The sequence below is a fragment of the Larkinella punicea genome, assembly GCF_003334855.1.
GTDB lineage: Bacteria > Bacteroidota > Bacteroidia > Cytophagales > Spirosomataceae > Larkinella > Larkinella punicea.
Genome location: NZ_QOWE01000037.1, coordinates 1 through 55,476, shown reverse-complemented (window position 1 = coordinate 55,476; position 55,476 = coordinate 1). Strand labels below are relative to the sequence as shown.

The following is a 55,476-nucleotide window of genomic DNA, read 5'->3' as shown; positions in this document are numbered from 1 at the left end:
AAACACAAACCTAAAAAAATCCTACGCCCTCCACAACTTTTGCTCTTGATCCAAAACAATACAGGTTTGATCAAAAACACAAACCTAAAAAAATCCTACGCCCTCCACAACTTTTGCTCTTGATCCATCCAATCTCGTCAACTCATAAAAAAATAGGCTACCAACCTGTTTAGATCAGTAGCCTATTAAATCTGTCAGTTGCCGGGGAAGGATTCGAACCCTCACAAACAGAACCAAAATCTGTCGTCCTACCCTTAGACGACCCGGCAATTGCGAGTGCAAAGATAGCGGTTCTGCATTTAAAAAAGCAAGAAGCCCTGCAAAAAAGTTAAGAGTTAAGCGTTAAGAATTAAGAGTGGGCTGACGCGCTTTTTTAATTCTTCACTCTTCACTCTTAATTCTTAACTAGTTACGCTTTGAGTTTCGGCGGTTGGAATAATTTTCTTCACTAGACCCTGAAGCACTTTGCCGGGCCCGCATTCCACGAAAACCGTAGCACCATCGGCGCCCATCGCTTCAACCGATTGCGTCCAGCGGACGGGGGCCGTCAACTGCGCGATGAGGTTGGCTTTGATCACTTCCACATCCGTGGCCGGTTTGGCATTGACGTTCTGGTAAATCGGGCAGCGCGGATGGCTAAATGGCGTCGTCTGAATGGCCTGAGCCAGTTCTTCGCGGGCTGGTTCCATCAGGGGCGAGTGAAATGCTCCGCCCACCTGCAACAGCAGCACCCGTTTGGCACCGGCTTCTTTCAGTTTTTCACCCGCCATCCGGACACCTTCGAGCGACCCCGAAATGACGACCTGACCGGGGCAGTTGTAATTTGCCGGAATCACCACTTCCTTGAATTGCGAGGCTGTGGCCACTTCCAGGCAAATCCGTTCGATGGTGGCATCGTCGAGCCCTAGCACGGCGGCCATCGTCGACGGGTTGAGTTCACACGCTTTCTGCATGGCACTCGCCCGCTGGGCCACCAGCCGCAAACCGTCTTCGAAGGACAGACCGCCAGCGGCAACCAAAGCCGAAAATTCGCCCAGCGAATGCCCGGCCACCATAGCAGGGGCAAAATCCTCGACGGTTTGGGCCAGAATGACGGAGTGCAGAAAAATGGCGGGTTGGGTCACATTCGTTTGTTTCAGCTCCTCGTCGGTGCCTTCGAACATGATTTTCGTAATCTCGAAACCCAGAATGTGGTTGGCCTGCTCGAACAGGTATTTTGCTTTTTCGGATTGCTGGTATAAACCCAGTCCCATTCCGGGAAATTGTGCCCCCTGGCCGGGGAAAATGTATGCTTTTTTCATGATCGAATAAGGTCGTCTGGAACGGGGATTTCAGGACAAAAGTAACAGCCTTCCGGTAATTATTCCAAAAGTCATGCTTTTACCGCCGGAGCGGGAAGGGGCCGGATCCCCGAAAAGATCTAAAAATAGAAGGCGGGTATCAGAAGGAATATACGCTGTTCAGAATAGACTATACGCTGCAGGGGCTTAAAATAATCCTATTCAGGTCGTCGAATAACAAAACAAAATCGGTTTACAACCCGTTAGCCTGAGAAACGGAACAACGACCTTTTATTAATTCCAAATAAGCGTAAAAATACGGGGTTTTTTTGGTTCGAATCGCTTTGTGCTGTAGTTTTGACCTCTACGAATCGGTTAATTTTCAAGCCGGTTTACTAAACAAAAATTTCTTTACACGCTATATGTCTTGGGTAACAACAACACTTTCCAGCACCCTCGGTCGCAAAGTTGTCATGTCGCTGACGGGGCTGTTTTTGTGCTCGTTCCTGATTGTCCATTTGGTTGGGAACCTGCAATTGTTCAAAGGCGACGAAGGCCGGGCCTTCAATGAGTACAGCTACTTTATGACCCACAATCCGATCATAAAGACCATTTCCTACTTACTGTACAGTTCGATCATCGTTCATGCCCTGATGGCGCTGGTGCTCACGCGCCACAACCAGGCTTCGCGTCCCGTTAAGTATGCCTACGCAAAACCGGAAGCCAACAGCCCCTGGACTTCGCGCAACATGGGTATTCTGGGAACGATTATTCTGGTTTTCATCATCATTCACATGCGGACGTTCTGGTATACGATGCACTTCGGGCCGGTGGTGCTGAACGGCGAAACGATTACGGCCGGAAGCATTCCGCAGGTAACGTACGACGGCGAACCTATCAAAGATCTCTACGCCGTAACCGTCTTTGCCTTTTCCTACCTGTGGTATGTCGCGCTGTATGTGGTGTCGATGATCGCCCTGTCGTTTCACCTGGTACACGGTTTTCAAAGTGGTTTCCAGACGCTGGGTCTTCGTCACAAGAAATATTCTCCGCTTATTGAATTTTTGGGTACGTACGGATTTGGAATCGTCATTCCGGCTTTGTTTGCCGCCATGCCGGTTTACATTTATCTGAAAGCGCACCATATTCTTTTTTAATCAGAACAGGGTTTTATCGTACAAGTATTGAACCGTATCTGTCTATGTTAGACGTATTAGAAGAGAAAGAAACCGGGACGAAGCTGGAGTCTAAGGTTCCGGAAGGCCCCCTCGCTGAAAAGTGGGCGAAGCATAAATTTAATCTGAAGCTGGTCAATCCGGCCAACAAACGAAAATACGAGGTCATCGTGGTCGGCACCGGGCTGGCCGGAGCCTCAGCAGCGGCCGCACTGGCCGAACTGGGCTACAACGTCAAGGCGTTTTGCTTCCAGGACAGCCCCCGCCGGGCGCACAGTATTGCGGCTCAGGGTGGTATCAACGCGGCTAAAAACTACCAGAACGACGGTGACAGCGTTTTCCGGCTGTTCTACGACACCATCAAAGGCGGTGACTACCGCGCCCGCGAAGGCAACGTTCACCGGCTGGCCGAGGTCAGTGTCAACATCATCGACCAGTGTGTGGCGCAGGGTGTCCCCTTCGCCCGCGAATATGGTGGCGCCCTGGCCAACCGCTCCTTCGGTGGTTCGCAGGTTTCCCGGACGTTCTACGCGCGGGGCCAGACCGGGCAACAATTGCTGCTGGGTGCCTACAGTGCCCTGAGCCGGCAGGTTGCCAACGGAAAAGTGAAACTGTATCCGCGTACCGAAATGCTCGATGTGGTGATTGAGGGCGGTAAAGCGCGCGGAATCATCACCCGGAATCTGGTTACGGGCAAAATCGAATCGCATTCAGCGCACGCGGTTTTGCTCTGTACGGGCGGCTACGGCAACGTCTTTTACCTGTCGACCAACGCCATGGGCTCCAACGTAACGGCAGCCTGGCGGGCCCACAAAAAGGGGGCCCTGATGGCCAATCCGTGCTTCACCCAGATTCACCCGACCTGTATTCCGGTGAAAGGAAATTACCAGTCGAAACTGACGCTGATGTCGGAATCACTGCGGAACGACGGCCGGGTTTGGGTGCCTAAAACAAAAGAGATTGCCGAGAAAGTCCGGAAGGGTGAAATCAAGGCGAAAGATATCAAAGAAGAAGACCGCGATTACTTCCTGGAACGCCGGTATCCGTCGTTCGGAAACCTCGTGCCGCGCGACGTCGCTTCCCGCAACGCGAAAAATGTTTGCGACGAAGGTCGGGGCGTTGCACCGACGGGTCTGGCGGTTTACCTCGATTTTGCCGATGCAATCAAACGGGATGGCAGAAAGGTGATTGAAGCCAAATACGGCAACCTGTTCGAGATGTACGAGAAGATCGTGGATGACGATCCGTACGAAACGCCGATGAAAATTTACCCTGCTGTTCACTACACGATGGGCGGTTTGTGGGTCGACTACAACCTGATGACGAACGTTCCGGGCCTCTACGCCCTGGGCGAAGCCAACTTCTCCGACCACGGTGCCAACCGGCTGGGCGCGTCAGCGCTGATGCAGGGACTGGCCGACGGGTATTTCGTTATTCCGTATACCCTGGGTGACTATCTGGCAACGATCGGTCCGGCGGACAAAATTGCGGTCACGCACCCGGCTTTCAAGGAAGCCGAGAAGAATGTGCAGGACACGATTGCCCGCATGTTGGCCATCAAAGGCGAGAAAACCGCCGAGGAGTTCCACCGGCAGTTGGGCCACATCATGTGGGAATACTGCGGAATGGCGCGGAATGCCGAAGGGTTGAAAAAAGCCAAGAAGATGATTCAGGAGTTGAAAAAAGAATTCTGGAGCAATCTGCGCGTCACCGGCACCGATCTGGAACTGAATCCGGCGCTGGAACAGGCTTCCCGCGTGGCGGATTTCATCGAACTGGGGGAACTGATGGTCGACGATGCGCTGAACCGGAACGAATCCTGCGGAGGACACTTCCGGGAAGAATATTCAACCGAAGACGGGGAAGCCAAGCGTGATGATGAAAATTACACCTACGTAGCCGCCTGGGAATACAAAGGCCCGAATCAGCCTGAAAAGCTGCACAAGGAAGAGCTGAAGTTTGAAACCGTCAAGCTGACACAGCGGAGTTATAAATAAGGGTTTAACGTTTGAGGTTTAAGGTTTAAAGATCGATCCGGCAGGCATCCTTTTTAAACCTTAAACCTTAAACCTCAGACATAAAAAGAAATGGATATTGCCTTAAAAGTCTGGAGACAAAAAAATAGCCAAACACCAGGCAAAATGGTGGATTATAAATTGTCGGATATTTCGCCGGATATGTCTTTCCTGGAAATGTTCGATGTGTTGAATGAAGACCTGTCGCACAAAGGCGAAGAACCGGTTGCGTTCGATCATGACTGTCGGGAAGGAATCTGCGGATCCTGTTCCATGTATATCAACGGTCGGCCCCACGGTCCGCAAACCGGCACCACAACCTGCCAGTTGCACATGCGGAGTTTCAACGACGGCGACACCATTGTGGTGGAACCCTGGCGGGCGCGGGCTTTCCCGGTTCTGAAAGACTTGATTGTGGATCGCGACGCCTTCGACCGCATTGTGCAGGCCGGTGGGTATGTGTCGGTCAACACGGGTTCGGCCCCGGATGCCAACGAGATTCTGATTCCCCGCGAAGTGGCCGACGAAGCCATGGATGCGGCCCAGTGCATTGGTTGCGGAGCCTGCGTAGCGGCCTGTAAAAATGCGTCGGCGATGTTGTTCGTAGCCGCGAAAGTGTCGCACCTGGCGGTTTTGCCGCAAGGCCAGGCCGAGCACCAGTTGCGCGCCGAGCGCATGGTTGCGCAGATGGACGCCGAAGGATTTGGGGCCTGTTCATTCACGGGTGCCTGCTCGGTAGAATGTCCGAAATCAATTTCGCTGGATCACATTGCCCGGCTGAACCGTGAATACCTGGGCGCCAAACTGGCTTCGAATAACGTATAGATTTCGTTTTAAAAGCAAAATTGAAACGCCCGACCAGAATGGTCGGGCGTTTTTTTGTTACCAATTCAGGTAAATTATAACATAATATGTGACTTCGGGTGGTATTCTGCGTCTGGATTACATAAGCCACTCGGCTGAGTGGACGCAAGTAATTCACCGTAACTATACACATCGCTCTAAAGTCATGGGAATCCTCGTTACAATTTTAGTGGGTGCCGTTGCCGGCTGGCTGGCCGACCTGGTTTTCAAACGGTTTTCGTTTTCAATCTGGCTCCAGATTTTAATTGGTATCGCCGGGAGTTTTGTCGGCAGTTGGGTGTTGGGTGATGACTTGCAGGTCATGTTCGACCTGCCCGACCTGCTCGCCCGTATCCTGACGGCTTTTCTGGGCGCGCTGGTGATTCTGGGTATTGTGGCTTTCTTCAAAAGCAGACAGAATAGCTGATCGGCTTATTTTAGTCGGATCAGAAGATTTCTGTAACTACTATGTGACTTTTCCCGACGTCCTGCGTCTGATTAGTGACTGAAAGCTAACAATCTTTACCAATGGAAAAAATCAAACGCAATCGTGCGCAGACTTCGCAGAGAATCATCAATGCCCTGGAAGATGTTATCGCTGAAAAAGGCATTGATGGAATCGGAATCAACCGGATTTCTGAAAAAGCGGGTGTCAGCAAAGTACTGATCTACCGCTATTTTGGTGGGTTGGACGGCTTGCTGACGCATTACATCAAAATGGGTCGTTTATTCCCGTTACTCAGTCCGGCTACGCTGGAGCAACTGCGCCCGGTTCATGAAAATGATTTATCCAAACTCTGGTACAAACAACTCATCCATACCTACCGGTTTTTCCGGCAATTTCCGGCAGCTTTTCAGGTGTTGAAGGCAACCGTGGCCGAAACCAGTCCAATGGCTGATGAAGCCAGTGCCGCTTACGATGAAGAGCTGGCGCGCATGGTGGGGCAACTGGCGTACATCAAAGGAGCCGACTACCAGGCGGTTTCGGCCATCATGGCCGGCGCGATGTCGTATCTGACGTTGCTGTCGAAAAATAACCGCACCATCGTTGGCATCAATTTAAGTACCGAAGAGGGCTGGAATCGGGTTGAGGATGCGGTACGAATCATCTATACCGCCCTGAACCGCATGGCTGTTCAATCGGAAAAGGTATCGCTTGAGGTGCATCAAACCGGCGTTCCTACTAATTTCTGGTAATACATAGGTTCGCCCCAGTTGAAACTGGGGGCTACAAGATGCGTCATCCCTACGGGATTTTAAATCCTCCCGGGTTTAACCCACCGAAAGGATTATCAAGTCCAACGAATCCCGTAGGGATGAATCATTTTGTAGGAGTGGGATTTAACCCGCCGAAAATCAAGTCCAACGAATCCCGTAGGGATGGATCATTTTGTAGGGGTGGATTTAACCCGCCGAAATGGTATAATCAAGTCCAACGAATCCCGTAGGGATGAATCGATTGAAGTTTTCTTGAACATATAGGGGCGTTACTCTTCCCAGGACGAACGGTAATACGAGCGAATGAACAAAACCGCAGCCGCCACCAAACCGGTGACGGCCAATCCCCAAATTGGTAACCGATACATGATCAGGAGGAAGCACCCAATGAGAGGCCAGAAGAGTTGCGAGATAAACCGGTCGCGGGGCTGATGGCGGGACAGCAGTGCGGCATATTGCAGGAAAAGCAAACTAAGGCCCCAAAGCCATACGCCAAGTATTGCCGGAACCGTGACGTCAGCCGGGTGATTTTTCAGCAGCAAAACCGCTTCCGGGCCGATTACCAAAGCAAGGATTCCTGTATACCGTAGAAACCGGCTGGAAAGAGAGAATGGTAAATTCCGGAGCAACAGCAATTGGGTGGCTTCAAACTGGTATAGTTCGAAGATAATTCCGGCGTGTAAAGCCGCTGAAAGCAACATTCCCAACGACAGCAGCCGGATGTCGTACTCGTCGGTAGGATACAGAGCCAGAACCCCAATCGTTACCAGACAGGAGCCAACCTTGGTTAGAAAGAGCGTGGCCGGTTGTTCGCGGAAAAGATACCGGATAAAAAAGAGGACGTAGGGCGTGGTGAACCGTTGCCGCAGCCAGGCACCGATGTGGCCCGCAAACTGCTCCGGGTTGGGATGTCGCAACGCTCGTTCCACTAAAGGAAGCGGCAGAACCGACAGCAAGCCCATGAACACGACTACTACTACATTGGCGGTTGTTGTACCCTGCTGATTGCCAACCCAGAGCATAAAACCGCCATAGAAAACGACGGGAGCCAGCAACTGAAGGTGCAGGAAATACAGAATGGCGACCCGTTTGAAAGCTGGAACAAGCCGGAAAAGCTGGAGTAGATCGGTTTTCTGGAAAACCTGTAAACTGAACCGGATCGTGTAAACCGAATAGATTGACCAAATAATGCCATAGGCGGCCAGAAAAGCCCGGTCGTTCAGGGCGTAACTCGCCAGTGCAATATGCTCGGCTGAACTCAGAAATCCGAAGGCCAGCATCATCACGACCAGAAACAGACCGGTATTTTGCAAATAGAATTGCCTGACAATCAGCTTCTCCGGTACGGTCCACAAAGCGTTCATAAACCGGCCGCTTGGGTGATGGGTTCCAGTGTCTGATTCTGAACAACCCAGACGGAATCGACCGGCAGTTCAGACGCATCGACGTCCTGGTGCGATGACAGCAGAAAGCTGATGCCTTGTTCCCGGCTTTGCCGAATGCGGTCAATCACGGTTTTGGTGGTCGCATGATCGAGGGTAATCAATGGTTCATCGAGCAAAATCAGGCTGGGTTTTCCCAGAAAGGCCAGCACCAGCGACGTCTTTTTGAGCATGCCGCTTGAATAGGTTCCGATGGGGGTTTTGATGAAATCCCGGATTCCGAATAGGTCGATCAATTCATCGATTTGTGGATTCGGCGCCTGTTTGGTTGTTGCTACCCAGCGGATCAATTCCCAGGCCGTCAGAAATGGGGGATACAGCGGTTCGGCTTCCCCGTAATTGACCCGAAGTCGGTAGGCGACCGGTTGCTGCCGAATGTCATACTTTCCCGCTAGAACCAGACTTCCGTCGAAAGGGAGTAACCCGGCAACCGACCGAAAAAAGGTCGTTTTCCCCGAGCCGTTGCGGCCCTTCAGCCAATGAATGCCCGGAGGGAAATCGGCCTGAGAGATCGCCAACACCAGCCGGTTGTGGTATTCTTTGCGGAAATTCCGGACGGTGAGCATAGCGTCCGGATTACTTAGGCGCTACCGCCACCTCTTTCTTCGAGGTCAGTTTTTCCACCACGTATTCGCCTACTTTCCGCCCCTGCGTATTGCCGAGTTCGAGGGCGTCCCGGAAGTGAATACCACCGTACAACCGGCTATACGATGCTTCGAGAGCGGCTTCCCGGAACGATTTAAACGAACGAACGCCGTGGCCATACGGATTTTCGGTCGAATCGGTGAACGCGATGTTGTCACCATAGAGAATCGTCAGCACCTCGGCGGCTGCGGCCGAAATGACGCTGTGGCCACTGGTATACTCCGGAAACGGGGGCGTTTGCAGATACGGTGTCCACTTCGGATCGATAAATTTGTTGATGACGGTTTCGGGCCGGATGCGGTTACTGCGGTATTTTTCGTCCCAGCAACTGATAAAGCCGTCGGCAAGCGCAAAGGCGGTTAACGTATAGGCCTGTACGGTTTGGGCAAAATTGGCTTTTTGCTGCCGGGATGCCGTGGCCGCGATGGCCAGCCAGTGACCACCCGGTGTCATTTTTTTGGAAGCGTACGAAACGTGACCGGCGACGTTCATCACGAAGGCGTTATCGTCCCAGAAAAAAGCGATTTTACGTTCTTCCTCGGTTTGGCGAAGGCTCATTTGATAGACTTCATCCGCCAGTTTATAAAAAGGACTGCCTTTGGTCATGTTGTACGGAATGGCCGGCGGAGGAATAAACTGCGAGCAGGTATCCATCACCCAGCAGCGAATCTGCATCCACTTCGGCTCGGCGGCTTCCATATAGGCCGGGGGCGTCGGCACCCAGGTTCCTTCGGCGTTGGTCACCGTATGCTTGAATCCGCGCGTCTGTTTGTACGAATCCTTGCCCGCAAATTCCATGATGTGTTTTGCTACCGCTTCACCATACGCCATCGAACGCTCGATCACATCGTCGGGAACCCCAATGGCCTTATATTGCTCGTAAAAGTCTTTTTCAAAACCGTCGAACATGTCCCCGGAAAATGTCAGGTTCCGACCGACCGTCAGAAAAGCCCGGGTGCTGGCCAGCGGAAAGCAGTATTCCTGACCCGGTTCCGGTTTGGGCGGGGCGGTAAATTTCCGGAGTTTGCCCGCCAGCGATTCATAACCCGGCTGGCCCGGTAACATGGCTTCATAACCCGCCAGATTGGCGTATCCATAAATCCGGCTGGCCACCGGCGGAGAGAAAATATCGTGAATAATCACATCGGTCAATTGCTTGACACACTGGTGATAACGCTCCGGTTCAGCGGCTTTGGCATTGTATTCTTCCGGAGTGGCTTTGGGTTGGCAACCAGCAAAACTCCACAGGCATCCAATCAATAAAACCCACAGGATTCGATTTTTCATAAAGAACACTGGCAATTAATGGTACAAGAGGACTACAAATTTACCTTAAAAAAAGTATATCTGATGCACAGATCCTATGATTTCCGTCTCTTCAATGATGGATTATGAATGATGGACGATGAATGAGCTGGCGCAAGTAATTCATCGTCCATCATTCATAATCCATCATTTCTTATGGAACACCTGAATCGTTGTATCGTTGCGGGCGACCAACCAGTGTGGAACCCCCGCTACCCGAATCGGCTTGATGTCGCGCACTTCGCCGTCGAGCCGAAAACCGCTGCCAACTGGTGAAAGTGCCGTAAATCGGGCGGTATTGCGGCCCGTTTTGCCTTTGTTTTGGAGAACCAAACCATCATCGGCATCATAACGCCCCTGATAGGTGCTGACGCCGTAGAAATTGCCACCCGCCAGGATGTCGGGGTAGCCGTCGTTGTCGATGTCATCGGTTCGGAGCGCAAACAGTTTGGAAACCTGCGCCAGCATAGGCAGTGGGTGAACCACAAAACGTCCGTCGCCGGTATTTTCCAGATAGACCGAGGCAAACTGGTTGACTTCGTATTCTTCGGCCCCGTTCAGTTCCTTTTTCTCGAACAAATCCTCCACCGGTTTTCCGGCGAATGAAGTATAATTGGTAAACCGTTTGTTGATAATGCCGGGCATCTGTTTGCCCAGTTCATCTTTGAAATTGACGGGATACCAGTTTTTCCCGTCGCGTTGGTAGGCCAGAAGCTGCTCGACGCTGCTATTATTGTCGAAATCCTTTATCCACATTTTGAGTCGGGGTTCGGCCTGTTTGATGAATTTGGTGTTCAGTCCCAAATTCCCGGCCACCAGATCCAGATCGCCGTCGCGGTCGAAGTCGGCGGCAGTCAGGCATTGCCAGAAACCGTTCAGGGATGTCTTCTCGTCGGTGATGGATTGAACCGCTTTCAGTTTGCCGTTCTGATTGGCGAACACCCGAATCGGCATCCAGTCACCAGCCACCACCAGGTCGAGGTCTTTATCCTGATCGTAATCCATCCAAAGGGCGTCGGTCACCATCCCGGCTTGGCGGAGTTCGGGCGCAAGCTGGTCGGTTTTGTCCGTAAAACGCCCCTTGCCATCGTTGATCAAAAGATACGAATTCGGAATTTTCCCGTAGGCAAAAGGAATAACCCGGCCCCCCACGAACAGATCCAGATCGCCATCCAGATCCAGATCGACCGGACGAACGCAGCTTTTGTTGTCATACATCGGCGGCAATCCATTCGAGCGGGCGAAGTTTCCCTTCCCATCGTTCAGATACAGCCGGTCGAACTGCTCGGGCATTTTCTCAAAAAATTCATTGCCGCCCGAAACCACGTACAAATCCAGATCCTTATCGCCATCGGCGTCGAAGAAAACCGCATCGACATCCTCGTACGTCGAATCGGCCCGAAAAGCCGGTTGGTTGCTCGGCAAAAACCGGCCATTGGGTTGCTGAATCTGCAAACTGCCGGCCTGCCATTTGGCACCAGCCGCGTAAAAATCGTCTAAACCATCGCCATTGACGTCGCCGACCGCCAGTTTTGGCCCTTCCATCGACACCTTGAACGGCATCAGCGATTCCCGAACAAAATCAAAATAGGTGTTTTCCTGGTGCTGGTACGCCATCGGCGACTGGCTGGTGATGTCTTCAAACCGCGGTTGGGGATCGGGAGCCGTGAACCGGAAACTGCCAACGTCCTGCTGAGCTTCCGTTTGTTTCAGCGTCAGCGTCTGATTAGATTTTACACCGGTTTGAACTTCCATTTTCTGATTTGGCCAGATCACAATCAGCGAGTCAACCGTGGCAGTTTCGCCCAGGCCAAACGTCAAAACCGGCTCCACGGACGACTGAAAACCGCGTGTGGGCATCAGTTGCTGGAGTTGCAGACCGGTTTTTGTTTTCAAAATCACTTTGGCACCCACGCCAAAAGTGTTCGCTGACTCGCCCTGAAGCCTGATTTTTAGATAGGTATGGGTTGGAAATACTTCATTCGCCTGGTTCTGGTAGACACCCGCCGGGTCGTTGATGTCGTTGGTCACCAGATCCAGATCGCCGTCGTTGTCCAGATCGGCATACACCGCGCCACTCGAAAACGTCGGTTTTTCGAAGCCCCACGCCAGCGATTTATCCGCAAACTTCAGCTCTTTCGACCCCTGATACAGGTAATTATGCACCTTGCCTTCGGGCATCAGCGAAATCGCTTTTTGATCGATGGCCTTGGACGTTTCCATCGCATACCGCAGCGAGTCGTCGGAGGCATATTTCACGTAGTCAAGGTCATTGGGCCGCCGGACGATGCCGTTGGAGATGAACAGGTCCTTGATACCGTCGTTGTCGTAATCGGCCAGCAGGGGCGACCAGCTCCAATCCGTGGCCGCAATCCCGGCCATCGCTCCAATTTCCATGAATTTCTGGCCCGACTGACTGATTTGCAAACAGTTGCGGCTGTACTGATTCATGTAGCCAAAACTTAATTTGTAGAGGTAAATGTCCAGCGGATCTTCGCCCAGCGACATTTTTTCAACCCTTTCGTCTTCGGGATACATGTCGAGTGTGACCACATCCGGGTAGCCGTCGTTGTTGACATCAGCCACATCGTTCCCCATCGAAAACCGGCTGGCGTGGGCAAACGCTTTCCGCATGTTTTCCGTAAAACCGCCTTTGCCGTTGTTGAGGTAATAATAATCGTCTTCGTGAAAATCGTTGGAGATGTAAATATCTTCCCAGCCGTCGTTGTTCAGATCCGCCACCGAGATGCCCAGACCGTAGCCCATGGCCGCGCCGAAAATCCCGGCCTGCTCGCTGATGTTTACAAAAAGAGGGGAGAAAGGGAGGAGAGGAGAAGGGACTACCGATTTATTGCCTTTCCGCCCGTCCTCCTTTCTTCCTTTCCTCCCTTCTTTTTTCCTCTCCTCCATCATATTCCGAAACAAATAATCGCCCGATTCGTTTTGCCGCAGATTCCGGGTCGTGACGCGGTCGTAGCTGCGGGAGGTATGCACGGCATGGTTGAGCAAATACAGATCCAGATCGCCGTCGTGGTCGTAGTCGAAGAAAGCCGCCTGGGTCGAAAAACCGGTAAAGTCCAAACCGTATTCGGCGGCTTTTTCGGTAAAAGTGCCGTCCTGATTATTGATATACAATTCATTAGAACCTTCTAGTCCTTTGAAGTTGCCCACCGCACACACATAAATGTCCAGCCAGCCATCACCGTTGACATCGGCCATTGTGACCCCGGTTTGCCAGTCTGAAAAGCCCTCAACACCGGCTTTTTCCGTAGCGTCTTCAAATTTGAAACTTCCCTTGTTGAGATATAGCTTGTTTTTTCCCTGATTCGAGACGAAATACAAATCCGTCAGGCCGTCGTTGTTGAGGTCGCCAGCCGCCACACCCGCCCCGTTGTAGAAATACAGGTAGTCGATGATGTTGAACTGGTCCGTATTGCGAACCTGGTTGATAAAACCGATGCCCGTCCGGGTCGAATCCAGAACCTGGAAGAGCGGTTTTTCGGACGTACGGTTCAGTTGTTTACAGCCCGTAAAGAACAATGTTACGGCCGCAAAAAAGATACTAATTCGTTTCATAGGTTGATTTCTGAACCGCATGGGCGGCCCCGCTGGATTAAACTGATTCTTCTGATTGAACTGATTTGATTTTTTCTCAGCTTAATCAGAAAAATCAGCTTAATCCCGGTTAAATACTTGCACTTTATCCTTATTTTTTCCCAATACAAATTGCCCCTGTTTCAGCCGCGCGAGTTGCCGGACCTGCCCGTGGACGATGAAGCCGGAAACCGCCGGGTCGAGGGACTTCCAAATGCCGTTGCCTTTTCCGAGCAGCACCAACCCGTAACTAGCGTCATAGCGGCCAATTTCCGGCAGAACATCGTAAAAATTTCCGGTTAATACCAAATCCATCTTTTTGTCGCCATCGACATCCGCAATTTCAATACCGCAAACCGGTGAAAACTGCGCTTCTTTCGGCAGGGCCTGAATCGTAAAAACTCCTTTTCCATTATTCAGCAAAACCACCGATTCGCCCATATACGCGCGCTGCACCACGGCACTTTGCAACTGTTTTTCGTCCAGAATTTCGTTCAGTTTCTTGCCTGCGTAATCCGTAAACTTGAGGTATTTCTTTTTAATAGAAGGCATTTCTTTCTGCAAATCCTGCTTCAACACCATCGGGTACAAGGTTCCGGTTTCGTCGGCGCAATTGATGATTTGCTCCAGGCTGCCATTCTGGTCAAAATCGGCCGTGTAGAGTTCCGCCGGGATTTTGGACGTTGCCTTGATCCGGGAATTAAGTCCCAGATTGCCGACTACCAGATCAATATCGCCATCGCCATCGACATCCCCGGCTTTGACGCAATTCCACCAGCCGGAAGCCGGGGTACTCGAATCCGCCAGTTTCGGCGTTTCAGAAGTGGCAAGTTTCCCTCGCTGGTTTTGAAAAACCGTAATCGGCATCCAGTCGCCGACCACGATCAGTTCAGGATAACCGTCGCCGTTCAGATCAGCCCAACTGGCATCGGTCACCATGCCCAACTGCTCGGCGTTGGGCATGTAGCGCCGGGTGTAGTTCTTGAAATTGCCGGTGCCGTCGTTGGTCAGCAGATAACTCGCCGGATTGAAACCGTATTTTCCCGGAATCAGCCGCGTTCCGACAAACAGATCGATGTCGCCGTCACGGTCATAATCAGCAGCCGCGACGCAGGAGCCGCTGGCTTTCAGGTTGGGCAACCGGTCGTCGCGGACAAAACCGCCTTTGCCGTCGTTCAAATACAGCCGATCGAGCAATTCGTCGGCTTCGGCTTCAAACTCGTTGCTGCCCGAAACGACGTAGAGATCCAGGTCTTTGTCGCCATCAGCATCGAAGAAAACCGCATCGACGGCTTCGTAGGTCAAGTCCTGCCGCAAAACCGCCGGGGTTTTATCCACAAACCGACCGTTGGGCTGTTGATAAAACAGGTGATGCGGTTTTCCGAAGGCCCCACCAAAAAACACATCATCCAGCCCGTCGCCGTTGACATCGCCCGTCGCCATGGCCGGGCCACCGGTCGAGAGCATTTGTTTCAGTAACGGGTCACGGTTGTAATCGACAAACGGACTTTCTTCGTGGGTATAATCCAGGCCGGAAACCGTAGTAATATCCTGAAAAAGAGCCGGTGATGGTACTTTAGCTTTCCAAATAGCAGTAGCTTCCGGTTGTTTCAGCGTGAGCAGTTGATTGACTTTTGGCTGTCGGATGGTTTGCATCCGGTCGTTCGGCCAGACCACCCTTACCGAGTCGATCACGTTGTCGGTGCCTAAACCAAACAGCAAATTCAGATCAACGGACGACTGAAAACCGCGGTTGGGCATTTGCTGCAACACCTGCATCTGGCCTTTCTGGTACAAAAACACCTTCGCACCGATGGCATTGCGGTTTTTGGCCTCACCCACCAGTTTGACCCGCAGGAAGTTGGTTTTGTGTTGCTCGACCGACAAATTTTTGAAAACCGATACCGGGGAGTTGACGTTGTTGACCACCAGATCCAGATCGCCGTCGTTGTCGAGATCGCCGTAAGCCGCACCGTTCGAGAAATTCGGTTCGCCCAGGCCCCAACTGGTGGCCTGGTTGGAAAAGCTCAGGTTGCCATCGTTCCGGAAGGCATAATTAGGAATCGGTTCGGAGGGCGCTTTGTCCAGAAATTCCTTGAAGTTGAAGGAACGCTGGCGGGCAATCTGGGCCATGTTTTCCCGGTCGGCCAGGAAGTGAATAAAATCCTGATCGGTCACTTCTTTGGCAATGCCGTTGGCGACAAAAATATCTTTCCGGCCGTCGTTGTCCATGTCGAAAATCAAAGCGCCCCAACTCCAGTCGGTGGCGTGAACGCCCGAAAACCGGGCGATGTCGCTGAACATCGGAATGGCGGTTTTTCCGCTTTTTGCTGGTTCATTGCCCTGATTCAGATGCAGCATATTCTGCATGTACTGGTAATGGAAATCCCGCGACAGTTTGATTTCCTGCAAGTCGTAATTCTCGAATGATGAGTTCTTTTTTAAGCGCACATCATTCCCCGGCAGCATATCCGTCACGAAAATATCCAGCCGGCCGTCGTTGTTGATATCGGCCACATCGGCGCCCATCGACGACAGGCTCAGGTGCGGCATGGCGTCTTTCACCGACTCCCGGAAGGTGCCGTCGTGGTTGTTGAGGTAGAGATAATCCCGTTCGTAAAAATCGTTCGAAATGTAAATGTCCAGCCAGTTGTCGTCGTTCACATCGCCGATGGTGATGCCGAGGCCAAAACCGATCAGGCTGCCGTAAATTCCGGCTTTCTCGCTGACGTCGGTGAAGAAAGGAGGAGAGGAGGAAGGAGGAAGGGAAGAACGGATACCTTCTCCTTTTTCCTTTCCTCCATTCATTCTTTCCTCCATCATATTCCGAAACAGCTTATGACCGCCCAGCGAATCGCGTTCGGAGCGGATGTTGGCATAGCCCAATTTCCCGACGGGCATGAAGCTGTTGTTGAGCAGATACAGGTCCAGGTCGCCGTCGCGGTCGTAATCGAAAAAAGCCGCATGAGTCGAAAAACCGTGATCGTTCAGGCCGTAGTCGGCGGCTTTTTCGGTGAAGGTCACCGTGCCGTTTTTGCCAATTCCGTTGTTGATAAAGAGTTCATTGCCCCGATCGTCGCCGGGGCGAATACCGGCGTTGCAGACGTACAAATCCAGCCAGCCGTCGCCGTTGACATCGGCAAAGGTTGCCCCCGTACTCCAGGCGCGTTTGCCGGCGACACCGGCTTGGGTCGTAATGTCTTCAAATGCCAGCGAAGCAGCACCTGGTTTTCCCTGGTTGAGATACAGGCGGTTTTCGCCCATGTTGGCGATCAGGAAAACGTCCGGATAGCCGTCGTTGTTGACATCCCCGATGGCGACGCCCCCGCCGTTGTAGAAATTTCGGTAATTGAAAATGTTGAAATCCGGGTCATCGACGACCGAATTGGTGAAATTGATGTGGGTTGTTTCCGGCGGTAGTTTTTCAAAAAGCCGCTCTTCCGATGGCGTATCCGCAGCACCACAACCGACAAGAAGACCTACTACTAAAAAGAAAACCAGATAGCGCATGAACGGTTACTGACTGTCAAAATCAAGTTTTAAAGGTACTCAATAAATTGCTTTTGGTTGACGGTTTTATACAACCAAACACCCTCTGATTTTGCCCCAAACACCGCCTTGCGCCTTTTGCCCCCGACCCCTAAAGGGGCACGGACGCTGAACCATCCGGATGAAAATTCGTTCCGTGCCCCTTTAGGGGTCGGGGGTAAAAGGGTGGGGCAAAACCGGGCCGAAAAATACAGTTGAACGAAACAGAAAAAGCCCGGAAACCCCGGGCTTTTTACAGGAAAAGGCTTTTCACTAATTGTAACCTGGATTTTGCTTTAAGTTGGGGTTCAGCGAAATCTGATCTCTCGGAATGGGGAACAACTCCCGGTATTTTTCCGAAGCGGGTTTGAAACGCCACGCTTTGGTGAACTGCCCAAACCGGATCAGATCCTGACGGCGGTGGTATTCCCAGGCCAGTTCGCGACCCCGCTCGGCCAGAATTTCATCCAGCGTGAGTTGGGCGGCTGTGTAGTCGGGAACGCCCGCCCGTTTGCGGATCACGTTGAAATCCGCCAGCGCATTGGCCGTTCTACCCAGCCGGAAATTGGCTTCTCCGCGCATCAGATAGACATCACCCAAGCGGAAAATAACGAAGTCGTTACTCATGTCATTGGTGGTGTTGTTTCGCTGAATCTCGTATTTCTGGCTCCGGGCTCCGGCCAGACGACCCGCGGGACCCGCCGGCATTTCGAAGGCCGGAATTTCGGGGGTGATCACCATCGGGATGCCGTCGTCGTCCATCGGTGCGCCGGTTGCATCATACTGCTGACCAACGATCCACATTTTCTTGCGCAAATCCTGCGCCGTGAACGAGTTGTAAAACTCAACCACGGTTGCATAGCCATTCCAGGGAGAAGCCGGGAGGTTATAAGTCAACTGGTGCTTGTAGTGCAGGGTCGCCATATGGACATTGAATCCACCCCGTTTCGAGTTATCGAAAGGCGTAGCCAGGATAATTTCCGGTGAGTTCTGGTTCTGCACTTTGAAGTTGTCCAGCAAATCAGCCGTCAGGGAAAACTTACCCGACATAATAATGCTATCACAACGGGTAACCGCATCCGCCCAGCGAGCCGTACCGGTATAGACCTGCGCGTTGAGATACATCTTCGCCAGAATCATGTTGACCACCGGTTTGTTGAAACGGCCGTAATAGGCACCACCCACGGTTGAACTCAATTTGGGATACACCTCCAGCAATTCCTTCTCGATCCAGTTAAACACCTCGGTCCGGGTTTTCTGAGCCGGTGTGGAGGTTCCCACCTGATCGGCGATGATCACATTGCCGAACATATCCATCGCCTTGTAGTGGAAGAAAGCCCGCAATGCCCGAAGCTCGGCTTTCACGTTTTCGTCCGTAATGGAACCCAGTTGCTGGTTGATGGACGTGATGTTGTTGTAACACCAGGTCCAGGGGCCGTTGAACTGGCCGTTGTCGGTCGTCGGGTCCCAGGTATGCTGATAGAGTCGTTTCCAGTTATCGCCGTCTTTCCAGTCACCACCCCGCGTCGGAACAATTTGTTCATCCGTCACGGCGTTCAAACCGGCACTGTTGCCGTAATAATCGGCCAAACCGCTGTAGAGTGGACCGATCAGCGCGGCTTGCTGGGCTGCTGTCTGGCCAAACTGGTCGGTCGGAATGACGTCGTAGGTTTTTTCGTCGAGGTCCGTACAGGCCTGGCCTGCCAGCAGCAGAACCAGGCAGACGCCCCAAACTCGTATGGTTGAATTAAACATCTTCGTAGTTGGTAGTTAGTTGATTAACAACGGTCAAAACGTCAGGTTAAGGCCCAGTTGGAACGAACGGGTTTTGGGATAGATATTGCTAAAGTCCATCCCGATGTTGTTGGGTGCCTGGCTTTCGTTCTGCAAATCCGCTTTCACCTGAAGTTCAGGATCGACCCCTTTGTAGCTCGTCAGCGTGAACAGGTTGTTGCCACCGAGGTAGACCCGGGCGGCCGACAGGTATTTGCCGCCAGTCCGGATGTTGTACCCAATTTGCCAGTTATCCAGACGGGCGTAGGTTCCGTTTTCGAGCCAGTAAGTCGACAACACGTTGGTGCTATATCCACTCGGAAGATCCGCTACGCCTTGCAGCATGTTGGTTTCCAGGATCGACCCCGGAATCAGGAGGTTCGAGCGCAGGTTGTTCAGGATTTTGTTACCAAATGAACCCCGAATCTGGAAGTTCAGGTCGAATCCTTTGTACGTAAACGTATTGATGAACGAACCGGTCAGGAACGGTTGCGGGTTGCCCTGAGCGACGGGATTTTGACTGGCAATCCCGGCTGCGGCATCGGCATCACTCACAGAGGTAGTCGGCTGGTCGCCCGTCCCTGGTTTCAGCAGCACTTTGCCATCGGCGGTATAATCCACAAACGTTGGCACGTTGTTGAATTCACCCAGCGGACGACCCGGCCAGAGGTAGGATGCAAACACATCCGACAGACCACGGCCACCAAACGCGTTGAAACGGATCAGACCGGAGTCGAACTCGTCGCTTTTCAGATTGACAATCGTGTTTTTGTTATAGGCTCCAACGATGCGGGAAGTCCAGCTAAAGTTTTCTTTCTGGATGAGGTCGCCCCCGAACGACAGCTCGATACCCCGGTTTCGCATGGTGCCTACGTTGGCCCAGATGAAGTTAGTGAAGTACTTAACCCCATCGGCCGGCACCGAATACCGGTACAGCATGTCTTTGGTCGTCTTGCTGTAAAACTCCAGTGTACCTGAGAAACGGCCATTCAGCAACTGAAAATCCAGCCCCAGGTTGGAGGTCGTCAGCACTTCCCATTTCAGGTTCGGATTGGCATTCTGGGTAATCCCGTAGCCCGGCAGGAAGTCGGCCACCCCACCATCGTAGTAAGTGCCTTTCTGGCCATACAACTGGAGCGACTGGTACGGTTTCAAGCCTTCCGAGTTCCCGGTTTGTCCCCAGCCAACGCGCAGCTTCAGGTAGTTCAGGGTGGTCGATTTCGGGAAGAAATCTTCGTTCGTCAGCGTCCAGCCTGCGCCCACCGATGGGAAAAGTCCCCATTTGTTGTTGGCCCCAAATTTCGAACTTCCATCGCGCCGTACCGTTGCCGTCAGGTTGTACTTGTCGTTCATGTTCACCGTGGCCCGGGCGAAGAAAGAAGCGAGCGTGGTGGCATTCCGGTAGGAGGTCGCATAGTTGGACGCCGGACTCAACAGCGTACCGGCCCCCAGCCCCAGATTGTCATACGAGAGCGTATTGGTCAGAAACTGGGCGTTACGGGCCTGAAAACCGTCATAAACAATGTTCTGGTAGGAGTAACCGCCCAGTACATTGAAGTTGCTGTTGTTTTGGCCAAAGGCTTTGGTATACGTCGCGGTCAGTTCCAGCAGCTTGTTGTTGACCTGATCCATCTTCCGGTAGGCTTCGCCATTGGTCGTCTGGAAGGCCTTGATGCTGCGGTCGCGCGAGCGGCTTTCGTCGGTATTCTCATTCTGGAATGCGCCGTTTACGCCCAGCGTCAGCCCGTCGATGATCTCGTAGCGCAGGTTGACCCCACCGATCAATAACCGCTTTTGCTGATCGAAGCGCTGGTTGTTGAGCATGGCAACGGGGTTGAATAGGTCGAAACTGCCGCCTACTTCGTAATAACCGCCCACGTTGTTGGCGCCCGTCGGATCGGTAATGGGCAGGGTTGGCAGGAACGTAACCGCCCGGGCGATGATGGCATCGTCGTTCAGTTTGGAGTTGGTGTTGGTTACCGACAGATTATACTGGATGTTCAGGCGGTTATCGAGCGCCTTCTGATCCAGGTTGATTCGGGCCGTTACCCGATCAAAACCCGTGTTTTTGATGATCCCGTCGCGGCCAATGTAGTTGAGAGAACCCCGGTAACTGAAGGCGGGTGACCCCCCCGAAATGGCCAGATCGTGGTTGGTCGTCACGCCCATCCGGGTAATTTCCTTCACCCAGTCGGTGTTGTAGTTGCCGGCCGGAAAGCGGAGCCGGTCCAGACTCAGTGTGGAGTCTCCTTTCAGGGTACTGACGGCGGCCCGATAACCGGGGCCATCCAGCAAATCCAGTTGGTTCGAGATGGTTTCAACGCCGATGTAGTTGTTGAAGGTGATCGTGGTTTTGCCGGATTTTCCGCGTTTGGTCGTCACGATAATGACGCCATTGGCTGCCCGTGAACCGTAAATAGCGGCTGCGGAAGCATCTTTCAGGACGTCCATCGACTCGATATCGGTCGGAGAAACCGTCTGAATGGGAACGCCGATCACGCCGTCGACCACATACAGCGGATCGCTGCCACCCGCCAGCGAGGTGTAGCCCCGCAAACGAACGGTCGGTGCCTGGTTGGGGTCACCCGAAGGCATCGTAATCACCAAACCGGCTACTTTACCCTGAATGGCCTGCAGCGGGTTGGGAACAATACCAGGGTTGAACTCCTTGGCGGTTACCTGCTGTACCGAGCCGGTCAGGTCTTTGCGTTTGGCCGTACCGTATCCGACGACGACTACTTCTTCCAGCGATTTGGTGTCGGAGGTCAGAACGGCGTCGACAACGGTGCGGTTGCCCACCGCGATTTCCTGGTTTTGCAGTCCGATGAAGCTAAAAACCAGCGTGGCGTTGTCAGGAACGTTGGTGAGGGAATATTTCCCGTCGGCGTCGGTATTGGTGCCGCGGGTTGTTCCTTTGATTTGAACAGTAACACCGGGTAGTGAAACCTTGTCTTCCGACGATGTAACGGTTCCGGTGACCGTCCGCTCCTGAGCAAATGCCTGGCTGAAGCCCAGGCTGAGAATGAACGCAAATGACAACAGAAAGGCTGGGAGCAACGCTTTCTTTCTGACTTGAAACACCCGGTATTGGCGCGGGCCGTTTACTTCTTTACGTTCATGATTGAATCTGATAAAGTGATCCATCATAGGTTAACAAATTAGAATAGGTGAACTGAAATTGGTAAGCAGATGCAGAACCATGATACAATGAAATTTCAGCGCAGTACAAATGAGGAAAACCCAATCAATCAGTAGGGTTACTGTTCGACCGGGTCTCTGTCTTTTTTTGCGTATAATAGTACCGTGATGAGATTTTATAGAACATATTTCTGAACTGATTGAACAAATTACAATAAATAATATTTATAATACAATGGTGACCGGCTTAAAATTATTTAATGAATCCGGGTTGTAATTAAAAAAAGAAAGAGGTTTGGAGGGGGGAGCGACCGGACGGTATTCTAAATGGCATAGCAATAAGCAGTTGGACAAGCTAAAATCCTCGTTATGAAAGGCTTCGGCTTAGGGTTGGGGAGAGATAAAATAGCATTATTTAAATACAGATTGCTGTCTGGTATTTGCTGGTTTTGGACTGGATACTGGAAAAATTTGTACCTTTAAGGTCAGGAACCCGATATTTTTTGCAAACAAACTTTGATCCGGTCCTGGACGAAGACTCTTATGGTCAATCAGGAGACGCTACAACAACTTTCTGCCCAGTTAGATGGTGAATTTTACACCGATTCCACCCAACGGACGTTATATGCAACCGATGCGTCGGCCTACCGCGAAATGCCGCTGGCGGTCGCCATTCCAAAGTCGATCGATGACCTGAAAACGCTGATTGCGTTTGCCCGTGAAAACCGTACCTCGCTCATTCCGCGTACGGCCGGTACCTCGCTGGCCGGGCAGGTGGTCGGCAACGGAATTATCGTCGATGTTTCCAAAAACTTTACTAAAATCCTCGAAATCAACGAGCAGGAACGCTGGGTGCGCGTGCAGCCGGGCGTGGTTCGCGATGAATTGAATTTCTTTCTAAAACCGTATGGCCTGTTTTTCGGACCGGAAACCTCGACGGCCAACCGGGCGATGATCGGGGGCATGGTCGGGAATAATTCCTGTGGCTCCAACTCGGTTGTGTATCGCTCGACGCGGGAGCATGTCCTGTCCGTCAAAGCGCTGCTGGCCGATGGGAGCGAAGCCGAATTTGGCGCTTTGGAAACCGCTGCGTTTGCCCAGCAGATCGACGCGGGTAGGCACAAAAATGGCAGTGCGTCGCTGCTGGATAAAATTTACCTGAAAACCAACGAAATCCTGGCGAATCCGGACAACCAGGCCGAAATCCGGCGGCAGTTTCCCAAACGCAGCATCGAACGGCGAAACACGGGTTATGCGCTGGACGAACTGCTGGAAACGGCCCCCTTTACAGAAGGTACCGAGCCGTTCAACTTCTGCAAACTCATTGCCGGTTCGGAAGGAACCCTTTGCTTTCTGACCGAAATCAAGCTGAATGTGGTGCCGCTGCCGCCCAAAGAACTGGGACTGGTGTGCGTGCATTTCAACAACGTAGATGAGTCGTTGCGGGCTAATCTGATTGCGCTCAAATACCAGCCCCGCGCCGTCGAACTGATCGATCATTACATTCTGGAGTGTACGAAAGACAACATCGAGCAACGCAAAAACCGCTTCTTCGTTCAGGGCGATCCGGGCGCCATTCTGGTGGTGGAACTGGGTGCGACCAATCGGGAAGAGATTGCGCAGCGCGCGGTCGAAATGGAAGCGGAAATGCGGGCAGCCGGTTTAGGCTATCATTTCCCGGTCTTGTACGGCGAGGATGGTAAAAAAATCTGGACCTTGCGGAAGGCGGGGCTGGGGTTGCTGGCGAACCTGCCGGGCGATGCCAAAGCCGTTGCCGTGATCGAAGATACGGCCATCGATGTACACGATCTGCCCGACTACATCCGTGATTTCAACGCGATTCTGACCAAACACAGCATGTCGGCGGTGCATTACGCCCACGCCGGTTCGGGCGAAATTCACCTGCGCCCGATCATCAATCTCAAAACTGAAGAAGGTCACCGGCAATACCGGATGATTGCCGAAGAAATTGCCCGGCTGGTGAAAAAATACGACGGCTCGCTCTCGGGCGAACACGGCGACGGACGACTCCGGGGCGAGTTTATTCCGCTCATGGTGGGGCCGAAAAACTACGAGCTGATGCGGGAACTCAAGCAGGCCTGGGACCCGTACGGTATTTTCAATCCCGGCAAAATCGTGGAAACGCCCCCGATGGATACGTTTCTGCGGTATGAAGCCGGGCAGCAAACTCCGGATTTCAAGACGTTTTTCCGGTTTCAGGATCAGACCATTCTGCAACACGCCGAGCAGTGCAACGGCTCCGGCGATTGCCGGAAAACCGAAATCTCGGGCGGAACGATGTGTCCGAGCTACATGGCGACCCGCAACGAAAAGGAAACCACCCGGGCGCGGGCCAATATTCTGCGGGAAATGCTGACGCTGTCGCCGAAAGAAAACCGCTTCGACAACAAAGAGATTAAAGAGGTTTATGACCTCTGTCTGGCCTGTAAGGGCTGTAAGGCCGAATGTCCGTCGAATGTGGATGTGGCCAAGCTGAAAATGGAGTTTCTCCAGCATTACCACGATGCCAACGGCGTGCCGGTGCGCAGCCGGCTGATTGCCAATTTTGCGAGTTTGTCGGGGCTGGCGTCGCTGGTGCCGTGGGCGTATAACGCGGTGCTGGGTACCGAATCACTTCGGCGGGTGGCCAACCGGGTGATCGGGTTCCACCCCGACCGGACGATGCCGCTGCTGCACAGCACAACGTTGCGGAAGTGGGCGAAAGGCAGTGAAAAAGGCGCTGGAACCGCTGGACGGGTTTACCTTTTCTGCGATGAGTTTACGAACTACAACGATGTAGAAGTAGGCAAAAAAGCGGTTTTGCTGTTGAAAAAACTGGGCTATGAGGTGGTCATTCCTGAACATGGCGAAAGCGGGCGGGCGGCTCTGTCGAAAGGCTTGTTGCGGCAGGCTAAACGGCTGGCCGAAAAGAACGTTGAGCTGCTGAAGGCGTTGATTACCATTGAAACCCCCTTGGTGGGCATCGAACCGTCGGCGATTCTGACGTTTCGGGATGAATACCCGGATCTGGTCGATGCGTCGATGGTGGCCGATGCCCGGCGGATTGCCGAAAGTGTGCTGACTTTTGAGGAGTTTATTGCCCGCGAAATCGACAAGGGCGCTATTTCGAAAAGTGCGTTTACGACTGAAAAACGGTTGATCAAACTGCACGGACACTGTCAGCAGAAAGCGGTATCGTCGCTGGTACCGTCGAAAAAAATGCTGTCGCTGCCCGAAAATTATACCGTCCACCTGATTCCGTCGGGCTGCTGCGGCATGGCCGGGTCGTTCGGTTACGAAGCGGAGCATTATGACGTATCGATGAAAATCGGAGAACTGGTCTTGTTTCCGACGGTTCGTCAGCAAGCGGAGGAGGTCATCATTGCCGCAGCCGGAACCAGTTGCCGCCACCAGATCAAGGATGGAACGGGGCGCAAGGCCAAACATCCGGCCGAAATACTCTACGAAGCTTTAGCGATGAAGTCATGAAAAATCGATTCCTGTGGCCGTTGACGGGGATTTTCCTGATGATTGGTTCCGGTCTGGCGCTTACCTACGACCTGCCGTTGCGGTATGATGTAACCTTCGGCGACGAAATGACTTACCTGGCTTCCAGCCTGACCTACACCTTTCCGCCTGCGCCCTATCTGGCGCAGTGGGGATCCTTTTATGCGGCCTGGCTAAAGGCCCTGCAGGCGTTTACCAATGACACCCTGGTCTTGTTTTACCTCAACTGGCGGTTGTTGATCCTCATGACCGGGTCCTTGCTGTTTTTGTATCTTTACCTGCGGAAGTCGGGATTTATCGTCAGTCTTTTCTGCGCGCTCTGCTTTCAGTTTTCAGCCCTGAATGTACAGCTTGATCCCCGGATTTCGGCTTTTACGCTCTGTCTGATTATGGGAGGCTTGTGTGTGGTGCAGGCCTGGGAGTGGTCGACGAGGAATGTATTGCTGATTACTGCCCTAACAGCTCTCGTATGTTCCTATGTTCGGCCGGAGTTTTATATTTCCATGATGACCGCGGTTGTCGTGGCCATTGAAACGTATTTTCCCCGGAAATACCGCAGCCGGGAGCTGACCCTGAATTCTTTTTCCGGCCTGTTGAGCTTCGCTGTGCTGGTAATCGCCATGCGATTGCTGTTTGGTAATCCTTTGGGGCAGAGCCAGGAAGGCACCAACCGCAGTTTCGACGCGTTCGTTCAGCACTTCAGCATCAATTACAACACCTGGAATAACCGGCCCATCGACATTCCGATTCCGGATCAGTTCAAGTTGGTTGCCAATGTGTTCGGGCGTGATGTCAAGTCGATGAGTGCGGCTTTTTTTGTCCATCCCGACTTGGTTTTGAGGCATTTATGGACGAATGTTGTCAACACGGCGACCGCGGAGTTCCGAATTTTGAACGGTTTGTTTTTCAAAACACCCTTGATGAACCTGAACTCGCCCTACCGGAAATGGTGGTTGTTGGGTTTGCTGGTGATTGTTGTATTCGGTCTGCTCGATTTGTCGGGCACGTTCCGGCGACTGGCTACCAAATCCATCCGGCTGAACAGCAAGGAACTGGCTCTTTTTATTTTGCTTTTCCCTTCGATAGCATCCGTGGTGCTGGTTTTTCCGCGAAATCATTACCTGTATTTCCACGCCTTCGGCTTGATTATCATCGTTGCTTTTCTATTCGGATACCTCAAATTACGCATCGTTCAGTCATCGGTCTGGATGGGAAGTCTGGCGAGCCTGATGATGATCTGGGTGATTTACCAGACTGTCCGGCAGCAGGAAGAACTCCGCCCTACGCCGGTGGCTGACAACATCCGGTTTATTCAGGCGCTTTCGATGAATGGGCCGGTATCAACGCTGGAACGGGACTGGTATCGGGTGTTTCTGTATAGCCAGGAACAGAAACCGCGCTGGGTTCCGGTAGAATCGTACCAACCTAATACCGACTTTGGACAGTTTTTAAACGAGAAGAACGTCAATTTCATCCTGATGACAAAAGATATGCAAGCGTATTTTGACGGCGATCGCGGTTTTGCCGCCTTCATGTCAGGAGAGGATGCCAATCAGTTTGTTCGTCTGGAAGCCCCGGAGCCGGGCAGTTATTTGCTGGTTCGCCCGGAATTGCTGTCGAAACCACCGACGGTTTCGGCCTTGTTGGAGAATTAATATCGGAAAGCGCAACAGGATTGTGGCACTCGTTTCGTTACCATCTATTACCCCGTGTTACTGCGAAAGCCGGGAACACATTCGAATCAACTTCATGAACAAACTCCTTCTTTTTATTGGCATCCTGATTTCGATTGGAGAAGTCTATGCCCAGTCGAAGACAAATTCAACTTACGACGCCCACGAACTCTTTCATCCGCTATTCAACATGCAGCCCGGAAACGATTACCGCGCCGGGAGTGGAGCGCCCGGTCCGCGCTACTGGCAAAACCGGGCCGATTATAAAATCAACGTTCGTCTGGACGATGAGAAGAACGTTCTGAGTGGCGAAGTCGAAATTACCTACAAAAACAACAGTCCTGAAGCGTTGCCGTTCCTCTGGCTTCAGCTCGATCAGAACGCGTTTTCGGACACGTCCCGGGCCGCAAAAACGACGCCCTTGCGCGGTGGCCGCTACGGAAATGCGGGCTTTTCCGGCGGGTATGCCATTCAGTCCGTCACGATCGATCAGGGAAAAACCAAAACCGTCGATTATCTGATTACCGACACGCGGATGCAGGTTCGGCTGGCCGAACCGCTGAAACCCGGTGGCGATGTGGTGAAAATCAAAATTGAGTATTCCTTCAAAATTCCGGCTTATGGTTCCGACCGCATGGGTACGCAGCCGACCCGGAATGGGTTGATTTACGAAATGGCGCAGTGGTATCCGCGGATGTGCGTGTATGACGACATCGAAGGCTGGAATGTGCTGCCCTACCTCGGGGCCGGGGAGTTTTACCTGGAATACGGAGATTACGAATACGCCATCGACGTGCCATGGAACCACATCGTGGTCGGTTCCGGCGAGTTGCTGAACGCGCAGGAAGTGTTGACGTCCGATCAGCAGCGACGGCTGACGCAGGCCCGGAACAGTGACAAAACCGTCTTGTTGCGGTCGAAAGACGAGGTGAACGACCCGCAAAGCCGGCCGAAGCAAACGGGGCGGCTGACGTGGCGGTTCCGCTGCCAGAACGCCCGGGATGTGGCTTGGGCAACCTCAAAGGCGTTTGTGTGGGATGCTGCCCGGATCAATCTGCCGAGTGGAAAAAAAGCCCTGGCTATGTCGGTTTACCCCGTTGAAAGCGCCACTGACGATTCCTGGAACCGTTCGACGGAATACGTCAAAGGCAGTATTGAGTTTTATTCGGATTACCTCTTTGAGTACTCATATCCGGTGGCCACCAACGTTGCCGGTATTGTGGGCGGAATGGAGTATCCCGGTATTATTTTCTGCGACCGGCGCGACCGGAAAGATGCCCTCTGGGGCGTTACCGACCATGAATTCGGGCATAACTGGTTTCCGATGATCGTGGGCAACAACGAGCGGAAGTTTGCCTGGATGGACGAAGGATTCGATACCTTCATCAATATGCTCTCCACTGAAAAATTCAACAAGGGAGAATATAACCGCCCGAAAGGAACGATGCACGACATTGCTCCGGCCCTGTTCAACATCGACGAGCCGATTATGACCACGCCCGATGTACTGCAACCGATGAGTCTGGGCATTATGGGCTATTATAAACCGGGGATGGGCCTGAAACTGCTGCGCGATGTGGTGCTGGGGCCGAAGCGTTTCGATTATGCCTTTAAAACCTACGTACACCGCTGGGCCTTCAAGCACCCGACACCCTATGATTTTTTCCGAACCATGGAGGATGCGTCCGGGGAAGATTTGGGCTGGTTCTGGCGCGGGTATTTTTACGAAAACTGGAAGCTGGATCAGTCGGTGAAAGACGTTCGGTATGTGGAGCAGGACCCGCAGAAAGGCTCGGTAATCACCATCGAAAACCTGGAAAAGTGGGCTATGCCGGTTATTATTGAAGTAGAAGAAGTGGGCGGCAAGAAAACACGGGTCAATCTACCGGTCGAAATCTGGCAGCGCGGTGGTACCTGGAGTTTCAAACAACCGACCACGTCTCCCATCCGCTCGGTGACCATTGACCCCGATGAGCAACTGCCGGATATTAATCCACGGAACAATACCTGGAAAAACACCTCGGCTCCCTCGTCTTCAACGGCGAATTAGGAGAGGGGAAGGAATGATAAATTTTAAATGATGAATGTTAAATGTAAAAGGAATCGCCAAGCCAGCACTTTTATATTTAATATTCATCATTTAAAATTTATCATTCCCCTTACTACACTTCCACCAGCATGGCGCCGAACGAGTAGCCTCCTCCGAAGACGGTCAGCACAATGTTTTGCCCTTTTTTGAATAGGGACCGGTTTTCGGATAGCGCGATGGCGCAACCCGCACAGCCGGTATTGCCCAGTTTCTGAATGTTGGAAAGCAGCTTTGTTTCGGGGAGTTTCAGGGTATTGATGACGTTCAGGCTAATGCGAAGATTGGCCTGATGCGGAATCAGGTAATCCACATCGTCGATGGTCAGGTTGTGTTTCTCCAGCACCTGCAAACTGACTTTGGGCATATACAGGCAGGCATTGATGAAGACGTCACGACCGTGGGGCATCAGGACGCCCTGTTCGAGCGGTTTCAGCATCACGCCGGTCGTTGCTTTGCCGCTGGTGGCTGCTCCGCCCGTAATGATGGTGTGGATTGTCATATCCTCGTCGCTGATTCGTTCTTTCGAGATCAGCAAAGCGGCTGCACCATCGCCCCACAAATGCCCCGATACGGTATCCGTTTCGTTGTTGTAAGCCGTATTGTGTTCCGAAACCACCACCACGGCCAGCGTCGCTTTATTCATTGCAAAATAACCCTCAACAACCTCAACGGCGTTGATCAGCGAGGAGCAGGCCGTCGATACCGAAATAACCGGAATATCGGGAACTCCCAGATTGTGCTGGACAACGTGAGCCAGGGTGACGATGGTATCGTATGGCGTATAAGTCGCACCTACAATGAGGTCTATTTGAGAAGGGTCAATCGCCGTTTGGTCGAACAGCCGCCGGACGGCTTCCAGGGCCATCGTGTTTGTATTCTCGTCGGGTGCCGCTTTGCGACGTTCCCGAATGCCGGTACGTTCGGTAATCCACTCGCTCGATAATCCATTGAGCCGGGTAAAGTGTTCGTTGCCAACTACTTCGCTGGGAAAGTAATGACTAACTGCATGAATATACATCATACGAAAGTAAAGAAGGGAATCAACTTTAGCGATTCCACACCGAAAATTAAGTATTTCCGGGAAAGCGTAGTATTGAAAATTGGAACAATACTACAAAATCTTTCTTTCTTTATTGGTTTTGTAAAATATTTTAAAAGTTTATTGTAACTACACGAATTTGGGTCTGAAAAGCGTCCATCCGGCGGTATTCTTAACTCAGCAAGCCAACGGTTTGTTCGTAAATGTCCCGCAGTGGGAGTGTCAAATCGAGCGTCTGAATCGTCAGAGAGTCATCGACCTCGCCGGTTTCCTTCCGCAACGTCCAGAAGCCTTTTTCCGGTTTATACCAGGCTTCTACCCGAATCTGTTCGGAATCCACCAGAATGTATTCCTGAAAAGTGGGAATATTGCGGTAAAGCATGAATTTTCCGCCCCGGTCGTAGTCCTTCGTGCTTTCCGACAAAACTTCAACCAGAATGGTGGGGTTCAGCAGCGTATCAAATGTAGAATCCAGCAGGTCCGGTTCTCCACAGACAATGACCAGATCAGGATAGGTGAACAGGCCATTCTCTAGGACATGAAGCCGAAAGTCCGATGAAAACGTCTGCCAGCCTTTTCCTTTCACATAAGAACCAAGACTACCCGACAGATTTTCTTTAATCCGATTGTGATTGCGGGATGCTCCAGCCATTGCAACTATCTCACCTTTGAAATATTCGCTCTTGTACGCGGCTTTGCGTTCAAGTTCAAGATAGTTTTCCGGTGTGCAATACGGTTTTGGCTGGGCTAACATGGTTTTCAGATTTACGGTATTCAGTTTTCAGTTTCCGGTTTTCAGTGGCTGACGCACGTTTATGAATGCGTCAGCCACTGAAAACCGGAAACTGAAAACCGGAAACGTTTACTCAATCAAAACCGCCCGGCCGCTTTGCACGTCGTTTTCGACTACCTTGTATTTGACATCCCGCTTGATGGTGCCGTCCATGTACTGAACGCTCACTTTCTCGTTGCGGTTGGCAATTTTTACGGCTCGAACCGGTGCCTGTTTCTCCGCCGTTGCCATCTTGCGGGCGTATTCTTCCGGCCCTCCGGCTACGGGTTCTTCGTGCTCTTCTTTGTTGGTGTGCAGTTCCGGCTGCGGTTCCGGACGCGGGTTTTTGGGCGCCTGCCGAACTTCCTGCTGTACCTCTTCGGCTTCCTGACCCGGAATGTCGGTTTTCGTCAGGAAACTGATTGTGTCGAAATTGACCTTGCTCAAAAAACGCTTGAACAATTCGACCGACTCGAATTTATAGACCAGCAACGGGTCTTTCTGTTCAAAAACCGCGTTCTGTACCGACTGCTTCAGGTCGTCCATTTCGCGCAGGTGTTCTTTCCACTCCTGGTCGATGATGGACAGCGAAACCGCTTTTTCCATTTCCGTGATCAACTCGCGACCTTCGGTTTCGACGGTTCTGCGGAGGTTGTTGACCACCGTCAGTTCGCGCAGACCGTCGGAGAACGGCACCACAATGTCTTGAATGGTGGCACCCCGCTCCGCCAGAATGGATTGCAGAACCGGCTGCGCTTTCTGCCGAATGGCGTTGTTTTTTTCGTGGTAATGCTTGTCCGCTTCTTCATACAGCTTCTGCGCCAGTTCCTTCGGCTTCAGTCGGCTGAACTCTTCGCGGCTCATGCTGATCTCAAAACCGAGTGCCGTCAGCGTTTGCAGCGCCAGTTCGTCGTAGTTTCCTTCGGTATTGCCCGCCAGATCTTCGCAGACGTCATACATCGTGTTGGCAATGTCCAGCGCCAGCCGGTCGCCAAACAGGGCGTTCCGACGGCGTTTGTAGATGGCCTCGCGTTGGTAGTTCATCACGTCATCATATTCCAGCAACCGCTTCCGAATCCCGAAGTTGTTTTCTTCGACTTTCTTCTGTGCCCGTTCGATGGACTTCGTAATCATCGAGTGCTGAATCACTTCGCCTTCTTCCAGACCCATTCGGTCCATCACCTTGGCGATCCGGTCGGACCCGAAAAGCCGCATCAGGCTATCTTCGAGCGACACGAAAAACTGCGTCGTTCCGGGATCGCCCTGACGACCCGACCGACCGCGTAACTGGCGGTCGACGCGCCGGGATTCGTGCCGTTCCGTACCGACGATGGCCAAACCGCCCGCAGCGCGTGACTCCGGCGTCAGCTTGATGTCCGTACCCCGACCGGCCATGTTGGTAGCAATCGTTACGGTTCCCGGTTTTCCGGCTTCGGCTACAATTTCAGCTTCCCGCTGGTGTTGCTTGGCGTTCAGAACCTGGTGCGCAATTTTGCGCAGCGACAGCATCCGGCTCAATAACTCCGAGTTTTCAACCGAGGTCGTACCGACCAGCACCGGGCGGCCTTTTTCAACGAGCGCGACGATCTCATCGACCACCGCATTGTATTTTTCCCGAACCGAACGGTAGACTTTATCTTCTTCATCTTTCCGAACGATGTTCCGGTTCGTTGGAATCACGACCACGTCCAGTTTGTAGATCGTCCAGAATTCCGACGCTTCGGTTTCGGCCGTACCGGTCATCCCGGCCAGCTTGTGATACATCCGGAAGTAATTCTGGAGCGTAACCGTCGCGTAGGTCTGGGTAGCGTCTTCTACTTTTACACCTTCTTTGGCTTCAACGGCCTGGTGTAAACCGTCCGACCACCGGCGTCCTTCCATGATCCGGCCTGTCTGCTCATCGACAATCTTGATTTTGCCATCCATGATGACGTAATCGACGTTGATTTCAAACAGACTGTATGCTTTTAGCAACTGGTTGACGGTATTGATCCGCTGGGTTTTGACCGAATAATCGCGAATCAGCGCTTCTTTATGGAGAATCTTTTCCTTCTCATCCAGTTCCGTGCTTTTCTCGATGTTGTTAATATCGATCGACAAGTCAGGCAGGATGAAGAAGTTGGGATCTTCGCCGGAACCGGTGATGTAGTCGATGCCTTTTTCCGTCAGGTCGATGCTGTTGTGCCGCTCATCGATCGTGAAATACAGCGGTTTATCCGCTTCGGGCATCAATTTCTGGTTTTCAGCCAGGTAAATCGATTCGGTTTTCTGCAAAACCGCCTTGATACCGGTTTCGCTGAGGTATTTGATCAGCGGTTTGTATTTGGGCAGACCCCGGTGGGCGCGGAACAAGGCCAAACCGCCTTCTTTTTCGTCACCGGCGGCAATTTTCTTCTTCGCTTCGTTCAAAAAATCCTGCACCAGTTTCCGCTGCACCTCGGCCACGCGGGAAACGCGCGGTTTCAGTTCGGCAAAATCCTGTTCGTCACCGCGCGGCACGGGACCGGAAATAATCAACGGCGTCCGGGCGTCATCGATCAATACCGAATCGACCTCATCGACCATCGCGTAGTGGTGTTTCCGTTGTACGAGTTCGTCGGTACCGCGCGCCATGTTGTCGCGCAGGTAATCAAAGCCGAATTCATTGTTCGTACCGTACGTAATATCAGCCAGATAGGCTTGTTTCCGCGAGAAGGAATTGGGTTGGTGCTTATCGATGCAATCGACGCGCATGCCGTGGAATTCGAACAGGGGCGCCATCCACTCGGAGTCACGTTTGGCCAAGTAATCGTTGACCGTTACGATGTGTACCCCGCGTCCGGCGAGGGCGTTCAGATAAGCCGGGAAGGTAGCGACCAGCGTTTTTCCTTCCCCCGTAGCCATTTCCGAAATTTTTCCCTGGTGCAAAACCGTCCCCCCGATGATCTGCACATCGTAGTGAACCATGTCCCACTTCACGAGCGTTCCGGCGGCATCCCAGCTATTGGCCCAGTAGGCTTTGTCGCCCTGAATGGTAATGTGTTTTTTGCGGGTAGCAAATTCACGGTCGAACTCCGTGGCCGTTACTTCCAGTTGTTCGTTTTCTTTCAACCGCTTGGCGGTTTCTTTCACAACGGCAAACGCTTGTGGGAGAATATCGAGCAGCACCACTTCCAGTTCCTTGTTCCGGTCGGTTTCCAGCTTGTCGACCTGGTTGAAGATGCGTTGTTTTGCATCGACATCCATATCGGGCTGGTCCGTAACCTGCTGGTGAAGATCCGCCAGTTGGGTATCGATAGGCTGTAACCGCTGAGCAATGATCTGCTTCAATTCCGTCGTCACATTCCGGAGTTCATCGTTCGAAAGAGTCTGTAATTTCTGAAACTCGGCGTTCACCTTGTCGACATACGGGAGCAGGTCGCGCATGTCCCGATCCGACTTGGTACCGAAGAGTTTCGTAATGCTCTTGGTTATGAGGTTAATCATTCTAAATGTCTATTAAACGAATGTTTCAATACGTAATGCAAAATTAGGGGTTTGCGCCATAGAATAGTAACAATTTCTGAATCAGTTTCATTGCGATGAACCGGGAGTTTTCGGAAAAGCGACTCTATGGGTGTATAAAGTAGCTTAACGGCACCACAGACGGTTTTTGCCCGGAACGAAAGCCGACCCTTAATTCACTAATTTAGTGTCAGATTATCCTTTGTATTTGTCCAATAGAGGGCCCGCAGCCATGATCAGCACTACTTTTTGCGGGTTGGTTCAGCCGGTTTTTCGTCAATCCCCATGGTTGTCAACACCGGATTCAGGGTCTGGGGGACGATGCGGATGCGGAACACTTTGGCACCGGCCACGTCGAAATCACACTGATAACTACCGCGTTGTTTCAGGCTGCGGTAAACGGCAGTATAATTCACCTTGATCGGCCAGCCATTCAGGGCTAATTGACCAATGATAGTTTCAACGGCTTTTTTAAGATTGGAGAAGAAAACGATAAAAGGTTCGCGCTGGCGGAGCGCATTGAGGGAGCCAATATACAGAATCGTGACTTCGTAGATAGTCTGGGATTGTTTTCTCATAACGGGCGAACCCGGTTTTTATTGTCGACCTTGAAAAACTGCGGGATAGTATTTCAAAAAAAAGCCCCTACAGACTCGTGTCCGTAGGGGCAATCATTAGCGGGATGAATAATTCGGTGCTTCTTTCTGAATCTGAATGTCGTGCGGGTGGCTTTCGCGAACCCCGGCCGACGTGATTTTGACGAACTTGGCGTCTTGCAGCGTTTCGATGTCTTTCGCTCCGCAGTAGCCCATACCGGCTTTCAAACCACCCACCAGTTGGTAGATAATCTCGGCCACCCGGCCTTTGATGGGAACCCGCCCCACGATGCCTTCCGGCACGAGTTTCTTGATGTCGTCTTCGGCATCCTGAAAATATCGGTCTTTCGAACCTTCTTCCATGGCTTCGACGGAACCCATGCCACGGTAGGTTTTAAACCGGCGTCCTTCGTACAGCACCACTTCGCCTGGAGCCTCTTCGGTTCCGGCCAGCAGCGAACCCACCATGACGGTGTAGGCACCACCCGCAATGGCCTTCGTAATGTCGCCCGAAAAGCGAATACCGCCGTCGGCAATCACCGGAACACCGGTGCCCTTCAACGCTTTCGCCGATTCGTAAACCGCCGTCAACTGCGGCATCCCGATGCCGGCAATGATCCGGGTCGTACAGATACTGCCCGGCCCAACGCCCACTTTGACTGCATCGGCACCGGCATCGGCCAGCGCTTTGGCACCCGCGCCCGTGGCCACGTTGCCCGCAATCACTTCCAGTTTCGGAAACCGCTCTTTGATGCCCCGGACGGCGTCAATAACGCCCTGTGAATGGCCGTGTGCCGTATCGACGCTGATGACATCGACACCGGCTTTCACCAGAGCCTCGATGCGCTTGATCAGATCGTGCGTGACACCCACGGCGGCCCCCACGCGCAACCGCCCCAGTTCGTCTTTGCAGGCGTTGGGATGGCTTTTCTTTTTCAGAATATCCTTGTAAGTAATCAGGCCGACGAGGTGGTTCTGATCGTCGATGATCGGCAGTTTCTCGATCTTATACTGTTGCAGAATGCTTTCGGCTTCTTCGAGTGTGATTTTTTCCCGGGCCGTAATCAGGTTTTCCCGGGTCATAATATCCGTAACGGGCTTCGAGAGTTCCGTTTGGAAGCGCAGATCGCGGTTGGTCAGGATCCCGATGAGTTTATTGGACGCATCGACGACGGGAATGCCACCGATTTTGAATTCACGCATAATCTGGTGGGCATCGGCGAGTGTGGCCCCTTCCATGAGCGTGATTGGGTCGATAATCATGCCACTTTCCGAGCGTTTTACTTTCCGAACCTGCTCCGCCTGCAGCTCGATGCTCATGTTTTTGTGGATGATCCCGATACCGCCTTCCTGCGCCATCGCAATGGCGAGGTCAGATTCCGTAACGGTGTCCATAGCCGCCGAAATGAGCGGAATGTTCAGCCGGATGTTGCGGGTAAGTTGGGTAGTTGTCTGTGTATCGCGGGGGAGAACCTCCGAAAAAGCAGGCAAAAGAAGAACGTCGTCGTAAGTAAGCGCTTCGTAGAGGAATTTCGAGGAGTCTAAGCTCATAGCAAATAAACACGATAGGTTATTTGCCGGGTAAAGTTACTAAAAAAATCTTCCGAACTCAGATTAATTTTATTGAAATCTTTTTTTCCGACTCCTCGACACGTACCCGGCAGTCGTCAAATGCGGGTCCTGACAGGCTTGGGCGGAAATTATTGCTGAATCCATACGGCTCTTTCGGAATGCCAAACATCTTTTTATCCAACTGCCCATTGCCGTTTACGTCGTGGAAAAGGGCAACGGCGTAGTCGCCGGGTTTCACGCTAAACGTGATGCGGGCGGTGTTTCCGGTTACGTCAACCTGATGACTGACAAGAGGTTTGCAGCCGGTCGGGAAGCCGGCGCAGGGTTTGTAGAGGCCAACCCGGATTTGTCCGGTATGGTGTCTGATATTCTGAACATCAACCACCAGTTTCGTTTCCGCTGAAAAAGAATGAAATACCAGGAGCCGGAGCGCAAAAAAAAGGAACATGCAGTGGATAATTTGATTTTCTAGTTAACGCAAATTCTAGATCCTTGTTTCGTGTCTTGCTGAAAAAGGGGCAGAGAATTGTTACCGTTTAATTTCAGATGAATATTTATATGACCGAATACTCAATAAATATAGAATATGAGCCATTTTTTCTTAATAAACGTGTGACTTCATTCCCGTACTTACGTCTACTTCTGCAATGAGTGATGTTTTTACTATTACTTCCTGGCTCCATGAAAGAAGAACTCTACGACCGATTTATTGCGTCTTTACTGGAAGCCTGCCCGATAAATGACGAAATAATACGCTTTATCCGTCAATACCTACTGGTGAAAAAATTTCCGAAGGGAACGCATCTGGTGTCGATCGGGAAAACGGCCGATAAACTATTTTACGTCGGTAAAGGACTGGTACGAAGGTATTATTACTTAGATGGAAAAGAAGTAACATCTGGAGTTGCGGCTGAGGGCGACATGGTGTTGTCAATTCAGAGTTTTTTAAACCAAATTCCATCCTCAGAGACGATCGAATTAATGGAAGATTCGGAGCTTCTTTTTCTGTCGTATCCCGATTTGCAACGGTTATATTATAAATATCCGGTTACGAACGTGATCGGAAGAATTATTTGCGAGAAATACCTTGTTATTTTTGACGAGCGAATCCGGTCTCTGAGGATGCTCAACGCTGAAGAACGCTATTATCATTTTTGTAAACAATACCCGACAATCTGCGCCAGAATGCCCCTAAAGCATATTGCTTCCTACCTGGGGCTCTCCCGATTTACCCTGAGCCGAGTGAGGGGGCAGAAAATAAAAACCGGTTTGTTAGACTAAACCAGCTCAAAAAAAAACTTGCCTGATAAGAAACAATTGCTTTTTAGCAACTGTAAATAAATGAGCAATGTGTATATTTGTCCACTTGGATTAAATAAAATATGACAGCCTCATTTTTTTTAATCAAGGTGTTTTAAGTAATAACTACAAAGGCCGTAAAGACTATCGCTAATGGTGATAGTCTTTATTTTTATGATAAGCCCTATTGGTTATGACAAAGATTAGTAAATATTCCGTGAACTGCAATAAAGCCGCAAAAATATTTTCATAATTTCCGCAGAGAATCCCTTCAAAAAGAATTTAAAATTGTGTTTAATAAAGCGAAAAGCCAAATAAGGTAAACGTTAAGTTACCTTATTTGGCTTTTCGCTTTATTAAAATAGAAATGTTACTTCTTTTTCTGATTGGTTAATTATTAAATTAATTCTGGCTCTTCTGCAACCGCGGGTACTTTTAAATCGACGCGGGGCGGTAACAATTTATACAATACCGGTGTCACAATCCGCGAGAGAAGGGTTGAGCTAATTAACCCACCAATCAGCACCAATGCCAGGGGCGAATAAAGCGGATTTCCCTCGATGGCCAGCGGAATCAGACCGCCAATGGCCGTGAGCGAGGTCAGGACGATCGGCACAAAGCGGATTTCACCCGCCTGCTCGATGGCTTCGATCAGCGGCATTCCCTGCTCCCGGAGTTGGTTGGTGAAATCGACCAGCAGAATGGAGTTTTTGACCTCGATACCGATCAGTGCAATCAGACCGATGACGGCCACAAACGAAAACGGATTGCCCGATAACAGCAGTGCCGCAATGGCCCCAATGATGCCCAGCGGGATGACCGAAAGCACGATTAGCGTACTTTTGAACGTACCAAATTCCAGAATCAAGACCGCCAGAAAACCGAAGACGGTGATCAGAATGATCGTTCCCAAACCGCCGAATGATTTTTCCCGGCTTTCCAGTTCACCGGCGGCTTTGTAGCGAAAATCGCTGGGAAACTTCAGCGCGTCGAGCTTCTTAATAACTTCATTGTAGACATTATCGACCAGATAACCGCTTTTGACGAAACCGGTAACCGTGACGTAACGGTCCTTGTCGTAGTGCCGGATCTGGTTGGTCGAGGTCTCGAATTGAAGGTCGGCAATCTGGCGCAGGGGAACCGATCCGCCCGTTAGCGTATTGACATAGAGGTTATTGAGAACACGTAAATCCGCCACCTTTCCTTTGGGCAACGTGACGTTGATCAGGAAATCGTCTCCCGCTTCGTCCTTGAACACGCCCACGTTCAAGCCCGCAATGGCCAGCCGAATGGTGCGGTTAATGTCGGCCACGGACATGCCCAGCATCCCGGCTTTTTCCTTGTTGATTTTGACGCGCAGGTCAGTTTTGCGGGTTGCCAGCGGATTGTTGATGTAAATTAAACCGGGAGTGGTTTTCAGGACTTTCTCCACATCGGCGGCCACGGTTCGGAGCGTATCCAGGTTTTCGCCAAACACCCGGATGGCCACCGGCGCTTCCTGGTCGGGACCCTGCTCAAAGTCCTTGACCTCAATTTTGGCATTGGCATAAAACTTGAATTTCTCCCGCAGCTTGTCAATCAACTGGCGTTTTTGAACCGGCGGCATATCGTGCAGTTGAACAAAAAACTGCGAGAAATTGGTAGCCTCGTTCCGCTGAATGATGTTGTAATAAATCCGTGGATTGCCCTTGCCGACGTTGGTTGTGAAATACTTGACGTCGGGTTCGTTTCCCAACTGGCTCTCGACGTAGCGGGCCACGCGGTTGGTTTCCTGCAAACTGGTGCCTTCGGGCGTTTCGATGTTGATCAGAAATTGCGGTTTTTCAGACGCCGGAAACAGCGCGAAACCGACTTTTGGAACCAGCGATAAAGCACCACCAAAAATTGCCAGTGCGCCCAGCAGCGTGATAACCGGATGACGCAAAGCCGTGTGCAACAGGCGGCTGTAGGACCCGCTGATGAGTTTTTTCAACGCCCGCATGAAAATATTGCCTTCCGGATTGTGCGCTTCTTTCAGGATTCGGCTGGAGAGAAATGGGACAATGGTCAGCGAAACCAGCAATGATGCCAGAATGGTGGTGACCACGGCGGTGGGTAGCGAACGGATGAAATCGCCGGATGCTTCGGGCAAAAACATGAGCGGCAGAAAAGCCAGAATCAACGTAACCGTACAGCCAATGACGGCCAGTGTAATCTGTTTGGTCGCTTTGATCGCGGCTTCCCGCCGGGAAAAACCGTCGCGCAAATACCGCTCGATGTTCTCGACTACCACAATCGAATCATCGACCAGAATACCCAGCGCGACGATCAATCCGACAATGCTTAACTGGTTGATGCTGAAGCCAAACATGTTCAGCAGCGAAAGGCCGATGGACAACGAAAGCGGAATCGAAATCATGACGACGATGGCCGCCCGGATGCCGAGCGGTAGCAGCGTTAGGGCAACCAGCAAAATGGCGATGCCGAAATCTTTGGCAAACCGGCTGAGCCGGGCGTTGACGCTGGCGGCCTGGTCGAAGTTTTTGACGAGCTTGATGTGGGGCGGCAGGGTTTTCGCGAAATCCTCGATGACCGGGTTCAATTGTTCCCCCACTTTGGCAATGTTTTCGCCCAGCTTCTGACCGGCCGTGACCAAAACCGCCCGGTGTCCGTTCAGGCGGGTGATGTGGGTTTCGTCTTCGTAATTGAAATCCACGTCGGCAATGTCGCGGAGGTAAATGATTTTTTGCCCGTTAGTCGAAACCACGGTATTTTTGATTTCATCCAGTGACTGGTAATCCCCGCTGGTTTTGACGTTGAATTTCCGCGTACCGGCCTGAATGCTGCCGCCCGGAATGTTCAGGTTTTCGGCCTGCAACGCGCCAATCAGCCGATTCACGGCAATGCCTTCCTGCGCCATCCGTTCAATATTCAGCGAAATGCGAACGGTGCTGGCCGGGTAGCCCCAGTCTTCGACGCCTTTCAGACTTTTGACTTTTTCCAGCCGTTCTTTCAGCGCATCGGCATAGTCGCCCAGCTCTTTGTTGGAAGCCACTTCCGACTGCAAAGCCACCTGAACGATACTGACGTCGGTGGGAGAAAATTTCTGGATTTCGATGTTGAAAATATCAGAGGGCAACTGTGCCCGGAGGGCATTGACTTCGCGCACCATTTCCTGGTATTTTTCATCAGCATCGGAACTGTAATCATATTCCACGCGCAAAACCGCCAGACCGTCGTCGATGGTGGTGATGACGTGGCTGATGTCGTCCAGGGAGTTGAAACGCGCTTCGGCCGGATCGACCACCAGTTCTTCCATGTCCTGCGCGTCGGTGCCGGGATACACGATTACCACGGCAAACGAGGGAGCCGTAAATTCGGGGTCTTCGCCCCGTGGCATGTTGAACAGCGAGTTGACGCCCAGCGCCACCACGGCGATGAACAGGACCAGCATGAACTGCCAGTTTTTGACGGAAAATTCGGATAAGTTCATAGTGGAAGTATTTTCTCCGCTTAGCTCTGGTTCCCTCTGCTAAACTCCGCGAAATAGCTTTAAAACTGTTTCGCAGAGTTTAGCGGAGAGAACCAGAGTTGATCAGAGGGGTTATTGGAGAACAACGGTTGACGTTTCGGTCAGATAGGCTGAACCGGCCGTTACCACATTGGATATTCCCGATAAGCCGTTCGTTAGCAGGACTTTGTCGTTGTCGATGAAGCCGATCTGCACCGGTATTTTGCGGACGTGCTTCTGGTCCTCAGTCAACACAAAAACGAAACCGTCTTTGCCATTTCCTTCCACAATGGCTTCAATCGGAACCAGCGCATAACTGCGGCTCTGGGCGGGTTGCAGGCTCACTTTGGCAAATAAACCGGGCGCAAATTTCACCGCGCCGGGGTTGATGCGGATTTCTACATCGTAGAGCTTGTTTTGCGGATCGGCGGCTTGGGCCAGTTCGCTCACGGTACCCACAAACGTCTGGTCGGGATAGGCTTCCAGCGTGATGGTAGCGCGGTTGCCTACTTTCAAACGCGCCCAGTCCTTGTCGGCCACACCTACCCGCACAATCCAGTCATTTTTCCGGGTCGACGAGATCATGAAAACCGCCCCACCTGCCGACGCAAATTCGCCTTCATTCATCAGTTTCCGCGTCACCGTGCCATCCACCGTCGACCGGATCTGGGCGTAATTCTGGTTGAACTGCGCGATGGTCAGGTTCTGTTTGGCAACTTCGTGGCCGGTCGTGGCATTCTGCAACTGTTCGAGCGTGGCGGCTGTGTCGGCGTAAAGTGCTTTGACGCGGTTGAGGTCGCGTTCGGCTTTTTCGTTCGAAAACTGCGCCTGGCTCACCTGGGCGTTGATTTCCGTCAGGTTGAGCGTCGCCAGCAGTTGCCCTTTCCGGACGGTCTGGCCTTCATCAACGTACATTTTTTGAATGATGCCGCCAATTTTAAACGACAGTTTGGCTTCTTCCGACGACGACACCAGCCCCGATGCTACCACCGGTTCTGAGCGAACCACCGACTCGACTTTGGTTAGTTTGACCGGTATGGCCGTATCGTCGGTTTGTGCTGTCGGCTTCTCTTCCCGGCTTTGTTCGGCTTTGGTGCCGCAGGCCCACAGCCCGCCCGCCAGGAGTACGATTAGAAAATACTGGATGACTTTCATTGGAATAATTAGTTTATAATCAGTGCAGTTAATCGTGTAAATGACGAATCGGAAGGCAAAGCGGGTGTTATTGAATGGCCGTCACGCGATCCAGCGCGGCCCGTTTCAACAAGACATCGTAGCGCGTCAGAACCTGCTGAATCTGAGCCGTTAGCCGATCGTTCTGGAACCGCAGGTATTCCACCAGCAGCGCCTGGCCGTTGCGGTATTTGCTATCGACAAGCCGGAAGGTTTGCTCGGCATTGGCAAGGCCGGTTTGAGTGGCATTCAGGCTTTCATTGGCCGCATCCAGTTCATAATAGGCCTGCAAGACCTGCAACTGAATCTGTTTTTCAACCTCTGTCAGCTTCGTTTGCACAAGCTCGGTCTGGATTTTGGCCTGTTGCACCTTCGAGCGTTTTTCGTAGCCTTTGAACAAGTCCCAGGACAAGCCGACCTGCCCAACTACATACGCCTGATTGCTGAAGGTGTAGCCAAATCCCTGAAAACCAGCATTCCCGCCAACGTAGACATTGGGTAATTTGAGGGAAGCTTCGTTCATTTTAATGGCATTTTGCGAAGCCCGGAGCGAGCCACCGAGTTGCTTCAATTCCTGTCTGCTTTGCAGGGCGGTTTGCTGCAACTCACCCAGCGCGGGAGGAGCCGGGGGCAGCGTTCTGGTCAGCAGGGAATCGACCTGAATGTCGGCGGTCAGGTCGCGGTTGAGCAGAAAATTGAAATAGGCTTTGGCACTCTGGCGGTTTTTGTCGGCAACGGCCAATTGCTGATCGATCTTGCTGATTTCGTAGCGGGTCGAGGTCACGACATCTTTGGTGGCCACATTGTTGGCGACTAGTTTTTCGTTCAGCCGGCCCAGTTCGTGTAAAACCGCGCGGTTGTTGTCGTAGATCCGGAACGCGTCGAGTGTTTGTAAATATTGGTAATACGCCGTGGCGATGGTATACCGCAACTCGTTTTCAACCACGCGCTTGCGGGCTTCCTGGGCGGAAAGTAAATCTTTTTGAATCAGGTAGTTATACTGAATATCGGTATTGAAAACCGCGTACTGGACGCTGAGTTTGGTGTCGTGGAAATTGTTGGGAGCCAGTAGTTCGTTGACGTTCGGAATGTTGGTGGGAAAACGGTCGGAACCGGCGAGTTGATTGAGCGTGGCATACACCGGATTGAGCAAATCGCCGACCGGAAATTGCAACCGCCGACCGCCAGCCGCCAGCGAATACGTCGGGTTAAATGTCAGTCGGGGATAAAAGAGGGCTTTTGCCTGGGTGATCGATTCCGTTACCCGGCTGATTTCCAGGGATTCCTGTTTCAGCGCGAGGTTGCTTTGTAAGCCTTCCTGAATGTAAGCGTTCAGAATGGCCGAAGGGGCGTCGGCGGATTGGGCCGGACTCACTTGGGGTATGATTGTTAAAAGCAGAACCAGCAGGTAGCCGATTCGGAGTTTTGTGACCATATATTAGTATATTAACACTGTTCATTAGCTCGGCAAATTTTTTTACAGACCCTTTTGGATGGTTTTGATAAACAGATCGAACGCTTCTTCCATCAACTCTTTCCGGCGACTTTCTTCAAACATATCCAGTCGTTTCCGCAGGAAAAGGGCGGTATAACCGTGGACGGAACTCCAGATCATGATGGCGGCTACTTCCGCATCCTGGTACTTGAACACCCCGGCGTCGATACAATCCTGTACACACTTGATCAGCAAGCCGAAAGCCGACCGGCCTTCATCCCAAATGTCGTCCCGGCAAGCCAGGGCATCCATCGGAGCATTCATAATAAACATTAGATCAAAGAGTTCCGGATTTTCGAATGCAAACCGGAAATACCGTCGACCCATTTCCACCAGCCGATCAAAAGGGTCTGCCAGACTGAGGGCCGGGTAAAATTCCTCAATCATCTTCTGAAAACCGATGTTGTGAATGGCGTACAGCAACTCGTTTTTATCCTTGAAATACAGGTAAATCGTCGCCGGACTGTATTCAATGGCATCCGCAATGTTCCGAATGCTTACTTTTTCGAAACCGGTTTCCAAAAACAGCTTTTGGGCTGCTTCCAGGATCAGTTTCCGCATTTCCTCTTTCTCGCGCTCTTTTCGCTCAACAATTCCCATATCGGTTAATTAACGTTACAAATGTACTGAACACTGTTTAGTAAACAAGTGTTGTTTATTAAGCGGTTCAAAAAAAGGGGATGAATGGTTAGAATCCGGGTGCCAACCGTCAGAAAAAGGCAGTGAAAAAACGGGCCAGCGACTAACTCCATACTTGAATTAAGTGGCAAAAGCTGTCGATTACAACCGCGACGGCGTACCGTTCGGCGACAGAAGGGTTCTAGATTGCAAATCTTGAACAGCGTCGTAACATCCGTAGTTATTCAATTACAGCATAAACCGCTACCGGATTTGCTTTATTCTTCAGCAACACTTCACCCAGCGGTTCACAACGGAAGGAGTTTTTTACCAACTGGTAAGCGGCATCGCTGATGATGATCTGTCCTTCCTGCGCATACGATTGCAGGCGCTGGGCCGTATTGACCACATCGCCGATGACGGTGTAATCGAGCCGCCGGAGGGTTGCCGAGCCGATGTTGCCCGAAATGACCTCGCCGGTATTGATACCAATGGCCACTTTGGGCGTATAAATGGGTTCGTCGGGCAGCGTGGCCTCCATCGATTCGATGTGGTTCCGGACGGCCAAAGCGGCTTCGATGGCCCGGTCGAGGTGGTAGTCGCCCCGGAAAACGGCCATGATGGCGTCGCCCATGAATTTATCGACAAAACCGCCCTGGGCGATGATTTCCTTCACCATTACGTCGAAATACAGGTTGATCAGCTTCACAACAGTATCGGCACTTTCGCGCTCCGTAATGGCCGTAAACCCGCAGATGTCGATAAAAACCGCCGTGGCCTGAACGGTTTCATTTACCATCAGCGACGATTCAAACTCCCGGCGATCCATAAAATTAAGCACCGATTCATCGACGTACATCCGCAGAATGTTGTTTTCCTTGATGGCTTTCAGCGTTTCACGCAGTTGCGCCACGTGCCGGATGGTTTTCTGCATCGTCACGTCCAGGTCTTCAAAATTGACGGGTTTACAGATAAAATCGAAAGCGCCCCGGTTCATGGCCGTCCGGATGTTGGCCATGTCGCTATACGCCGAAACGATCACGGTTTTGGTCAGAGGGCTGACCTCGCCGAGTTTTTCTAGCAGCGTCAGACCATCCATTTCGGGCATGTTGATATCACTCAGCACGACATCGATGTCGGGATGCTGCTGGAGTTTGACCAGCGCATCGACGCCATTGAAAGCAAAAACAAACTCATATTGCAGTTCGCGGATTTGTCGGCGAAACTTTTGCCGGATCAGCAGTTCCAGATCGGTTTCGTCATCCACGACCAGAATTTTAGACTTCATAGGGCGCTTTTGAGTTTTTCTTTCAGGTTGTTAAAGTCAAGCGGTTTGGTCAGAAACGCATCGGCTCCGAGTTGCATCGCCTGGTCGTGGCTTTCACTATCGCCATACGCCGTGATCATCATCACAACGGGCGGAGGGGCCGGATACGTGGTTTTAATCAGGCGCAACAATTCCAGACCGCTCATGCCGGGCATGTTGATGTCCGACAGAATCAGTACATATTCAGAAGGATGTTCGTTCAGGTAAGCGAGGGCTTTCTCGCCCGAATGAGCAAACGCGAAAATGAGTTCACCCGCGCGGATCTCGCGCCGAAAGCGTTGTTCAAAAAGTATCTGTACGTCCGTTTCGTCATCTACAACCAATACTTTCATCTCAGGCTTATTTAGTAAAAAAAATAAAAAGGGTTCTTTCTCAAAGGTACGCAAACTCGGCCTTTATGTCGGTAACTGAATGATGAACTCCGTAAACTCACCTTCTTCGGTTTCGACGGTCAGTTCTCCGCCATGGCCCTTGGTAACGATGTCGTAGCTCAGCGACAGGCCCAGACCGGTTCCCTGGCCGGTCGGTTTGGTCGTAAAAAACGGCTGGTAAATTTTGGTCAGAACGGTTTTCGGAATCCCGCAGCCATTGTCGCGCACCCGGATTTCGATCTGCTCATCGGACAGGCGTTTCGTGCTGACCTGCACCGTGGGTTGATAGCCTGCCAGACCGGTTTTTCGTTTTTGTTCCGTGGCATAAAAGGCATTCGTAAACAGATTGAGCAGCACCCGGCCCATGTCCTGCGGCACCACGGAAACCTTGCCCAGGTGCTCGTCAAAGTCCATGATGAGCGTGGCATTGAAAGATTTGTCGCTGGCCCGCAAACCGTGATACGCCAGCCGCAGGTATTCATCGGCCAGGTTGTTGAGGTCGGTGGGTTCCCGCTGGGGCGTGCTGGTGCGCGAATGTTGCAGCATGCCCTTCACAATCGAGTCGGCGCGTTTGCCGTGGTGCGTAATTTTTTGCAGGTTTTGCGTAAGGTCGGTCAGCAGTTCTTCTTCCAGTTCGATGTCCCGGTCTTCCCGTCTGCGTTCTTCTTTCAACTCTTCGATCAACTCCACCGACACTTCCGAAAAATTGTTGACGAAGTTGAGCGGATTCTGGATTTCGTGGGCGATGCCAGCGGTCAACTCCCCCAGCGAGGCCATTTTTTCGCGCTGAATCAGTTGATCTTGTGTAGCTTTCAGTTCGGTTAGCGTTTGTTCGAGTTCTTCTTTCTGGCGGGTCAATTCGGCCGTCCGTTCCGCCACAAGCTGTTCGAGCATCACGTTCTGACCGGCAATAATCCGACTTTGTTCTTCTTCCTGGAGTCGTTTCAGGCGTTCTTTTTCGAGGGCTTTCTGCTGCCGTTGCGTACTGACCCAGGTCGCAATCAGCCACACCAGCGTAAAGATTTCGGCGATCTCGACAACCGTACTGATGGATTCATAAAAATCCGAATCGATCAACTTTGCGATGTCTTTGAACAGCGAAACCAGGATGTAGGGGCCAACCGCCAGCCAGACGTTGCGAACCGGCCGGAAATCTTTCAGGAGATAAGCCGCTCCGACCATTCCCAGCAACAGCAGGTGCCAAAGCCATTTGGTAATGCTGGAATCGAGAAAGACATCGGCGGCCAATAAACCGGATGCCGCGTATTGGACGATAACCAGGATTCTTTCCCATTCCGGAAACCGCACGGCTGTCTGGAGTGAGGTCCGGATGTACCGCACCATAAAAAAGACAATCAGAAAAGAAGCTATTTCCATAGAGATCGGGCAGCAGTGGGGCAAAGGGTGGTTTGGCTCCTCAAATTAAGCGTTCCGGGGTAGACTTACAATTCTATTTGTAAGACAGCCGTTGTGGGCAGGAAACCGGGTGATGCAAATCGTGATATATTTGTCCCGGTTATTAAATTGACGGAATGGGAATCGTTATTTCGCAGAGCTACGCAGAGGAAACAGGGAGGTACGCAGAGATTCTTCATATACTCCGCTTAACTCCTTTTTCTCTGCGTAGCTCCGCGAAATAACCTCTATTTTTAAACTCTTCATTGCTATGGAATACAGACAATTAGGCGCGTCGGGGCTAAAGGTTCCGGTGTTGAGTTTTGGAACGGGCACGTTTGGGGGCGGCACCGAATTTTTTAAAGCCTGGGGCAGCACACAGGTCGACGAAGCGACCCGGATGGTCAATCGTTGTCTGGATGCCGGTCTGACGCTGTTCGATACCGCCGACGTGTATTCAAAGGGAATGTCCGAAGAAATTCTCGGCAAAGCCCTGACCGGTTTGCGGGATAAAGCCCTGATTTCGACCAAAGCGACCTTCAAAATGAGCGATGGGCCGAATGATTTTGGTTCGTCACGGTTTCACCTGGTCAAATCCTGCGAAGACAGCCTGCGCCGGTTAAAAACCGACTACATCGACATCTATTACATGCACGGTTTTGATGGCAACACGCCGGTGGAAGAAACCCTGAGTGCGTTGAACAATCTGGTACAGAGCGGAAAAGTGCGCTACATCGGCTGTTCCAACTTCTCCGGCTGGCACCTGATGAAATCGCTGTCGGTTTCTGAACGCTACGGCTGGTCGAAATACGTGACGCACCAGGCGTATTATTCGCTGCTGAGCCGCGAATTTGAATGGGAATTGATGCCGCTGGCGCTGGATCAGAAGGTCGGAACGGTGGTGTGGAGTCCGCTGGCGGCCGGACGATTGGGTGGCAAATACCGCCGGAGTCAGCCCGCGCCTGCCGACAGCCGGATTGCGCAGGGAGGGGGCGAAGGCCCGGTGATTCCGGAAGACTACTGGTTTACGATTGTCGATACGCTGGACGAACTGGCCGCCGAAACCGGCAAAACCGTCGCCCAGGTGGCCCTGAACTGGTTGCTGCAACGCCCAACGGTTTCGAGCATCGTGATCGGCGCGCGAACCGAAGAGCAACTGACCCAGAACCTGGGCGCCATTGGCTGGAATCTGTCGAAAGAACAGGTGGCCAGGCTCGACGCTTCCAGTGACAAGGAGCCGATTTATCCGTATTGGCACCAGCGCAAAAACCCGGATCTGAATCCGCTGCCGGTTTGATAAAACAACAGGTCGTATTGCCGGCGAGTGCCAGAATACGGCCTGTTCAAAGGGTTATTTGGTTAGTTTATAAAAGTGCGTGATCAATCCACCGGCAGTTAATGAATTGATTTGGGTCGCCTTGCTCGTTAAGGGATCGTAGCTGTAAATACCGTTCAGCTTCTGCTCGGCATTGTAGACCGGCATGTAAATTTTGCCATCGTATTTGTACGTAATTGGGTATCCGTAGCCGGCCGTCAGCGGAATATCCTGAATGATCGTGGCGGTTTTGGCGTTCAGATCCAGCCTGGCCCAGCGCTGGTTGGCTCCGTAGAATGCCAGGTTGGAAAGTTCCTGATACTCCGTGGCCGTAATCGTGTTCGTAGCCAGTTTGGCGATCAACTCCAGGAGCCTTGGCGGGTCCTGTTGCCCGGAAATACAGGCATAGGCAATCCCATTCGCGTCATAGACCCCGCCCAACACCAGTTGAAACATCAGATTGGGCAGGCCCACCGCACTAACCGGATTGAAGCTGTACGTTTTGTCGAAATCCGTGCTGCCCGCCGGTATTTTCAAGATCTGGGGGCGCGACCGTTTGGCGGCATTGGGACCGAGCTGCCCGTCGAGACCATACTGCCCCTGCGTAATGACGTAGATATTACCGTTCTCATCGACCAGGCTGTTTTCGGCTCCGCGCGAAACTGCGTAGGTAGCCTGCTCGAATACGGCCGTTTTTTCCCACTTTTTGGTGGTCATGTTAATCACCTCCACATACACATTCTGCGCATCATAAAACTGGCCGGTTTTCGAGCTATTGGTATATAAAGACGCAAAGAGTCGGTTGTCGCTGGCCCGGTACGTCAGATGCGGATAGATGTTGGTTTCATGATCGGGAAAATTCTGGGCCGATGACATATCGATCTGACCCAGGTTTTCCATCGTGGTCGGATTGAACATAAACAGGGCCCGGTTGCCCCCCGTCGAATAAATCCCCAGTTGATCGTTGATAATCAGCACCCTGGATATGTAGTCGACCAGCGGAATACTAGCCACTTCCTCAATGGCCCCGGTTGCTTTTACAACGGCCATTTTTGACAACTTCTTGTCGGAAACGAGCGGTTGGCCAAACAGGTAGTTTTTCCAGGTTGCGCTCGGGTAAAAACTGGAATAGCTCGATTTGGCGGTCAGGTCCACATTGCCGGAGGGCAGCGTTGGAAAATACCCGGCGTAAAACGTATTGCTGGCCGAGGTCTGCGAAATGGACGCCAGCACGTAGCCTTCCTCCTGGTATTTGGATTCGGCAGCGGGCGTGTCGGGGTCACTGGTTTTACACGAAAAGAGGGTACCTGCGATGAAAATAGAAAGGAGTAAACCGGTTTTCTTCATGGTTATTTAAAAATTAGCGATTTCATAAATGATCTTGACATTGAAGCTCGTACCTGCCCGGGGTACCAAAAAATTGTCGAATAACTCGGCATTGAAAATATTCAGGACGTTGACCGAGGTCGTCAGGCCCGGCTTGTTGAGCTTGTAGGAGAGGCCGGCATCGACCCGGTTTTGGGTGGGTACATAGGCCGTTGGCGTTTTGCTCGGGCTGTTGTCTTTGCCCACCTGGATGTAGTTGAACGTGGCGATGTGATTGTAAAAAACGTAGACCCGGAAGTGGTCGTTTTCGCTGAGCAACTTGCCTTTCTGCCACGAAAACTCAGTATTGGCGAAAAAATTGGGGTTGTTGGGAAAAGCCGCTCCGACCAGAAACTGATTTTCCGGTGCTTCGATTTTGGCGAAGGTTTTCCGCATAAACGTCACGTTGGTTTTGAGCGAAAAGGCGGTTTTGTAACTCAGCAACACGTCGCCTTCAACGCCCAGCGTGCGGACTTCATCGGCATTTTCGTAGCGGGTGAAAATCGTGTTTCCCAGAAAAATAACATCGTGCTGTTTGCGATAAAAACCATTTACCGCGCTCGCAATCCGGAACGTCGGAGAAACCGGACGATCCACCGTAATGCCCAGATTCAGGTTGTCGCTGCTTTCGGGCCGCAGATCGGTGTTGCGCAGCACGTCGGCACCGTTGCCCACAAACTGGTAAAACTGCGGGATCAGATACCCTTTTTCGAACGACGCCCGTGCAAAAAGTCCCGGACTCAGGTCGTATTTCAGGCCGGTGTTCCAGCCCCAGAATCCATTCTTTTTCCGGATCAATTGGAGTGTGAGATTTTCCGCGCCGTTCAGGTTGTAATCAAATCGTTTGGCGGCTGCGGTGAACGTGAGCCTGTTGAAGAAAAAAGCCTCATACTGCAAACCCGCAATGTTTTTGGTCAAGTCCTGCGGAATTCGCAGGTAATCCCGCGCCGGGTCCAGGAGGTAATTTTTACCCAGAATCGTTTGTCTGGCGTAAAGATTGGACAACAGCAATTTGTGGTTAGGAGCCAGCGCCATCGTCAGCGTACTGCGGTTTACCCAACTGTCCGTATAGGTGTCGGAATGGGTGTTGGTGTATTCTCCCGGCGAACTCCTCCGACCCACAATCGCCCCGCTCCAGCTATAAACGTTTCGGGTCGTATCGACGTAGTTGATGTGTTCGCGGCTGTAGTTGCCGATGGTACTGAACTGGACTTTTTCGTTCAGAAAGGATTTGGTATAGTTCAGGATCGCCGACAGGTTGTTGGCGTGATAAACCGCTTCGCCAAAAGCCGTGTTGGTAACGCGGGCACCGTTCATGAGCTGTTTGTAACCACCCGACAAATTCAGTGATACTTTCAACTCATCCGCCCACGGTTTGCTGTGCGTCCCAACGGTAATTCCGCCAAAAGCCATCCGGTATTGGTCGTGAAACCGCCGGACCTGCTCCACCTTGTTTTTCTCAAAAACCAGTGCATTCATCCTGTAGTCGTTATCGGAATAATTATAGGCACCCGAAACCGTGACGAAGTAGTTTTTGGAATTGGCCAGACTCAGGGAGAAATCGGCGAGGTGGGTGTTGAACGAGCCGACGTTGTACGACGCCCGCAGCGAATTGTGCATTTTTTGCTCCGTAATCAGATTGATTCCCCCGCCCATCGCATCCGTCCCCACATCGACGGGCAGCACGCCTTTATACACATCGACCCGTTTGACCTGGCCGATGGGCAGCGTCGAAATGTCGAAGCGGGGATACATGAATTCCATCGGCAAACCGTCGATATACACGCGAATGGCGGTTCCACGAATCCCGTTGATGGAAATATCCGAACCGTCGCCCAGCGAACTCGACCGCCGGATGCGGACGCCCGACAGGCGATCGACCACGTCGGTGAGCAGAACATTCTGCGCGACCACGTCTTTGATCTGGATGCTGCTGATGGTAATGGGCTTGGTTTCCTGAACTTTGGTCTGCTTTTCGGCCTTCACCGACACCTCCGCCAGTTCCTTCGCGGTGCTGGTCAACACAATGGTTCCCAGCGTCGTATCCGTCCGTAAATCAATCGTTTTCTCGACGGTGCCAAAGCCTACGTAGCTTAGAATCAGTGTATATTTTCCACCGGTAACGTTGTTGATTTGAAACGTTCCTGCTCCGTTACTCAGTGTCGTGTATTTAGTATTTTTCAGGTAAACCGTTACGGAGGGTAAAGGACTGCCTGCCTCGTCGTGTACTGTCCCTCGCAAATCATATTGCTGCGCCAGTGCGAAATTTGCTACAGCGGAGAGAATGGTTAAGAATATAAATGTTCTCAAATTCATTGGTTATGAGTGTTCTTTATTTCGGCAGCAAATCTATTTGTATTTAATCTAAATAAATATAATCTTGCCAAAAAAAGTTAAATGGCAATCTTCTACCTCTTCGTCTTTGGGGCATATTTGTACTATTGCAAGTCGAAATATTTCCCCGCCGGGATTTACAAGTTCCCGGCCTCCTGGTCGTCCTGGCTGGGACTCACTTTGTTTGCCACCGGCACCGCGCTCTGCGTGAGCAGCGAAGGCTGGGCCAGTGGTGTGCTTCTGGCCTTGTGTGCCGTGACGGTCGCACTGATGCTGATCCAGTTTGCCGCCATTTTGGGGAAGTGGTATTTCTACGGCCTGGTGATTCTGACCCACGGTTTGGCACTGATTGACCTTGTATCCTGATGCCGGCTAAAAAAGAATATCTCACCACGTCCGGCCAGCGGGCGCTGAAAATCTCCGCCGGGATTCTGGGCGGGTTTGTTCTGACCACCTGTCTGCATCTGTTGCTGGCAGTCATCACACCCTTCCGCGAGCAAATTCTGCTGTCGGCTACCTTCACGTTTTTTCTGTGCTGGGTTGCGCTGATGATTCTGGCGTTTCTGGCCCGCAACGGCTGGAAAATCTGGGGGATTTATCTATTGAGCAGCGTCGTATTTTCTGGAATCATCTATTTCGCCCGATAAACCATGAAACTCAAAGGCTTAGGAAACCGGGCTTACCACATCATGTTCCATACCCACACGGTATCGGGCATCGTGATCAGCGTGGCGTTGTACATTATCTTCTTTGCGGGGGCTTTCACCCTTTTCCGGGAAGAATTCTACCAGTGGGAAAACCCATCTTCCCGTATCGGGGTTGTTGATCACATTGATTATCAGGAGATAATCCGGAAAATAAAAATCTTCGACCCGACTTTTCTGGTCGACAAGGAAATGCGGATTGTTCCGCCCACCGAAGAAAACCCGCTGATCAGTGTGTATGGGATGGTGGCCAAACCCAACGGAAAACCGGAATACGAAGGATTTCGGTATAATCCCCTCACCAAAACCGTTGCAGATCACGAATGGCATGAGTCTACGGTGGGCGAAACCCTTTTTCGGTTGCATTTTCTGGATCAGTTGCCGTATGCCGGCCGGTGGATTGCAGGGTTCGTGTCCTTGTTTTTTTTGTTTGCCGTCGTGACCGGTGTGCTGGTTCACTGGCGGAATATGCTGACCAAGTTCTACGGGTTTTCGCTGAAAGGCACCCGGAAACAACTCTGGACCAACGCCCACACCGTTTTTGGTTTGATCGGCTTGCCGTTTCAGATGATGTACGCCGTTACCGGCGCGTTTTATCTGCTCACGCTGCTGATTCTGCTGCCCGCCGTGATGGTGTTGTATGGCGGTGATCAGCAGAAAATTTTTGCGCTGATCCGACCCAATGAAGCCGTTAAACTGAATGAGAATGCTGCCATTACTACCGGAAATGCATCCATAGAATCTGTTTTAAATCGCATCAAAACAGATTATCCGGGGTATGAAGTTCATTATTTTACGGTGGAGAATCTGACACGCGAAGATGCGTTGCTGTCCGCCCGGATTGTCGATAAGAAATCATTTACGGGTGACGGCATTGTATCAATTTTCATGAAAGATGGTAAAAAAGCCGTTGAGGTGATTCCCGGTCGGAAGAAGTACGTTGAGTCGGTGGTCGACGGCATTGCCCGCCTGCATTTTGCCCAGTTTGGCGGGCTTTTGCTAAAAGGAATTTACTTTGTGCTGACGCTTTTCACCTGTTTCGTGATCATCAGTGGCGTTTTGTTGTGGAAGGAGGCCCGGAATAAAAAAGGTTACACGGAAGCGCAGAAACGGTTTCATCACCGGGTAACGATGATGTATCTGGCTATTTGCTTCGGTTTGTTTCCGGCAGTGCCGGTTTTGTTCATTGCCGAATTAGCGATTCCGGCGGAGGTTTCAGCGCATGCCTTTCAGGTCAATACGGTTTTCTTTCTGTCGTGGCTGGGGTTTACCGTCATTGGATTATTCCTGAAAACCGAAGCCCGGCAAACCCGTCTCTTTCTGTTGCTGGGCGGCTTGCTGTCGGTGCTGGTTCCGGTCGTCAACGGTATTCAAACGGGTGACTGGTTGTGGAATCCGGCGACCAGCCGGTATGTTCTGGCGACGGATTTTTTCTGGCTATTGACCGGAATCGGTACGCTGGCGATTTATGGTTCCATGCTGAAAAACCGCCAAACCGTACTGGAAGGAAAAGCCGTAAAAGAAACCGCGATTATTTAGGCGGTTTTCACTTCGTTATTCGGTGTTCGTTATTCAATATTCGTTATTACATGAATTTTAATATCGAATCAGTACTGTACGAAGGATTTAAAATGATTGGTAAACCGTTTTTCCTTCCCTTTTTTGGTCACGATTTTTGCAAACGCTTGCCGATGCTAACGCAAATGAGGGGTGGTTGGCCGCGTAGCGGACGGATGTTTGTAGCCACAGTGTGCCATCAAGAAAGCCCGCGTGCCTTTCATACCTTTGCTCACTACCCTATCTGATTACCATTAACCGAATTATCTTTGGTAGTCACTCGGCTGAGCGGTAGGGGATGGATAAAAACAGCAGTGCCTTAGGTGCCTGACACCGTTACCTATGT

The 55,476-nt window shown here is 51.8% G+C and carries 36 protein-coding genes and 1 tRNA gene; 13 read left to right on the top strand and 24 right to left on the bottom strand.

The features are described 5' to 3' along the window. Positions 1 to 198: 198 nt before the first annotated feature. Positions 199 to 269, bottom strand: a tRNA-Gln gene (locus DUE52_RS30730). Positions 270 to 401: 132 nt separating this feature from the next. Continuing rightward, the gene (gene fabD, locus DUE52_RS30725) at positions 402 to 1,301 is read right to left on the bottom strand and encodes an ACP S-malonyltransferase (protein ID WP_114409976.1); all 900 of its coding nucleotides are present in this window, start codon (positions 1,299 to 1,301) and stop codon (positions 402 to 404) included. Between the two features lie 401 nt (positions 1,302 to 1,702). Here fabD and DUE52_RS30720 point away from each other — a divergent pair, with 401 nt between their 5' ends. The 5 genes from DUE52_RS30720 to DUE52_RS30700 all read left to right on the top strand — a co-directional run bounded on the left by DUE52_RS30720 (position 1,703) and on the right by DUE52_RS30700 (position 6,510). Continuing rightward, on the top strand, positions 1,703 to 2,437 hold the full coding sequence (locus DUE52_RS30720) for a succinate dehydrogenase cytochrome b subunit (RefSeq protein WP_114409977.1): 735 nt from the start codon (positions 1,703 to 1,705) through the stop codon (positions 2,435 to 2,437). 44 nt (positions 2,438 to 2,481) lie between these two features. Next, positions 2,482 to 4,452, top strand: a complete 1,971-nt coding sequence (locus tag DUE52_RS30715) for a fumarate reductase/succinate dehydrogenase flavoprotein subunit (RefSeq protein ID WP_114409975.1) — start codon at positions 2,482 to 2,484, stop codon at positions 4,450 to 4,452. 90 nt (positions 4,453 to 4,542) lie between these two features. Next, positions 4,543 to 5,295 carry a succinate dehydrogenase/fumarate reductase iron-sulfur subunit gene (locus DUE52_RS30710; protein WP_114409974.1) on the top strand — a complete coding sequence of 251 codons (753 nt, stop codon included), beginning with the start codon at positions 4,543 to 4,545 and terminating at the stop codon, positions 5,293 to 5,295. Positions 5,296 to 5,479: 184 nt separating this feature from the next. After that, complete coding sequence (locus DUE52_RS30705) at positions 5,480 to 5,740, top strand: GlsB/YeaQ/YmgE family stress response membrane protein (RefSeq protein ID WP_114409973.1); 261 nt, start codon at positions 5,480 to 5,482, stop codon at positions 5,738 to 5,740. 101 nt (positions 5,741 to 5,841) lie between these two features. Beyond that, positions 5,842 to 6,510, top strand: a complete 669-nt coding sequence (locus DUE52_RS30700) for a TetR/AcrR family transcriptional regulator (RefSeq protein ID WP_114409972.1) — start codon at positions 5,842 to 5,844, stop codon at positions 6,508 to 6,510. Positions 6,511 to 6,800: 290 nt separating this feature from the next. On the opposite strand, the gene DUE52_RS30695 is transcribed toward DUE52_RS30700, so the two are convergent. From DUE52_RS30695 to DUE52_RS30665, 7 genes are all read right to left on the bottom strand, one after another. After that, on the bottom strand, positions 6,801 to 7,895 hold the full coding sequence (locus tag DUE52_RS30695; RefSeq protein WP_114409971.1) for a hypothetical protein: 1,095 nt from the start codon (positions 7,893 to 7,895) through the stop codon (positions 6,801 to 6,803). After that, positions 7,892 to 8,539 carry an ABC transporter ATP-binding protein gene (locus DUE52_RS30690; RefSeq protein ID WP_114409970.1) on the bottom strand — a complete coding sequence of 216 codons (648 nt, stop codon included), beginning with the start codon at positions 8,537 to 8,539 and terminating at the stop codon, positions 7,892 to 7,894. The genes DUE52_RS30695 and DUE52_RS30690 overlap by 4 nt, the downstream gene beginning before the upstream one ends. Positions 8,540 to 8,549: 10 nt before the next feature. Then, a complete protein-coding gene (locus tag DUE52_RS30685; RefSeq protein WP_114409969.1) occupies positions 8,550 to 9,905 on the bottom strand; it encodes a vanadium-dependent haloperoxidase in 1,356 nt (451 codons plus the stop codon). 165 nt (positions 9,906 to 10,070) lie between these two features. Then, a complete protein-coding gene (locus DUE52_RS30680) occupies positions 10,071 to 13,499 on the bottom strand; it encodes a VCBS repeat-containing protein (RefSeq protein WP_114409968.1) in 3,429 nt (1,142 codons plus the stop codon). 99 nt (positions 13,500 to 13,598) lie between these two features. Then, the gene (locus tag DUE52_RS30675; protein WP_114409967.1) at positions 13,599 to 17,027 is read right to left on the bottom strand and encodes a VCBS repeat-containing protein; all 3,429 of its coding nucleotides are present in this window, start codon (positions 17,025 to 17,027) and stop codon (positions 13,599 to 13,601) included. A gap of 291 nt (positions 17,028 to 17,318) precedes the next feature. Next, positions 17,319 to 18,800 carry a RagB/SusD family nutrient uptake outer membrane protein gene (locus DUE52_RS30670; protein ID WP_114409966.1) on the bottom strand — a complete coding sequence of 494 codons (1,482 nt, stop codon included), beginning with the start codon at positions 18,798 to 18,800 and terminating at the stop codon, positions 17,319 to 17,321. A 33-nt stretch (positions 18,801 to 18,833) separates the two neighbouring features. Next, on the bottom strand, positions 18,834 to 21,965 hold the full coding sequence (locus DUE52_RS30665; protein ID WP_114409965.1) for a SusC/RagA family TonB-linked outer membrane protein: 3,132 nt from the start codon (positions 21,963 to 21,965) through the stop codon (positions 18,834 to 18,836). A 534-nt stretch (positions 21,966 to 22,499) separates the two neighbouring features. Between DUE52_RS30665 and DUE52_RS30660 the strand changes: the two genes are divergently transcribed. From DUE52_RS30660 to DUE52_RS30650, 3 genes are all read left to right on the top strand, one after another. Beyond that, entirely contained in the window at positions 22,500 to 25,445 is a 2,946-nt protein-coding gene (locus DUE52_RS30660; protein WP_114409964.1) for an FAD-binding and (Fe-S)-binding domain-containing protein, read from the top strand. Further along, positions 25,442 to 27,118, top strand: coding sequence for a hypothetical protein (locus DUE52_RS30655; RefSeq protein ID WP_114409963.1), 1,677 nt, complete (start codon positions 25,442 to 25,444; stop codon positions 27,116 to 27,118). Before DUE52_RS30660 ends, DUE52_RS30655 begins: the two co-directional genes overlap by 4 nt. Positions 27,119 to 27,212: 94 nt before the next feature. Continuing rightward, entirely contained in the window at positions 27,213 to 29,186 is a 1,974-nt protein-coding gene (locus DUE52_RS30650; protein WP_114409962.1) for a M1 family metallopeptidase, read from the top strand. A 112-nt stretch (positions 29,187 to 29,298) separates the two neighbouring features. Here the strand turns inward: DUE52_RS30650 and DUE52_RS30645 are convergent, their stop codons facing one another. The 6 genes from DUE52_RS30645 to DUE52_RS30620 all read right to left on the bottom strand — a co-directional run bounded on the left by DUE52_RS30645 (position 29,299) and on the right by DUE52_RS30620 (position 37,135). After that, positions 29,299 to 30,243 carry a 3-oxoacyl-ACP synthase III family protein gene (locus DUE52_RS30645; RefSeq protein WP_114409961.1) on the bottom strand — a complete coding sequence of 315 codons (945 nt, stop codon included), beginning with the start codon at positions 30,241 to 30,243 and terminating at the stop codon, positions 29,299 to 29,301. A gap of 193 nt (positions 30,244 to 30,436) precedes the next feature. Continuing rightward, a complete protein-coding gene (locus DUE52_RS30640) occupies positions 30,437 to 31,018 on the bottom strand; it encodes a Uma2 family endonuclease (RefSeq protein WP_114409960.1) in 582 nt (193 codons plus the stop codon). 108 nt (positions 31,019 to 31,126) lie between these two features. Further along, positions 31,127 to 34,501 carry a preprotein translocase subunit SecA gene (secA, locus tag DUE52_RS30635; protein WP_114409959.1) on the bottom strand — a complete coding sequence of 1,125 codons (3,375 nt, stop codon included), beginning with the start codon at positions 34,499 to 34,501 and terminating at the stop codon, positions 31,127 to 31,129. A 260-nt stretch (positions 34,502 to 34,761) separates the two neighbouring features. Continuing rightward, positions 34,762 to 35,097 (bottom strand): hypothetical protein, encoded by a 336-nt coding sequence (locus DUE52_RS30630; protein WP_114409958.1) that lies wholly within the window; start codon positions 35,095 to 35,097, stop codon positions 34,762 to 34,764. Positions 35,098 to 35,193: 96 nt separating this feature from the next. After that, entirely contained in the window at positions 35,194 to 36,666 is a 1,473-nt protein-coding gene (guaB, locus tag DUE52_RS30625) for an IMP dehydrogenase (RefSeq protein WP_114409957.1), read from the bottom strand. Positions 36,667 to 36,724: 58 nt separating this feature from the next. Next, positions 36,725 to 37,135, bottom strand: coding sequence for a DUF2141 domain-containing protein (locus tag DUE52_RS30620; protein WP_114409956.1), 411 nt, complete (start codon positions 37,133 to 37,135; stop codon positions 36,725 to 36,727). A gap of 233 nt (positions 37,136 to 37,368) precedes the next feature. On the opposite strand from DUE52_RS30620, the gene DUE52_RS30615 reads away from it, so the two are divergent. After that, positions 37,369 to 37,968 (top strand): Crp/Fnr family transcriptional regulator, encoded by a 600-nt coding sequence (locus tag DUE52_RS30615; protein ID WP_165841066.1) that lies wholly within the window; start codon positions 37,369 to 37,371, stop codon positions 37,966 to 37,968. Between the two features lie 415 nt (positions 37,969 to 38,383). On the opposite strand, the gene DUE52_RS30610 is transcribed toward DUE52_RS30615, so the two are convergent. The 7 genes from DUE52_RS30610 to DUE52_RS30580 all read right to left on the bottom strand — a co-directional run bounded on the left by DUE52_RS30610 (position 38,384) and on the right by DUE52_RS30580 (position 47,837). Further along, a complete protein-coding gene (locus tag DUE52_RS30610; RefSeq protein WP_114409954.1) occupies positions 38,384 to 41,458 on the bottom strand; it encodes an efflux RND transporter permease subunit in 3,075 nt (1,024 codons plus the stop codon). A gap of 111 nt (positions 41,459 to 41,569) precedes the next feature. Continuing rightward, the gene (locus DUE52_RS30605) at positions 41,570 to 42,631 is read right to left on the bottom strand and encodes an efflux RND transporter periplasmic adaptor subunit (protein ID WP_114409953.1); all 1,062 of its coding nucleotides are present in this window, start codon (positions 42,629 to 42,631) and stop codon (positions 41,570 to 41,572) included. A 67-nt stretch (positions 42,632 to 42,698) separates the two neighbouring features. Then, positions 42,699 to 44,084 carry a TolC family protein gene (locus DUE52_RS30600; protein WP_114409952.1) on the bottom strand — a complete coding sequence of 462 codons (1,386 nt, stop codon included), beginning with the start codon at positions 44,082 to 44,084 and terminating at the stop codon, positions 42,699 to 42,701. 42 nt (positions 44,085 to 44,126) lie between these two features. Then, positions 44,127 to 44,744 (bottom strand): TetR/AcrR family transcriptional regulator, encoded by a 618-nt coding sequence (locus DUE52_RS30595; protein ID WP_114409951.1) that lies wholly within the window; start codon positions 44,742 to 44,744, stop codon positions 44,127 to 44,129. 259 nt (positions 44,745 to 45,003) lie between these two features. Next, a complete protein-coding gene (locus tag DUE52_RS30590) occupies positions 45,004 to 46,050 on the bottom strand; it encodes an adenylate/guanylate cyclase domain-containing protein (protein ID WP_114409950.1) in 1,047 nt (348 codons plus the stop codon). Next, positions 46,047 to 46,421 (bottom strand): response regulator, encoded by a 375-nt coding sequence (locus DUE52_RS30585; protein WP_114409949.1) that lies wholly within the window; start codon positions 46,419 to 46,421, stop codon positions 46,047 to 46,049. Before DUE52_RS30585 ends, DUE52_RS30590 begins: the two co-directional genes overlap by 4 nt. Before the next feature lie 63 nt (positions 46,422 to 46,484). Continuing rightward, the gene (locus DUE52_RS30580) at positions 46,485 to 47,837 is read right to left on the bottom strand and encodes a sensor histidine kinase (protein ID WP_114409948.1); all 1,353 of its coding nucleotides are present in this window, start codon (positions 47,835 to 47,837) and stop codon (positions 46,485 to 46,487) included. Positions 47,838 to 48,126: 289 nt separating this feature from the next. Here DUE52_RS30580 and DUE52_RS30575 point away from each other — a divergent pair, with 289 nt between their 5' ends. Beyond that, positions 48,127 to 49,152, top strand: a complete 1,026-nt coding sequence (locus DUE52_RS30575) for an aldo/keto reductase (protein WP_114409947.1) — start codon at positions 48,127 to 48,129, stop codon at positions 49,150 to 49,152. A gap of 54 nt (positions 49,153 to 49,206) precedes the next feature. On the opposite strand, the gene DUE52_RS30570 is transcribed toward DUE52_RS30575, so the two are convergent. After that, on the bottom strand, positions 49,207 to 50,517 hold the full coding sequence (locus DUE52_RS30570) for a DUF4374 domain-containing protein (RefSeq protein WP_114409946.1): 1,311 nt from the start codon (positions 50,515 to 50,517) through the stop codon (positions 49,207 to 49,209). A 6-nt stretch (positions 50,518 to 50,523) separates the two neighbouring features. Further along, positions 50,524 to 52,851: a TonB-dependent receptor gene (locus tag DUE52_RS30565; RefSeq protein WP_114409945.1), complete on the bottom strand. Its 2,328-nt coding sequence runs from the start codon at positions 52,849 to 52,851 to the stop codon at positions 50,524 to 50,526. Positions 52,852 to 52,932: 81 nt separating this feature from the next. Between DUE52_RS30565 and DUE52_RS30560 the strand changes: the two genes are divergently transcribed. From DUE52_RS30560 to DUE52_RS30550, 3 genes are read left to right on the top strand one after another with little or no spacing between them, the layout of a single operon-like run. Beyond that, on the top strand, positions 52,933 to 53,235 hold the full coding sequence (locus DUE52_RS30560; RefSeq protein ID WP_114409944.1) for a hypothetical protein: 303 nt from the start codon (positions 52,933 to 52,935) through the stop codon (positions 53,233 to 53,235). After that, a complete protein-coding gene (locus DUE52_RS30555; protein WP_114409943.1) occupies positions 53,235 to 53,516 on the top strand; it encodes a hypothetical protein in 282 nt (93 codons plus the stop codon). The genes DUE52_RS30560 and DUE52_RS30555 overlap by 1 nt, the downstream gene beginning before the upstream one ends. Before the next feature lie 3 nt (positions 53,517 to 53,519). Then, complete coding sequence (locus tag DUE52_RS30550) at positions 53,520 to 55,112, top strand: PepSY-associated TM helix domain-containing protein (RefSeq protein WP_114409942.1); 1,593 nt, start codon at positions 53,520 to 53,522, stop codon at positions 55,110 to 55,112. The last annotated feature ends 364 nt before the right edge of the window (positions 55,113 to 55,476 follow it).

Excerpts from the sequence above, each read along its gene's own strand:
- fabD (WP_114409976.1), bottom strand. The coding sequence starts at position 1,301 with ATGAAAAAAGCATACATTTTCCCCGGCCAGGGGGCACAATTTCCCGGA.
- DUE52_RS30720 (WP_114409977.1), top strand. The coding sequence starts at position 1,703 with ATGTCTTGGGTAACAACAACACTTTCCAGCACCCTCGGTCGCAAAGTT.
- DUE52_RS30715 (WP_114409975.1), top strand. The coding sequence starts at position 2,482 with ATGTTAGACGTATTAGAAGAGAAAGAAACCGGGACGAAGCTGGAGTCT.
- DUE52_RS30710 (WP_114409974.1), top strand. The coding sequence starts at position 4,543 with ATGGATATTGCCTTAAAAGTCTGGAGACAAAAAAATAGCCAAACACCA.
- DUE52_RS30705 (WP_114409973.1), top strand. The coding sequence starts at position 5,480 with ATGGGAATCCTCGTTACAATTTTAGTGGGTGCCGTTGCCGGCTGGCTG.
- DUE52_RS30700 (WP_114409972.1), top strand. The coding sequence starts at position 5,842 with ATGGAAAAAATCAAACGCAATCGTGCGCAGACTTCGCAGAGAATCATC.
- DUE52_RS30695 (WP_114409971.1), bottom strand. The coding sequence starts at position 7,895 with ATGAACGCTTTGTGGACCGTACCGGAGAAGCTGATTGTCAGGCAATTC.
- DUE52_RS30690 (WP_114409970.1), bottom strand. The coding sequence starts at position 8,539 with ATGCTCACCGTCCGGAATTTCCGCAAAGAATACCACAACCGGCTGGTG.
- DUE52_RS30685 (WP_114409969.1), bottom strand. The coding sequence starts at position 9,905 with ATGAAAAATCGAATCCTGTGGGTTTTATTGATTGGATGCCTGTGGAGT.
- DUE52_RS30680 (WP_114409968.1), bottom strand. The coding sequence starts at position 13,499 with ATGAAACGAATTAGTATCTTTTTTGCGGCCGTAACATTGTTCTTTACG.
- DUE52_RS30675 (WP_114409967.1), bottom strand. The coding sequence starts at position 17,027 with ATGCGCTATCTGGTTTTCTTTTTAGTAGTAGGTCTTCTTGTCGGTTGT.
- DUE52_RS30670 (WP_114409966.1), bottom strand. The coding sequence starts at position 18,800 with ATGTTTAATTCAACCATACGAGTTTGGGGCGTCTGCCTGGTTCTGCTG.
- DUE52_RS30665 (WP_114409965.1), bottom strand. The coding sequence starts at position 21,965 with ATGATGGATCACTTTATCAGATTCAATCATGAACGTAAAGAAGTAAAC.
- DUE52_RS30660 (WP_114409964.1), top strand. The coding sequence starts at position 22,500 with ATGGTCAATCAGGAGACGCTACAACAACTTTCTGCCCAGTTAGATGGT.
- DUE52_RS30655 (WP_114409963.1), top strand. The coding sequence starts at position 25,442 with ATGAAAAATCGATTCCTGTGGCCGTTGACGGGGATTTTCCTGATGATT.
- DUE52_RS30650 (WP_114409962.1), top strand. The coding sequence starts at position 27,213 with ATGAACAAACTCCTTCTTTTTATTGGCATCCTGATTTCGATTGGAGAA.
- DUE52_RS30645 (WP_114409961.1), bottom strand. The coding sequence starts at position 30,243 with ATGTATATTCATGCAGTTAGTCATTACTTTCCCAGCGAAGTAGTTGGC.
- DUE52_RS30640 (WP_114409960.1), bottom strand. The coding sequence starts at position 31,018 with ATGTTAGCCCAGCCAAAACCGTATTGCACACCGGAAAACTATCTTGAA.
- secA (WP_114409959.1), bottom strand. The coding sequence starts at position 34,501 with ATGATTAACCTCATAACCAAGAGCATTACGAAACTCTTCGGTACCAAG.
- DUE52_RS30630 (WP_114409958.1), bottom strand. The coding sequence starts at position 35,097 with ATGAGAAAACAATCCCAGACTATCTACGAAGTCACGATTCTGTATATT.
- guaB (WP_114409957.1), bottom strand. The coding sequence starts at position 36,666 with ATGAGCTTAGACTCCTCGAAATTCCTCTACGAAGCGCTTACTTACGAC.
- DUE52_RS30620 (WP_114409956.1), bottom strand. The coding sequence starts at position 37,135 with ATGTTCCTTTTTTTTGCGCTCCGGCTCCTGGTATTTCATTCTTTTTCA.
- DUE52_RS30615 (WP_165841066.1), top strand. The coding sequence starts at position 37,369 with ATGAAAGAAGAACTCTACGACCGATTTATTGCGTCTTTACTGGAAGCC.
- DUE52_RS30610 (WP_114409954.1), bottom strand. The coding sequence starts at position 41,458 with ATGAACTTATCCGAATTTTCCGTCAAAAACTGGCAGTTCATGCTGGTC.
- DUE52_RS30605 (WP_114409953.1), bottom strand. The coding sequence starts at position 42,631 with ATGAAAGTCATCCAGTATTTTCTAATCGTACTCCTGGCGGGCGGGCTG.
- DUE52_RS30600 (WP_114409952.1), bottom strand. The coding sequence starts at position 44,084 with ATGGTCACAAAACTCCGAATCGGCTACCTGCTGGTTCTGCTTTTAACA.
- DUE52_RS30595 (WP_114409951.1), bottom strand. The coding sequence starts at position 44,744 with ATGGGAATTGTTGAGCGAAAAGAGCGCGAGAAAGAGGAAATGCGGAAA.
- DUE52_RS30590 (WP_114409950.1), bottom strand. The coding sequence starts at position 46,050 with ATGAAGTCTAAAATTCTGGTCGTGGATGACGAAACCGATCTGGAACTG.
- DUE52_RS30585 (WP_114409949.1), bottom strand. The coding sequence starts at position 46,421 with ATGAAAGTATTGGTTGTAGATGACGAAACGGACGTACAGATACTTTTT.
- DUE52_RS30580 (WP_114409948.1), bottom strand. The coding sequence starts at position 47,837 with ATGGAAATAGCTTCTTTTCTGATTGTCTTTTTTATGGTGCGGTACATC.
- DUE52_RS30575 (WP_114409947.1), top strand. The coding sequence starts at position 48,127 with ATGGAATACAGACAATTAGGCGCGTCGGGGCTAAAGGTTCCGGTGTTG.
- DUE52_RS30570 (WP_114409946.1), bottom strand. The coding sequence starts at position 50,517 with ATGAAGAAAACCGGTTTACTCCTTTCTATTTTCATCGCAGGTACCCTC.
- DUE52_RS30565 (WP_114409945.1), bottom strand. The coding sequence starts at position 52,851 with ATGAATTTGAGAACATTTATATTCTTAACCATTCTCTCCGCTGTAGCA.
- DUE52_RS30560 (WP_114409944.1), top strand. The coding sequence starts at position 52,933 with ATGGCAATCTTCTACCTCTTCGTCTTTGGGGCATATTTGTACTATTGC.
- DUE52_RS30555 (WP_114409943.1), top strand. The coding sequence starts at position 53,235 with ATGCCGGCTAAAAAAGAATATCTCACCACGTCCGGCCAGCGGGCGCTG.
- DUE52_RS30550 (WP_114409942.1), top strand. The coding sequence starts at position 53,520 with ATGAAACTCAAAGGCTTAGGAAACCGGGCTTACCACATCATGTTCCAT.